This is a genomic window from Pseudomonas sp. Gutcm_11s, from assembly GCF_028649395.1.
Classification (GTDB): Bacteria; Pseudomonadota; Gammaproteobacteria; order Pseudomonadales; family Pseudomonadaceae; genus Aquipseudomonas.
In genome coordinates, this window is record NZ_JAQSUW010000009.1 from 17,989 (window position 1) to 72,492 (window position 54,504).

Here is a 54,504-nt window from a genome sequence, read left to right on the forward strand (position 1 = left end):
CTGGATTCGAACCAACGCATGGCAGGATCAAAACCTGCTGCCTTACCGCTTGGCGACGCCCCTGTATCTAGTCCCGCATTCACTTCCGAGTTGCCGTTTCTAGCTGGCGGTGCAAAGGAGACCTGTTGCAGCCGCGAGCGATGAAGCTCGGCAGGGTGGCCGGAAGTTGGCGCGAGACTTTATCAGCATCGGCCAGGTTTGGGAAGCTCCCAAACACACAAGCTCCGGTTCCAGTCATCTTTGCTGCAACAAATTTGTTGAGCGTTATCAAAGCGTTACGAACTTCTGGGTAGCGCTTCTCGACAACTGGTTGGCAGTCATTACGACCGCCCCCCTCGGGAAGGCTGCGAACTGTAATGGCGGGGGTATCACGTGTCAACTCGGGGTCGGCAAAAACTTCCGCGGTGCTGATGCTGACCTGCGGGATGGCGACCAGGAACCAGGGCTCGGCAAGGGTGACCGGCTGCAGTTCTTCGCCCACGCCCTCGGCGAAGGCGGCGCGGCCGCGCACGAACACCGGCACATCGGCGCCCAGCGACAGGCCTAGTGCGGCCAGGCGATCCTCGCCCAGGTTGGTCTGCCAGAGATGATCGAGGCCGACCAGGGTGGTCGCCGCATCCGAGCTGCCGCCGCCGATGCCGCCGCCCATGGGCAGGCGCTTGTCCAGCCAGATGTCGGCGCCGAGCGTGGTGCCGGACTCCTGCTGCAGGCGGCGTGCGGCGCGCACGATCAGGTTGGCGTCATGCGGCACGCCGGCCACCTCGGTGTGCAGGCGAATCTCGCCATCCTTGCGCAAGGCGAAGCCCAGTTCGTCACCGTGGTCGAGGAACTGGAACAGGGTCTGCAACTGGTGATAGCCATCGGCGCGGCGGCCAAGGATATGCAGCATCAGGTTGAGCTTGGCCGGGGCGGGCAGTACCAGCTCGGCGCGTGCGGGAATCGATGTGGCGGTCATGGCGAGCGTCTTGCCGGCGACACCGTTAGCGTCGCCTCGATGAGGTGGATTACTGGCCGAGCTGGCGCGGCTGCCAGTCCTTGATCACCAGGGTGATGTCGAGGTCGGTGCCGTGCAGCTTGATGCGCTCGGGCAGGCGGTAGCCGTTCTGCTCGATGTAGCTCAGGTACTGCAGCTGCCAGCCGTCTTGCTCCAGGCGCGCCAGGTGGCTGTCGCTGTCGAGTGTCACGCGGCTCTTGCTGTCGGGGGCGGGCAGGCCGCGCACCCACCAGAACAGGTGGGAGACCGGTAGGCGCCAGCCCAGCTGTTCTTCGAGCAGGGCCTCGGGCGACTCGGCCTGGTAGCGGCCCTGGTTGGCCACTTCCAGCAGCACGTTGCCTTCGCGCCCGGTCAGGCGTGCGGCGCCACGGCCGAGCGGGCCGGACAGGCGAATATCGTAGTAGTCCTGGCGCTGCAGCCAGAACAGCGTGCCGCTGCCTGAGTCCTTGGGCGCGCGGATGCCGACCTTGCCGCTGATCTGCCAGCCGTCCAGGGCGCTGACCTGGGCCTTGTGCGCCTGCCACTGCTGCGGGTCGCCCTGGCCCTCGACGGATTCACGGCTGGTGAGGCCGGCGCAGCCGGCGAGGAGGGCGATCAGGCTGAAAACGATGACGTGGCGGAACATGGGTCAGAGCTTCTCGGAACCGGTCAGGCGCTGGATGGTGGCGCGCAGGATGGGGCTGTCGGGTTCGGCCTCGAGGGCGGCGGACCAGACCTTGCGGGCCTCGCGTTGCTTGCCCTGGGCCCAGAGCACTTCGCCCAGGTGGGCGGCGACCTCGTGGTCGGGGTACTTGGCCAGGGCCGCACGCAGGTAGCGCTCGGCCTCGTCCAGGTTGCCCAGGCGGTAGTTGATCCAGCCCAGGCTGTCGAGGGTGGCGGCGTCGTCCGGATTGAGCTGGTAGGCGCGCTCGATCAGGGCCCTGGCTTCTTCGTAGCGCGTGGTGCGGTCGGCCAGGGTGTAGCCGAGGGCGTTCAGCGCCGTGGCGTTGTCCGGCTCGCGTTCGATGATGCCGCGCAGGTCGCGCTCCAGGCCGGCCAGGTCGCCGCGTTTCTCGGCGAGCATGGCGCGGGTGTAAAGCAGGTTGGTGTCGCCGGGGAACTGCTCCAGCGCCTGGCTGATGACTTGCCAGGCTTCGTCGTGGCGCTGGCGGTTGGCCAGGGCCTCGGACTCGATCAGGTACAGCTGGATCGCGTAGTCCGGCTGGCTCTCGCGGCTGCGAGTCAGGCGGTTGCCGGCCTCGGCGGCGCGATCCTGCTCGAAGAGGATTTCGGTCTGGCGGACCTGGGCGGGCAGGAAGTCGTCACCGGGGCCGACCAAGCCGTACTCGATCAGCGCGCTTTCCTGGTCGCCGCGCTGTTCATAGATGCGTCCCAGGTTGAAGTGGGCCGCGTCGGCATGGGCGTTACGCGCCACCAGTTCTTCCAGGTAGACGGAGGCCTCGTCCCAGGCCTCGGCCTCCAGGCAGACCAGGGCCAGCGAGTAGCGCAGGTCGTCATCATCGGGGAAGCGCTGGACCAGCCCGGCGAACTCGCTCTTGGCTTCGTCCAGGCGCTTGAGCTCGACCAGCTGGCGGGCGTAAGCCAGGCGCAGGCGCTTGTCCTCGGGGTGTTTCTCGATGCCCTTTTCCAGCAGCGGCAGCGCTTCCTTGCCACGATCGAGGCCTTGCAGCAGGCGTGCGCGCAGCAACAGAGGCGGAATCTCCTCCTGGCTGGCGTCGTGTGCCTCGAGCAGCTCCAGGGCTTCCTCGGCGCGACCGTCCTGATGCAGCAGCAGGGCCTTGCCGAACAGCAGCTGGCCGTTTTCCGGGTACTTCTGCAGCAGGCGATCGAAGCTCTGCAGCAGGCCGGCGCGGGTGTCGGGGTCGGTCTCGGCGGCGGACAGGGCGAGGAAGTCGAAATGGGTATCGCCCTGGCGCTGCAGGACCTTCTCCATATATTCCATGGCTTCGTCGTAGCGGCCGGCGCGGGCCAGCTGCACGGCGGCGGCGCGCTGGGCGTCGACGCTGTCGGCGGCGTTCTTCGACCAGATCAGCGCGGTATCCAGGGCTGCCTGTTCGGCGCCCAGGTACTCGGCGATGCGGAAGGCGCGCTCGGCGACGGCCGGGTCCTGGGTGGCATTGGCCTGCTGCACGTAGTTACCGAGGGCGATGTCGAAGCGATTGCGCTGGCCGGCCAGCTCGGCGGAGAGCAGGGCGTACAGAGTCTCCTCGCTGAACGAGGCGTACTGCTTGGGCGGTGCCGGGACGTTGCTGGCCGCGGAGTCTTCCACCGGCGGGGTGCCGTCCGGCGTGGGCGCCAGGCTCTGGCAGCCGGCGAGCAGGAGGGAAGCAGTCAGCAACGCGAGGGATTTATTCATAAGGAAGGGTGCGGTCCGTGGCGTGGCTGCATCATGACACAAGCGGCGGGCGCAAGCCCACCGCGCTACCGGGCTTTTGCGGGGTGGTGCGTGGCGGTGTTTGTCTATCGGGTCAATTTGTCGCAACAGTTGTTCTCCCTCGGGTGACGTAGGACAATCGCCCGCTATCTCGAATTCCCCTAGCGACCCTGCATGGCCTTTCTCGCCCTCGGCATCAACCACAAGACCGCCTCGGTGGACGTCCGCGAACGCGTGGCTTTCACCCCCGAGCAGCTGGTCGAGGCGTTGCAGCAGCTGTGTCGTGTCACGCCGAGCCGCGAGGCGGCGATCCTCTCCACCTGCAACCGCAGCGAGCTGTATCTGGAGCAGGACCAGCTGTCCGCCGACGAGGTGCTGCGCTGGCTGGCCGATTACCACCGCCTGAGCCTCGATGACCTGCGTGCCTGCGCCTATGTGCACCAGGACAACGACGCGGTGCGCCACATGATGCGTGTGGCCTCCGGGCTCGACTCGATGATCCTCGGCGAACCGCAAATCCTCGGCCAGATGAAGTCCGCCTACGCTGTGGCGCGCGAGGCCGGCACCGTCGGCCCGCTGCTCGGCCGGCTGTTCCAGGCCACCTTCAGCACCGCCAAGACCGTACGCACCGACACCGCCATCGGCGAGAACCCGGTGTCGGTGGCCTTCGCCGCCGTCAGCCTGGCCAAGCAGATCTTCGCCGACCTGCACCGCAGCCAGGCCCTGCTGATCGGCGCCGGCGAGACCATCAGCCTGGTCGCCCGCCACCTGCATGACCAGGGCGTGAAGCGCATCGTGGTCGCCAACCGTACCCTGGAGCGCGCCAGCCAGCTGGCCGAACAGTTCGGCGCGCACGCCGTGCTGCTGGCCGACATCCCGCAGGAGCTGGCGCACAGCGACATCGTCATCAGTTCCACCGCCAGCCAGCTGCCGATCCTCGGCAAGGGTGCGGTGGAGCGCGCGCTCAAGCAGCGCAAGCACAAGCCCATGTTCATGGTCGACATCGCTGTGCCGCGCGATATCGAGCCGGAAGTGGGCGAGCTGGATGACGTCTACCTGTATACCGTCGACGACCTGCACGAAGTCATCGAGGAAAACCTCAAGAGTCGCCAGGGCGCGGCCCAGGCTGCCGAGGAGCTGGTTGCCAGCGGTGCCGACGAGTTCATGCAGCGCCTGCGCGAGCTGGCCGCGGTGGACGTGCTGCGCGCCTATCGCCAGCAGGCCGAGCGCCTGCGTGACGAGGAGCTGAGCAAGGCCCAGCGCATGCTCGCCAACGGCAGCAGTGCCGAGGACGTGCTGGCCCAGTTGGCCCGCGGCCTGACCAACAAACTGCTGCATGCACCCAGCGTGCAGCTGAAGAAAATCTCCGCCGACGGTCGCTACGAAGCGCTGGCCGTGGCCCAGGAACTGTTTGCCCTCGACGAGGGCCCGAGCAAGACATGAAAGCCTCCCTGCTGAAGAAACTCGACATCCTCCACGACCGCTTCGAGGAGCTCACCGCGCTGCTCGGCGATGCCGAGGTGATCAGCGACCAGACGCGCTTCCGCGCCTACTCCAAGGAGTACGCCGAGGTCGAGCCGGTGATCGGCGCCTACCTCGAGTTCCGCAAGACCCAGGCTGACCTCGAGGGCGCCCAGGCGCTGCTCAAGGACGGCGACCCGGAAATGCGCGAGATGGCCGAGGAGGAAGTCGCCCAGGCCAAGGAGACGCTGGTCGGTCTGGAGGATCGCCTGCAGCGCATGCTGCTGCCCAAGGACCCCAACGACGGCCGCAACGTGTTCCTGGAAATCCGCGCCGGTACCGGCGGCGACGAGGCGGCGATCTTCTCCGGCGACCTGTTCCGCATGTACTCGCGCTACGCCGAGCGCCAGGGCTGGCGAGTCGAGATCCTCTCCGAGAACATCGGTGAGCACGGTGGCTATAAAGAGGTCATCAGCCGCGTAGAAGGCGACAACGTCTACGCCAAGCTCAAGTTCGAGTCCGGCGCCCACCGCGTACAGCGCGTGCCGGAGACCGAGTCCCAAGGCCGCGTCCACACCTCCGCCTGCACCGTCGCCGTGCTGCCGGAGCCGGACGAGCAGATGGCCATCGAGATCAACCCGGCCGACCTGCGCGTTGACACCTACCGCGCTTCGGGCGCCGGCGGTCAGCACGTGAACAAGACCGACTCGGCTATCCGCATCACCCACATTCCGTCCGGCATGGTGGTCGAGTGCCAGGAAGAGCGTTCGCAGCACAAGAACCGCGCCAAGGCCATGGCCTGGCTGGCGGCCAAGCTGCAGGACCAGCAGGACGCCGCCGCGCACAAGGAGATCTCCGACACGCGCAAGCTGCTGGTGGGCTCCGGCGACCGTTCCGAGCGCATCCGCACCTACAACTTCCCGCAGGGCCGGGTCACTGACCACCGCATCAACCTGACCCTGTACTCGCTGAACGAAGTGATCGGCGGCGCGGTGGAGCAGGTGATCGAGCCGCTGCTGCAGGAATACCAGGCCGACCAGCTGGCTGCCCTGGGCGACTGATCCATGCCGAGCCTCGCCGAGCTGCTGAACCAGGCTGTGCTGCCGGACTCGCCGACGGCGCGTCTGGACGCCGAACTGCTGTTGGCCTTTGCCCTCGGCAAGCCGCGCAGCTACCTGCGCACCTGGCCCGAGCATGAGCCGAGCGCCGAGCAGCTGAGCGCCTTCGCCGCCCTGCTCGAACGCCGCCGCGCGGGCGAGCCGGTGGCCTATATCCTCGGCCACCAGGGCTTCTGGAGCCTGGACCTGGAAGTGGCACCGCATACCCTGATTCCCCGTCCCGACACCGAGCTGCTGGTGGAGACCGCGCTGCAGCTGGCACCGGCCACACCGCTGCGGGTACTCGACCTGGGCACCGGCACCGGCGCCATTGCCCTCGCCCTTGCCAGTGAGCGCGGCGGCTGGAAAGTGACCGGTGTCGATCGCATCTTGGATGCTGTCGAGCTGGCCGAGCGCAATCGCCAGCGTCTCAAACTGGGCAACGCCGAGTTTCGCCAGAGCAGCTGGTTCGATGTCCTGGCTGGCGAGCGCTTCGGGATGATCCTCAGCAACCCGCCTTATATCGCTGCAGATGACCGCCACCTGGGCGAGGGCGACGTGCGCTTCGAGCCGATGAGCGCGCTGGTGGCCGGCGCCGATGGCCTGGACGATATCCGCCAGATCGTCGCGCAGGCGCCGCAGCATCTCGAGACCGGCGGCTGGCTGCTTCTGGAACATGGTTATGATCAGGCCGAAACCGTGCGCGCGTTGCTCGGCGCCACCGGCTTCAGCGCCGTGGAGAGCCGTCGCGACCTGGGCGGCCACCAACGTATTTCCTTGGGGCAGTGGACCGCATGAGTGTGGAACTGAGCGACGACGAACTCCTGCGCTACAGCCGGCAGATCCTCCTGCCGCAGATCGATGTAGCCGGGCAGCTGCAGCTCAAGCAGAGCCGCGTGCTGATCATCGGTCTCGGCGGCCTGGGTTCGCCGGTGGCGCTGTACCTGGCCGCCGCCGGTGTCGGCGAGCTGCATCTGGCCGACTTCGATAGCGTCGACCTGACCAATCTGCAGCGGCAGATCATTCACGATGCCACCCAGGTGGGCGTGGCCAAGGTCGACTCGGCCATGGCCCGCCTGTCCGCCATCAATGCGCAGATCAAGCTGGTGCCGCATCGCGCGGCGCTGGACGAGGACTCGCTGGCCGCCGCCGTGTCCGCCGTGGACCTGGTGCTGGACTGCAGCGACAACTTCACCACCCGCGAGGCGGTCAACGCCGCCTGCGTGGTCGCCGGCAAACCGCTGGTGTCCGGCGCGGCGATTCGCCTGGAGGGCCAGCTCGCGGTGTTCGACCCGCGCAACGCGGCCAGCCCCTGCTACCACTGCCTGTACGGCCACGGTAGCGAGGCCGAGCTGACCTGCAGCGAAGCCGGCGTGGTCGGCCCGCTGGTGGGCCTGGTCGGCAGCCTGCAGGCGCTGGAAGCGCTCAAGCTGCTGGCCGGTTTCGGCGAGCCGCTGGTGGGCCGCCTGCTGCTGATCGATGCCCTGGGCTCGCGCTTCCGCGAGCTGCGGGTCAAGCGCGATCCGGGTTGCAGCGTGTGCGGAGGGCGGCCTTGAGCCAGGCGCCGATCGGCGTGTTCGACTCCGGCGTCGGCGGGCTCTCGGTGCTGCGCGAGATTCGTGCGCGCCTGCCCGAGGAGTCGCTGCTCTACGTCGCCGACAGCGGTCATGTGCCCTACGGCGAGAAGAGTGCGGAGTTCATTCGTGAGCGCAGCCAGCGCATTGCCGAGTATCTCCGCGAGCAGGGCGCCAAGGCGCTGGTGCTGGCCTGCAACACCGCGACTGCCGCAGCCGTCGCCGACCTGCGCGCGCGCTACCCCGAGCTGCCCATCGTCGGCATGGAACCGGCGGTGAAGCCGGCCGCGGCGGCTACCCGCAGCGGCGTGGTCGGCGTGCTGGCCACCACCGGCACGCTGAAGAGCGCCAAGTTCGCCGCGCTGCTGGATCGCTTCGCCAACGATATCCGCGTGGTGACCCAGCCCTGCCCGGGGCTGGTGGAGCAGGTCGAGGCCGGCGAGCTGGACAGCCCGCACACCCGCGAGCTGCTGCGCGGCTGGGTGAAGCCGCTGCTGGAGGAGGGCTGCGACACGCTGATCCTCGGCTGCACCCACTACCCTTTCATCAAGCCGCTGCTGCGCGAGCTGGTGCCGGAAACGGTGCGCCTGGTGGACACCGGCGCAGCCGTGGCGAAGCAGCTGCAAGCGCTGCTCGACCAGCACGGCCTGCGCGCCCAAGGGCCGGTGCAGGAGACCCGCTACTGGTCCAGCGGCGACCCGCAGGCAATGGAGCGCGTGCTGCCGAAATTAATGTTTGAACTCGCCCGAGTGCAGCCGCTCTTTGTCTGAACCGCAGCGACTGTTTCATTGCGGTTACATGTTCCTCTAATAAAAAAAGTTTCTATACTGCAACGCGATAAGCGTTCATCCCTCTCGGTAACAGGAAGGTTACATGAAGAAGATAATTGCTCAGGCGACCGTACTTGCTCTCGGCCTGGCGAGCCTCTCCGCCCAAGCCGTCGATTTCTCCGCCGCCGTCGGCCAGACCGGTGAGTCCACCATGGTCTACCGCCTCGGCGCGCAATGGGACTGGGATCAAAGCTGGTGGCAGACCAGCGTTGGCCGCCTGACCGGCTACTGGGACGCCGGCTACACCTACTGGGATGGTGACGAGGCCTCCAGCAACCACAGCGTTTCCTTCTCCCCGGTGTTCGTCTACGAATTCTCCGGTGAGAGCGTGCAGCCCTATATCGAGGCTGGCATCGGCGTGGCGCTGTTCGCCGACACCGACCTGGAAGACAACGACCTGGGCTCGTCCTTCCAGTTCGAAGACCGCATCGGCGCCGGCGTGCGCTTCTCCGGCCAGGAGATCGGTATCCGCGCGGTGCATTACTCCAACGCCGGGATCAAGGATCCCAACGACGGCGTCGAGGCCTACACCCTGCATTACCGCACCAGTTTCTAAGAGGCTGGCGCAAAAAAAGCCGGACCTAGTGTCCGGCTTTTTCATGTCTGCGATTTGCCTGGCGGCGCTCAGCGGTAGATCGCGGCCATCCCGCGGCGCTCGTCCTGGCACTCCGCTGAGCGCATCTCGAACTCCCGGCAGATCAGTGGGCGCTGCTCGTAGATGCTGCACAGCATGCTGTCGCGGTCGAGCGCGGCGCACCAGCCATCGTCGAGGCGCTTCATCACTTCGCCGCCCCAGCTATCGGTCTCGATGAAGCGCTGCGGCACGCCGGTGTCGGTGATCAGCATGACTTCCAGCTGGCAGCAGCAGGCGGCGCAGTTGGAGCAGCTGATGGCCGCCTCTGTGGGCATCTGGACGTGGGGGATGTGGGAGGAGTTCGGCATGGGCGCGCAGTGTACGGCAGATGGGCGTCGACCGGGGCGCGGGCTGACCGGCAGCCGGCGCGCCCTCGTTCAGATGCGCGTGCCGATGTTGAGCATGGCGCCGGCGTTGCCGAAGAACACCGCCTCGGCGCTGGCCGGGCCCATCTGCAGGCCCAGCGACGGGATGATCGCCGGGGCCACGCCGTAGCGGTTGAGCGGGATCTTGTCGCGGTATTCGCCACGGTAGCCCTGGATCGCCCCGGCCGAGACCTTCAGGTAGACCGGCAGGCTGTCGGCGTCGAAACGCTTGCCGACATAGGCGTACTGGGTGCGCTGGCGGTAGGAGTTGCGGAAGGTGGCGATGCCGGCGAATTCGCCGTCGGCCTGGTGCCGCTCCACACCGATCAGGTCCTGGTGGTTGTTGTGGATCGGGTCGTGCGACCAGTGCGTGGTGTACACACTGGTCTGCAGGTACCAGTAGTCGCCGTCGTCCGCCAGGGCGGCGCCGCAGGCCAGCAGCGCCGCGGCAAGCCAGAGAGTCTTCATGAACTTGCCCTCCTCAGAGCACCACGCGGCTGCTGCCGTTTACCGTGGTGATGCGCACGCGGTCGCCGATGCGGAACTGCTGGGCCGGGTCGACTTCCTGCACGTAGGCGCGCATGCCGCCGTTGTCCTCGCGCACGGTGATTTCGACACCCTGGCTGCGGGTGATGCCTTCCTCCACCGCCGCACCGGCCATGCCGCCGGCGACACCGCCGAGCACGGTGGCGATGGTGCTGCCACGGCCGCCACCGATGCCGCTGCCGGCGACACCACCGACCACGGTGCCGGCGAGGGCACCGATCGGTGTGCGAGCGCCTTCGATCTGTACCGGGCGCAGGGACTCAATGGTGCCCATGCGTACCGTCTGCACGGCGCGGGCGTCGGCCCGCGAGTAGGTACTGCCATTGAGGTTGGAGGCGCAGCCGGTGAGCAGCAGGGTCGAGCTCAGGGCAGCGCTCAGCAGCAGGGTCGGGAAGCGTTTCATGGTCTGTTCCTCGGTGAAAGTTGCGATGGACACAGACTAAGCAGGGAGGGCTGAACGCCTCCTGAACCCTGGCTGAACCGCAGCTGAACGAGGTTCAGTTGGCCATCAGGCGCTGGCACAGGGGCAGCACGCCGGCCCACAGCGCGGCGAGCAGCAGCCAGGTGAGCGGCACGCCCAGTGGCAGGCCGACGCCGGCCAGGCTCGCGCCGGCGATATAGGCCGGCGGCGCGGCCAGGGCGCCGAGCAGGGCGGCGCGCCAGCGCGGATGGGCGCTCCAGGCCAGGCTGTGGCTCAAGGTGCAGGCCAGCAGGGGCCAGAGCAGGATCAGCCAGAGTGGCGGCAGGCTGAAATCGAACAGGCCCAGGCTGGCGAGCAGAGCGTCCAGCACCGTGCCCAGTAGGGTCACGGCGAGCACGCCGCGCCACTCGCCAGGCTGCGCCAGCCAGATCAGGTGGGAGGCCAGGATGAGCGGGGCCAGTGCCAGCAGCCAGGGATGTTGCGGGCTCAGCACGCAGGCCCACCAGCCGAGCTGGAACAGCCCGGCGTTGAGCAGCAGGCGGCCGTTCAGGCGCGCAGGCGTCCGAGCAGCGGTGCCGGCCGCGCGGCGGCCTTGGCCAGCAGCAGCTGCGCCGTGCCGATGCCGCGCTCGAGGAAGCCGCCCTCGCAGTAGCACAGGTAGAACTCCCACAGGCGGTAGAAGTAGTCGTCGTAGCCCAGCTGCTCCAGCTCGTGGCGGGCGCCGCGCAGGTTGTCGTGCCACAGGCGCAGGGTGCGCGCGTAGTGCAGGCCGAAGTCTTCCATGTGGTGCAGGTTGAGGTCGGTCTCGGCGGTGACCACCTGCAGCATCTTCTGCACCGAGGGCAGGGCGCCGCCGGGGAAGATGTAGCGCTGGATGAAGTCCACCGAGCGGCATGCCTGCGCGTAGCGCTGGTCGCGGATGGTGATGGCCTGCAGCAACATCAGCCCGTCGTCCTTGAGCAGCGCGGCGCACTGGCGGAAGTACTGGGGCAGGAAGCGATGGCCGACCGCCTCGATCATCTCGATCGACACCAGCTTGTCGTAGCGCCCGTCGAGGTCGCGGTAGTCCTGCAGCAACAGGGTGATGCGATCCTGCAGGCCCTGCTCGGCGATGCGCCGGCTGGTGTAGTCGTACTGCTGTTGCGACAGGGTCGTGGTGGTCACCCGGCAGCCGTAGTGGCTGGCCGCGTACAGCGCCATGCCGCCCCAGCCGGTGCCGATTTCCAGCAGGTGGTCGTCGGGCTTGAGTTCGAGCTTCTGGCAGATGCGCTCGAGCTTGTGCAGCTGGGCCTGCTCCAGACTGCTATCGGCACTTTCGAACATGGCCGCCGAATACATCATGGTCGGGTCGAGCAGGCGTTCGAACAGCTCGTTGCCCAGGTCGTAATGGGCAGCGATGTTGCGCCGCGAGCCGCTGCGGGTATTGCGGTTGAGCCAGTGCAGCGCCTGCATCAGCGGACGGCCGAAGAGCTGGGCGAGGCCGCGCTCCATGGCGTCGAGCAGGTCGAGGTTGGCGACGAACACGCGGATCACCGCGGTCAGGTCGGGGCTGCGCCAGTAGCCGTGGACATAGGCCTCGCCGGAGCCGATCGAGCCGTTGCCGGCCACCAGCGACCACACCGCCGGGTCGAGCACCTCGATCTCGCCGTGCGGCATGGCGCCCGGCTCGCCGAACTCCAGGCGCTCGCCGTTCTCCAGCAGCGTCAGCCGGCCATGGCGCAGGCCGGACAGCTGGCGCAGCACCAAGCCGCGCAGCAGTCCGGCGCCCAGGCCGCTACCGGCGCGCACGCCAGTCTTGGTCGAACTCAGTTCAGGACTCTTCATGGCGGGGCTCCAGTTGGCCGTTGCGTTGTTCGCCGTCGGCGGGGCGGTGGTCGAAGATCGGTAGGCGCTTGAGCAGCAGGCGCAGGGCCTGCCAGTGGATGCCGAGCAGGGTGCTGGCGGTCATCCAGGGGAAGGCCAGCAGGTGGCGCAGCAGGCTGCTGGCGCTCAGCTCGATGCGGCGCAGGCCTAGGCTGGCGTCGAACAGCTTGTCTGCGCCCTGCCAGTTCTCGATGTGCAGGTGCAGGCGCGCGTCGGGCGGGCTGTAGCGCATGCGGTACTCCAGCTCGCGCGGCAGGAACGGCGAGACATGAAAACTCTTGGCCACGCGCTGGTGCGACTCGCCCTCGGCGTGGGTCGGCAGCACGTAGCGGTAGCGCTCGCGCCAGGGTGTGTTGCTCACCTCGCAGAGGATCGCCACCAGCCGCTCCTGTTCGTCGAAGCAGTAGAAGAAGCTCGCCGGGTTGAACGCCAGGCCCCAGCTGCGCGGCTGGCAGAGCAGGCAGATACGTCCGCGCGGCGCCTGGCCGAGGGCTTCGCCGACGCACTGGCGCACGGCCTCGCTCAGGCGCATGCCCTGGCCGGTGAACTGCGGCAGGAAGTCGCTTTCACGAAACGCCAGCGGCGCCCAGCGCGAGCGGCCGCACAGCGCTGACAGGCCGAGCACGGCGTCCTGCTCAGCCAGGTCCAGGTAGAGCAGGCCGATGCGGTAGCGGAAGGCGTGGGCGCGCGGCAGCAGGCGCCGGTGCTGCACCCAGCCCTGGTACAGCGCGCTGTTCACAGGCGTTCCCCGAAGGCTTCGGCCACTCGCAGCGCGCTGGCCACACCGTCCTCGTGGAAACCGTTGGCCCAATAGGCGCCGCAGAAGTAGCTGTGCTGCTGGCCGTGCAGTTCGGCCCAGCGCGCTTGAGCGGCCAGACCGGCGAGGCTGTACTGCGGGTGGGCGTAGCGGTAGCGGCCGAGCACGCGGGCCGGGTCGATGGCCGCGCTCTGGTTGAGGCTGACGCAGAAGGTGCTGGCGCTGCGGATGCCCTGCAGGATGTTCATGTTGTAGGTGACGGACGCCGGCTGCTCGGCCGGGCCGCCCAGGCGGTAGTTCCAGCTGGCCCAGGCCAGGCGGCGCGAAGGCAGCAGGCGGGTGTCGGTGTGCAGCACCACCTCGTTCTCGGCGTAGCGCAGGTCGCCGAGGATGGCGCGCTCGACCAGGCTGGGGCGCGCCAGCAGGGCCAGGGCCTGGTTGCTGTGGCAGGCGAAGATGACCTTGTCGAACCGCTCCTGGCCGGCGCTGCTGATCAGGCTGACGCTCTCGGCGTCGCGCTCGACCTTGTACACCGGGCAGTTCAGGCGGATGCGTTCGGCGAAGCCGGCGGTCAGTGGCGCCACGTAGCTGCGCGAACCACCGGCGACCACGCGCCACTGCGGGCGGTCGTTGACCGAGAGCAGGCCGTGGTTCTTGAAGAAGCGCAGGAAGAACTGCAGCGGGAAGTCGAGCATCTGCTCTGGCGACATCGACCAGATCGCCGCGCCCATCGGCACTATGTAGTGCTCGACGAAACGCCGCCCGTAGCCGCAGCGCTGCAGGTAGGTGCCGAGGGTCAGCTCGTTGCCGATGCGCTGCTCGGCGAGGTCGAACTGCGCTTCGCGGTTGAAGCGCAGGATGTCGCGCAGCATGCCGTGGAAGGCCGGCGACAGCAGGTTGCGGCGCTGGGCGAACAGGCTGTTGAGGTTGTTGCCGTTGTACTCCAGGCCGCTCGCCGGGTCGTTGACCGAGAAGCTCATCTCGGTGGGCTGCGAGGCCACGCCGAGGCGTTCCAGCAGGCGGATGAAGTTGGGGTAGGTCCAGTCGTTGAAGACGATGAAGCCGGTGTCGATGGCGTGCTGCTCGCCGTCGACTTCGACGTCCACCGTGTGGGTGTGGCCGCCGATCCAGCTGCCGGCCTCGAACACCGTCAGCTCGTGACGCTGGTGCAGCAGGTGGGCGCAGGTCAGGCCGGCGATGCCGCTGCCGATGATGGCGATCTTCATGGGCGTGGTTCCGCGCGGGCGAGGCGTTTGCCCAGTGCCAACTGCAGGCCCTTGGGCAGCAGGGCGAGCAGGCGCAGGCCGGTGATGAATAGGGTTGGGAAGGCGATCTCATAGGGCCGCGCGGGAAGCCGGCTGGCGATATGCCGGGCGGCCTTGTCCACCGGCCAGCGCAACGGCATGGGGAAATCATTCTTCTGCGTCAGCGGGGTGTCGACGAAGCCGGGGCTGACCAGGGTGACGGCGATGCCTTCGCCGGCCAGGTCGATGCGCAGCGACTCGCACAGGTAGCGCAGCGCCGCCTTGGATGCACCGTAGGCCTCGGCGCGCGGCAGCGGCCACAGGGTCACGGCGCTGCCCATCGCCACCAGATGCGGCTGGCGCCCGGCGCGCAGCAGCGGCAAAGCGGCCTCGATGCAGTAGGCGGCGGACAAAAGATTGCTGCGCAGCACACGCTCGACCATGGCCGCCTGGAAGTCCCGCACCTCGACGTACTCGCAGGTGCCGGCGTTGAGAATGGCCTGGTCCAGCGCGCCCCAGTGCTCGGTAATGCGCGCGCCGATTGCACGCACCTGCTCGGCGTCGGTGAGGTCGCCGGGGGCGAGCAGCACCTGTTCGGGGAAGCGCGTGGCCAGCGCCTGCAGCGGGCCCGCCCGGCGCGCGCTGAGGGCCAGGCGGTGGCCCTGGCGCAGCAGCTCCTCGGCCAGTGCAGCGCCGATGCCGCTGCTGGCGCCGGTCAGCCAGATGCGCCGGCTCACGCCAGCCTCCGCTTGAGCCAGGCAATGACGCCGCCCATCAGCGGTAGGTGCTCGTAGAGCAGGGCGCCGGCGTCGAAGTAGTCGCGGTGCTGATAGACCTTGTCCCACCACAGCAGGTGCGAGCAGCCGTCGACGCGGATCAGCGCGCCGCCGCGCAGGCGTGGGTGGCGGTAGCTCATGGTCCAGCGCAGGTAGCCCTCGCCATCGCCGACCTGGTCATGGCCGTGGATATCGAACTGCACCTCGCGCACGTTGGCGTACAGCTCGGCGAAGTAGTCGTGCAGCGCCGGCAGGCCATGGATCTCGTGCAGCGGGTCGCGGAAGCGGATGTCCTCGGCGTACAGCGCGCCGAGTCGGTGCAGGTTGCCGGCATCGAGCGTGGCGAAGTCGGCGGCGAAGCGGCGCAGGAAGTCAGACATGCTCCGCCTCCAGCTTGGGCAGGCTCTTGAAGGCCTGCAGGGCACGTGCGCGCGAGGCGGACAGGTCGACTATCGGCTGTGGATAATTCGCCGCGCCGAACAGGCCGCCGAGCGCCGCCGGGTTGTGGATGTCACGGTCGTCCAGGTGCGCCAGTTCCGGCAGCCAGCGGCGGATGAAACGGCCGTCCGGGTCGAACTTCTGCGACTGGCTGATCGGGTTGAAGATGCGGAAGTAGGGCGCCGCGTCGGTGCCGGTGGAGGCGCTCCACTGCCAGCCGCCATTGTTGGCGGCCAGGTCGCCGTCGATCAGGTGGCGCATAAACCAGCGTTCTCCTTCTCTCCAATCGATCAGCAGGTTCTTGGTCAGGTACATCGCCACCACCATGCGCAGGCGGTTGTGCATCCAGCCGGTGGCCAGCAGTTGGCGCATCGCCGCATCGACCAGCGGGATGCCGGTACGGCCCTGTTGCCAGGCAGCCAGCTCGTCCGGGACCTGGCGCCAGGGCAGCGCCTCGGTCTCCAGGCGGAAGGCGCGATGGCGCGAGACGCGCGGATAGCCGACCAGGATGTGTTTGTAGAACTCGCGCCAAAGCAGCTCGTTGATCCAGGTGACGGCGCCGGGGTTGCCGCTCTCGAACTCGCCGTAGTTGTTGCGCAGCGCCGCGTGCAGGCACTGGCGCGGCGACAGCACGCCGGCGGCCAGATAGGCCGAGACCTGGCTGGTGCCGTCCACGCCTGGCAGGTCGCGGCGCTGCTGGTACCAGCCCATACGCTCGTCGACGAAGTCAGCAAGGCGCGCGCTGGCGGCGTCCTCGCCGGCCGGCCACAGCTCGCTCAGGCTGCGTGGCGGTGGCTCGAAGCCAGGCACGGCGCTGGGCAGCGGATCGCTCGCCACCGGCAGTGGCGCCTGGGCGCCAGGCGTGCCGAGCATAGGTGGCAGGGCGCTGTGCAGGCGCTGGTAGCACAGCTTGCGGAACTGGCTGAACACCTGGAAATAGCCGCCGGACTTGGTCAGCAGGCTGCCCGGGCGGAACAGCAGCTGGTCCAGATGGCCGTGGCAGGCGATGTCCGCGTTCGCCAATGTCTGGCTCACGGCGCGGTCGCGGGCCTGTTCGTTGAGACCGTATTCGTCGTTGAAGTGCACGGCGCCGATCTGCTGTTGGCGGCACAGCTCGAGCAGCACTGCAGGCGCATCGCGCCAGTGCGGCGCGCTGCGGACCAGCAGCGGCACGTTGAGGCGCGCCAGTTGCTGCTGTAGCTCGGCCAGGTTGCGCAGCCAGAAGTCGACCTTGCACGGCGCATCGTCGTGCTCGCGCCACTGCTCGGGGCTGAGCAGGTACACGGCCAGGGTCGGGCCGGCAGCCATGGCGGCATGCAGGGCGCTGTTGTCAGCGCTGCGCAGGTCGCTGCGCAGCCAGATCAGCTGGCGCATGGCGCTTCCTCCAGCAGGCCCAGCTCGCGCAGGTGCTGTTCGGCCAGCAGCGGGTCGGCAGCCAGGTGCAGGCCGTGGATCAGGCTCAGCTCGTCGGCGTGAATGCTGGCGGCCGGGCCGGCCAGCAGCAGGGGGATGGCACAGGCGTCGAGCAGGCGCGGTAGCTGATGGCGCAGCGGCGCCGCCAGGGCCTGGCTGGAATACAGCAGCAGGGCGCGCGGGGCGATGTGGTCCACCGCCTGCACCAGTTCATTGAGCGGCACCGCCCAGTCCAGCACCTGCACCTGGCAGCCGGCGCTATTGAACAGCCAGGCGCACAGCCACAGGCCGGGCTCCAGCTCCAGCGCCGATTGGCTGACCAGCAGCAGCGGCGCGCCGGGCTGCTGGCGGTTGTCGTGGTACAGGCGGGCGCCGAGCTTGCTGCGCAGCCAGGAGTGGAAGAACACCTGCTCCAGGCGCGCACCAAACGGCAGCTCGCGCCAGCGACGGTCCAGTTCCTCCAGCAGCGGCAACAACAGCTGGGCGCACAGCACGCTCGGCGGGTAGAGCGCCTGGGCGCGGTTGAAGGCCTCGTCCAGGCTGCGTTCGGCCTGGCGCGCCACGCTGTTCAGCATGGCCTGGCGCAGTTCGTCCCACACGCCGCTGATCACGGTTTCCGGCGCCACATTCTGTTCCAGCAGCTCGCGCACCTGGCCGACCGCGACGCCGCGGTTGAGCCAAGTCAGCACCTGCTGGATGCGCTCGATCTGCTCCGGGGCATACAGGCGGTGGCCCTTGGCGGTGCGGTGCGGAACCACCAGGCCGTAGCGGCGCTCCCAGGCGCGCAGCGTCACCGGGTTGACCCCGGTGCTGCGCGCCACCTCGCGGATGGGCAGGTAGCCCAGGGCCAGGGCGCTCTGGTAGTCGAGTGGGGTGTCGCTCAAATCGCATTCCTCAGGCTGAGTGCATCCGGGTAGGGGCTCAGGTAGTCCTGGCGCGCTACATAGGCATCCGGATGGCGGTTGAAATGGTGGCGCAGCAGGGTCAGCGGCACGATCAGCGGGATGACTCCGGCGCGGTACTGTTCGATCAGTTGCTGCAGCTCGGCGCGTTCGGCGTTGCCGATGCGCTGGCGCAGGTAGCCGCTCAGGTGCAGCAGCACGTTGCAGTGGTTGCCGCGGCTGGCGTGGCGGCCGAGGGCAAGCATGAGCTGGCTGAAGTAGCGCGGGGCGAGTTCGGCCAGGTCCTGCCGGCCGAGGTCGCCGAGCAGGCGGCCGAGCAGCTTCTGCTGTTGGGGATGAGTGGCCATCAGCAGGTACTTGTGGCGGGCATGGAAGTCGATTAGCCCCTGGCGGGTAAGGCCGCCGGCCAGCAGGCGCTGCCAGCGGCCGTAGACGAACACGCGGTTGAGGAAGTTCTCGCGCAGCACCGGGTCGTGCAGGCGGCCTTCCTCTTCCAGCGGCAGGTCGGGGAAGCGTGCGTGCAGGGCGGCGGCGAACAGGCCGCGGCCACCCTGGCCGGTGATATGGCCGGCACTGTCGTAGACCTTGACCCGGTGCAGGCCGCAGGAGGGTGACTTCTGCATCAGCACATAGCCGCAGAGATCGTCCGCCACCTGCGTGGCCTGGCCGCGCAGCGCATCACTCAGGTCGCGCTGCTCCTCGGCCAGCAGGGCGCGTGGCGCCTGGGCGCTGCCAACCAGGCGCAGCGATGGTCGCGGAGTGCCCAGGCCGATGGCCATTTCCGGGCACAGCGGGATCAGCTCGAAGTGTTCGGCGAGCACCTCGGTACAGAGCGAGGAGCGCTTGTGGCCGCCGTTGTAACGCACCGGTTCGCCCAGCAGGCAGGCGCTGATGCCGAGCTTGAGACGATCCGCCATATGCACCTCCGGCTACTGACTTGTACAAGACTGATGACTTGTACAAGTAAATACGCTGAGGTGTAGTTGTACAAGTTTCGTTTCTTGTACAAGTTATTTCGGGGTGAGGGGGAAGAACCAGGGCACGAGGAACACGCTGACCAGCATCACCAGCACGGTGAACGGCACGCCGATGCGCACGAAGTCGCCGAAGCGGTAGCGCCCGGGCGTCATCACCAGGGTGTTGACCGGCGAGGACACCGGGGTCATGAAGGCCGCCGATGCCGCCAGGGCGACGATCATGGCAAACGGCTGTGGCGCCATGCCCAGGCTCTGCGCGGTAGCGATGGCCACCGGCGCCATCAGCACGGCGGTGGCGGTGTTGGAGACGAACAGGCCGATCACTGCGGTGAGGCTGAACAGGCAGGCGAGGATGGCGTAGGGCCCGGCATTGCCGAGCAGGCCGACCAGGCCGCTGACCGCCAGGTCGACGCCGCCGGTCTGCTGCAGGGCCTGGGCGAACGGCAGCATGCCGGCGATGAGGATCAGCGTCGGCCAGTGGATGGCGCGGTAGGCGCTGTCCAGGTCGATGCAGCGGAAGGCGCCCATCAGCAGGCAGCCGATCAGCGCCGCCAGCACGTTGGGCACCACGCCGCTGACCATCAGGCCGATCATCAGCGCCAGGCTTAGCAGGGCATGGGGCGCCTTGCTGATCGCTGGCGCCACTTCGTCCACCTCCACCGGCAGGCCGAGCACGACGAAGTTGCGCGTCTGCTGCTGCAGGCGATGGATGTACTTCCAGTCGCCAGCCACCAGCAGGGTGTCGGCGGCGCGCAGTTTCTCATCCACCAGCACGCCTTCCATCGCCTTGCCCTGGCGACGCAGGCCGACCAGGTTGAGGTGATGGCTGCTGCGCAGGGCGATCTCCTGGATGGTCTTGCCCGCCAGTTGCGACTCGGGCGGCAGCACCACTTCGGCTAGCCCCAGCTGGTGCGAGTGGCGGCCGTAGTAGGAGGCGGGCAGTGGCACGGGTTCCAGGCCGAGTGCCTGGTAGGCGCCGAGCAGGCCGATGGCCGGGCTGGCCAGGTCCACCAGCAGGAAGTCGCCTGCGTGTAGCTGGGTGCTGCCGGTGGCCATCAGCAGCAGGGTGCGGAACTGCCGTTCGCGCTCCACTGCGATCACGTTGATGCCGTGCTCCTGGCGCAGCTGCAGTTCGTCGAGCACCTGGCCGACCAGGGGTGAGTCGGCCCGCACACGCAGGCGGCGTTCGCGCTCGCTCAGGCGGTAATCGCGGGCCAATTCGGCCAGGGTCGGGCGTGCCGGACGGCTGATGTCGTCGCCTTCTTCCCGCAGCAGCCAGCGCCGCACCAGCAGCATGTAGCCGATACCCAGAACAAGGATGGGCAGGCCGATCAGGGTCGGGGCGAAGAAGCCGAAGCCTTCCAGGCCGTGGCGGCGCAGGTCGGCGTGGACCACCAGGTTGGGCGGGGTGGCGACCAGGGTGAGCATGCCGCTGATAAGGCCGGCGAAGGCCAGCGGCATCATCAGGCGTGCCGGCGACAGGCGCAGGCGTGCGGCCACGCTGAGCACCACGGGGATGAAGATGGCGACTACGCCGGTGGAGCTCATCACCGAGCCGAGCCCGGCCACCGCCAGCATCAGCAGCACGATCAGGCGCGTCTCGCTGTTGCCGGCGCGAGCCGCCAGCCAGTCACCCAGGCGATAGGCGATGCCGGTGCGTACCAGGCCCTCGCCGACCACGAACAGCGCGGCGATCAGCACCAGGTTGGGATCGCTGAAGCCGTCCAGGGTCTGCTGGATGTCGAGCACGCCGGTGAGTGGCAGGGCGACCAGGGCCAGCAGTGCCACGGCGTCCATGCGTGGCTTGTTGAGGGCGAACAGCAGCACCGCGCCGCCCAACAGACCCAGGACCCAGAGCAATTGCGGATTCATGCCGCCTCCCCCTTAGCAGCTCCGGGCAATTGTTTCAGGGATAGCCTAGCAGCGCCTTGATCTGTGCCAGATGCCCGGCGACCCAGGTGCGATCGATCGGGCCCCACTCGCGGATCACGTAGTGGCCGGCGTTGTTGCGCTCGCCGTCGTGCTGCACGAAGTCGCAGAGGATATCCAGCTCGCCGAGTGCAGCCAGGGTGTCCTGCGCGGTGCGCCGGGGCATGCCGGTGGCCTCCATGAGGGCCGGCACGCTGGCCGCGGCGCCGCTGTCGATCAGCCAGGCCACGTAGAGGCGGCGGTAGAAACTGCTCTTGGTCTTGCTGACTTCCATGGCCTACGGCTCCTGCACAAAGCACAAGGCCCGCATGCGCGGGCCTTGTGGGGGTTACAGATTGGCGATCTTCTCGCGCTGCTCGACCAGCTTGGCCAGCGCCTGTTCGGCTTCGGCCAGTTTGGCGCGCTCCTTGTCGAGCACTTCGGCCGGCGCCTTGGCGACGAAGCCTTCGTTGCTCAGCTTGCCGCCGACGCGCTGGACTTCGCCTTGCAGACGCTGGATTTCCTTGTCCAGGCGCGCCAGCTCGGCGTCCTTGTCGATCAGCCCGGCCATCGGCACCAGCACCTGCATCTCGCCAACCAGGGTGGTGGCGGACATCGGCGCTTCTTCACCGGCGGCCAGCACGCGTACCGACTCTAGCTTGGCCAGCTTGTTCAGCAGCGGCTCGAAGTCGGCCAGGCGGCGCAGGTCTTCAGCGTTGGCGTTCTGCACGATGATGTCGATGCGCTTGGCCAGGGATATCTTCATCTCGCCACGGATCTGGCGTACGCCGAGCATCAGCTGCTTGATCCACTCGATGTCGCCTTCGGCAGCAGCGTCGATGCGGCTCTCGTTCGCCACCGGCCAGGCCTGCAGCATGATGGTCTCACCGCTGACGCCGGCCTGGCCCTTGATGCGCTGCCAGATTTCCTCGGTGATGAAGGGCATGAACGGGTGGGCCAGACGCAGGATCACTTCCAGCACGCGCACCAGAGTGCGGCGGGTGCCGCGCTGGCGCTCGACCGGCGCGTTTTCGTCCCACAGCACCGGCTTGACCAGCTCCAGATACCACGAGCAGTACTCATAGACGAACTCGTAGAGGGCCTGGGCGGCCATGTCGAAGCGGAAGGCGTCGAGGTGGCGGGTCACGTCCTGCTCGCAGCGCTGCAGGGCGGAGATGATCCAGCGGTCGACCGGCGACAGCTCCACTGCTTCGCCATTGATGCCGGTGTCCTGGCCATCGGTGTTCTCGGTGACGAAGTTGGCGGCGTTCCAGATTTTGTTGCAGAAGTTGCGGTAACCCTCGACGCGGCCCATGTCGAACTTGATGTCACGACCAGTGGAGGCCAGCGCCAGGTTGGTGAAGCGCAGGGCGTCGGTGCCGTAGGCGGCGATGCCTTCGGGGAACTCGGCGCGGGTCTGCTTGGCGATCTTCTCGGCCAGCTTGGGCTGCATCATGCCGCTGGTGCGTTTCTCCAGCAGGGCGTCCAGTTCGATGCCGTCGACGATGTCCAGCGGGTCGAGCACGTTGCCCTTGGACTTGGACATCTTCTGGCCCTGGCCATCGCGCACCAGGCCGTGCACGTACACGGTCTTGAACGGAATCTGCCCGGTCAGGTGGGTGGACAGCATGATCATCCGGGCGACCCAGAAGAAGATGATGTCGAAGCCGGTGACCAGCACGTCGGTGGGGTGGAAGGTCTTGAGGAAGTCGGTCTGCTGTGGCCAGCCGAGGGTGGAGAAGGTCCACAGGCCGGAGCTGAACCAGGTGTCCAGCACGTCTTCGTCCTGGCGCAGCGGAGCGTCGCCGAGGTTGTGCTTGGCGCGTACTTCCGCCTCGTCACGGCCGACATAGACGTTGCCGGCGTCGTCGTACCAGGCCGGGATGCGGTGGCCCCACCAGAGCTGACGGCTGATGCACCAGTCCTGGATGTCGCGCATCCAGCTGAAGTACATGTTCTCGTACTGCTTGGGCACGAACTGGATCTCGCCACTCTCGACCACGGCGATGGCTTTTTCGGCCAGCGGCTTGGTGGAGACGTACCACTGGTCGGTCAGCCACGGCTCGATGACGGTGCCGGAGCGGTCGCCCTTCGGCACTTTCAGGGCGTGGTCGTCGATGCTTTGGAGCAGGCCGGCGGCCTCGAAGGCGGCAACGATCTGCTTACGGGCGACGAAGCGGTCGAGGCCGGCGTATTCGGCCGGCAGGCTGCCGTCGATCTCGCTGTTGACGCTGCCGTCGATGTTGAACACCTGGGCCTTGGCCAGTACGGCGGCGTTCTTGTCGAAGATGTTGAGCAGCGGCAGGTTGTGGCGCTTGCCGACTTCATAGTCGTTGAAGTCGTGGGCCGGAGTGATCTTCACGCAGCCGGTGCCGAATTCGGGGTCGCAGTAGTCGTCGGCGATGATCGGGATACGGCGGCCCACCAGCGGCAGCTCGACAAAGGTGCCGATCAGGGCTTTATAACGCTCGTCTTCCGGGTGCACGGCCACGGCGCTGTCGCCGAGCATGGTTTCCGGGCGAGTGGTGGCGACGATCAGGTAGTCCTTGCCGTCGGCGGTCTTGTTGCCGTCAGCCAGCGGGTAGCGCAGGTTCCACAGGTGGCCTTTCTCGTCGTGGTTTTCCACTTCGAGGTCGGAGATGGCGGTGTGGAACTTGGTGTCCCAGTTGACCAGGCGCTTGCCGCGGTAGATCAGGCCGTCGTTGTGCAGGCGCACGAAGGCTTCTTTAACGGCTTCGGACAGGCCCTCGTCCATGGTGAAGCGCTCGCGCGACCAGTCCACCGAGGAGCCCAGACGACGAATCTGCCGGGTGATGGTGCCACCGGACTGTTCCTTCCACTCCCAGACCTTCTCCAGGAACTTCTCGCGGCCCAGATCGTGGCGGCCGATGCCATCGGCGGCCAGCTGGCGCTCGACCACCATCTGCGTGGCGATGCCCGCGTGGTCGGTGCCCGGCTGCCACAGGGTGTTGCGGCCCTGCATGCGGCGGAAGCGGATCAGGCAGTCCATGATCGAGTTGTTGAAGCCATGGCCCATGTGCAGGCTGCCGGTGACGTTCGGCGGCGGGATCATGATGGTGTAGGGCTCGCCGGAACCTTGCGGGGCGAAGTAGTTGTTCGCCTCCCAGTTCTCGTACAGGGCGGTTTCGATGGCGTGGGGCTGGTAGGTCTTGTCCATGGGTGCGGCGGGACCGTATTGGCAACTGATCGGGAAAGCCGGCAAGTATACCGGCTGCTACCCGCGCTGGGCCACTGGCCGCCGGCTGGCGTGCTGGCTAGGCCTTGGGTTGCTTGAGCAGGCGGTCCAGGCGGGCGTCGAGGCGGCGTTTCAGCTCGGCCTCGATCTGCGGTACGAAGTCGTCGATCACGTCCTGCAGGATCAGCTGGGCGGCGGAGCGCAGTTCGGCGTCCAGCTTGCTCTGGCTGGCGGCCAGGCTGTGTTGCACGGCGCTGCTGATGCTCTGCGCGGTCGGGGCGGCTGGCTTGGGCTGGGGCGCTGGTGCCGGCGTGGCAGCGGGCGCAGGCGCGACGGCGGGTTGTACCGGATAGGACAGCGGCACGCTGGTGACCGGTGGAGTGGTCACTGCTGCCGGGGCAGGCTGCGCAGGGTTTGCCGGAGTACTTGTGGCAGGCGCCTCGGCACCGTGCTCGATGATGTCCGAGAGCAGGGGGATCTGCAGGTCGTCGTCCAGGGTTTCGGTCAGCAGCGGCGGCTCCAGCTGATCTTTTTCCAGCAGCTGGCGGATGGCTTCCAGATCGTCCAGCAGGAGATCGGACTTCGGTGGTTTGGAGCTATCCATGGGCGTTGCGGGCTGACGAGGTGGACGGGGCGGGGAATTCTACGCCTAAGGGCGTGGCATTTCGACCACGCTGACGTTCAGAGTTCCACGCGCTGCGGGTCATGCCCGAGCTGGCGGTACTGGCGGAAGCTCTCGCGGCACTGGGCGAGCAGGGCCGGTTCCTGGTTGACGATCTCGATCACCCGGTTGAAACGGGACAGGTGCGGCGACAGCTGCGGGTGCAGGTTGAGCAGTACCCCGCCGGCCTGCGCCGGCTCCTGATCGAGGCCGATCACCACCGGGGCCTGCGGGTCCGTCTCGTGCAGGTCGTGGGGGATGAAGGATTCCGGGCGGGCGCTCCACAACAGCTGGTCGAGCGCCTCGCACTGCGCCTGGTCGGCGCCGCGCAGGAATACCGGCAGCCCGGCCTTCCAGGCCTTGCCGGCCAACTGGCAGGCCGCGCGCAGGCGGCCTTCCGGTGTGGCGGAGGAGAGTACGTAGAACTCGACTCTCACTTGACCCGGTCCAGCAGGTACTGGGTCAGCAGGGGAACCGGGCGGCCAGTGGCGCCCTTGTCCTTGCCGCCGCTGATCCAGGCGGTGCCGGCGATGTCCAGGTGCGCCCAGTGGTAGCTCTTGGCGAAGCGCGACAGGAAGCAGCCGGCGGTGATGGTGCCGGCCTTGGGCCCGCCGATGTTGGCGATGTCGGCGAATGGGCTGTCCAGTTGCTCCTGATACTCGTCGAACAGCGGCAGCTGCCAGGCGCGGTCGTCGGCGTGCTCGCCGGCCTTGAGGATCTGCTTCACCAGGGTGTCGTTGTTGCCCATCAGACCGGAGGCATTGCTGCCCAGGGCGACGATGCAGGCGCCGGTGAGGGTGGCGATGTCGATCACCGCCTGCGGCTTGAAGCGTTCGGCATAGGTGAGGGTGTCGCACAGCACCAGGCGGCCTTCGGCGTCGGTGTTGAGGATCTCCACGGTCTGCCCGCTCATGGTGGTGACGATGTCACCCGGGCGGGTGGCGCGGCCACTCGGCATGTTCTCGGCGCAGGCCAGCAGACACACCAGGTTGATCGGCAGTTGCAGCTCCAGCACGGCGCGCAGGGTGCCGAGCACGCTGGCGGCGCCGCACATGTCGTACTTCATCTCGTCCATGCCGGCGGCCGGCTTGATGCTGATGCCGCCGGTGTCGAAGGTGATGCCCTTGCCGACCAGGGCGAAGGGCTGTTCGTCCTTCTTGCCGCCCTGGTAGTTGAGCACGATCATCCGCGGCGGCTGCTCGCTGCCCTGGGCTACGGCGAGGAAGGCGCCGGCGCCGAGTTCCTTGAGCTTCTTCTCGTCGAGGATGTCGACCTTGAGGTTCTTGTGCGCCTTGGCCAGGGCCTTGGCCTCTTCGGCCAGGTAGCTCGGGTGGCACAGGTTCGGCGGCAGGTTGCCGAGGTCCTTGGTGAAGGCCATGCCGGTGGCGATGGCCTGGGCGTGCAGGCTGCCGCGCTCGACATCGGCCTGCTCGGCCTTGTCGGCGATCAGGGTGATCTTCTTCAGCGCCTTGGGCTCTGCCTTCTTGCTCTTGAACTGGTCGAACACATAGCCGCCGTCGGCCAGGGTCTCCACCAGCAGGCGGGTCTTGGCGTAGGCATCGCGGCCCTTGACCTTGAGCTCGCCGAGGGCCAGTACGGCATCTGCGCCGCCGAGGTTCTTCAGTACGCCATGGGCGGCTGCAACCAATTTGCGGAACTGGCGGTCAGACAGCTCGCCCTTGCCGCTGCCCAGCAGCAGTACGCGCTCGGCCTTGAGGCCCGGCAGGCTGTGCAAGAGCAGGGTCTGGCCCTGCTTGCCGGCGATGTCGCCGCGCTTGAGCAGGGTGGTAATGGCGCCGCCGCTGGCGTCGTCCACGGCTTTGGCTGCAATGCCGAGCTTGCGGCCTTCACCGAGCGCGACCACCAGGGTCGCGGTCTTCAGGGTTTCCGGGCGGGTGCTTTTGACGAGGAATTCCATGTGCTGTCCCCAAGACAAAGAAGCGGGTTTGACGGATAATGCCGGTCATTTTTTCGAGGTCCGCCATGGCGGGCCGTGCTACCGAGTGCGGCTAGTGTGAGCGTGCCTGCCTGCGCCTGACAACCCTGGAGCGTCCGGTTTGATCGTCTTCCGTTATCTGTCCCGTGAAGTGCTGACGACCCTCGGTGCGGTGAGTGCCGTGCTGCTGGTGATCATCATGAGCGGCCGCTTCATCAAGTACCTGGCCCAGGCGGCGCAGGGCGTGCTGGACCCCGGCGTGCTGTTCCTGATCATGGGTTACCGCATGCCCGGCTTCCTCCAGCTGATTCTGCCGCTGGGTCTGTTCCTCGGCTTCCTGCTGGCATACGGGCGTATGTACCTGGACAGCGAGATGACCGTGCTCTCGGCCACCGGCATGAGCAACCGCCGCCTGCTGGCCTACAGCATGGCGCCGGCCACCGTGGTCGCCCTGATGGTCGCCTGGCTGAGCCTGGGCCTGGCGCCCCAGGGCGTCAGCGAGGTAGCGCGCATCTTCAACCAGCAGGACGCCCTGACCGAGTTCGACACCCTGGTGCCCGGGCGTTTCCAGGCGATGAAGGATGGCTCGCGGGTGACCTACACCGAGGGCCTGTCCGAGGACCGTGGCCAGCTCAGCGGCGTGTTCATCACCGAGAAGCGCATGAGCTCCCCGGCCAATGGCGAGAAGGCTAAGGAAAGTGGCATCACCGTGCTGGTCGCCGAGAAGGGCCGCCAGGAAATCCAGGCCGATGGCAGCCGCTATCTGATCCTGGAGAACGGCTACCGCTACGACGGCAACCCGGGCCAGGCCGATTACCGTGCCACGCAATACCAGACCCATGGCGTGCTGCTGCCCAAGCCCAGCGTCAGCGGCGAGATCGGCGAGCGCGAGGCGATTCCGACCCGCGAGCTGTTCGGCAGCGACAATCCGCGCTACCAGGCCGAGCTGCAGTGGCGCCTGTCGATTCCGCTGCTGGTGTTCATCGTCACCCTGCTGGCGGTGCCGCTGTCCAAGGTCAACCCGCGCCAGGGCCGCTTCCTCAAGCTGCTCCCGGCGATCCTCCTGTACATGGCCTACCTGGCCCTGCTGATCGCCGCGCGCGGCCAGCTGGACAAGGGCAAGATTCCCATGGAGCTGGGCCTGTGGTGGGTGCACGTGCTGTTCCTGCTGATCGGCGCCGCCCTGTTCCTCTGGCAACCGATGATGCTCAAGCGGGCCAGCCGTCGCGCCGCCAAGGAGATGGCCCATGCGTAAGCTCGATCGTTACATTGGCACCAGTGTGTTCTTCGCCATTCTTTCGGTGCTCGGCATCATCGTCGGCCTGGCGTTGCTGTTTGCCTTCATCGACGAACTGGGCGACCTCAGCGACGGCTACGGCACCCTGGAGGCGCTGGTCTATGTGCTGCTGACCCTGCCGCGGCGCGCCTACGAGATGCTGCCGATGGCGGCGCTGATCGGTTGCCTGATCGGCCTCGGTAGCCTGGCCAGCAACAGCGAACTGACCATCATGCGCGCCGCCGGCGTTTCGGTCGGTCGCATCGTCTGGGCGGTGATGAAGCCCATGCTGGTACTGATGCTGGCCGGCGTTCTGGTCGGCGAGTATTTGGCGCCCTGGAGCGAGAACCAGGCCCAGGCCTACCGCTCCCTGGCCCAGGGTGGCGGTGAGGCGCAGAGCTCCAAGCACGGTTTGTGGCACCGCCAGGGCCAGGAGTACGTGCATATCAACGCCGTGCAGCCCAACGGCCGCCTGTTCGGTGTGACCCGCTATCAGTTCGATGACCAGCGCAAGCTGGAGTCCGCCAGCTTCGCCCGCCGCGCCCAGTACCAGGGCGACCACTGGCTGCTGGAGGATGTGAAGACCACTCGCTTCCACGACAAGAGCACCGAGGTGCAGAAGGCCGCTAGCGAGCGTTGGGACATTGAGCTCAATCCGCAGCTGCTCGGCACCGTGGTGCTGGCGCCGGATGCGCTGTCGGTGACCGGCCTGTGGCGCTATATCCATTACCTGGCCGAACAGGGGCTGAGCAACGGCAGCTACTGGCTGGCGTTCTGGACCAAGGTGCTGCAGCCACTGGTGACTGCCGCGCTGGTGCTGATGGCGATCTCCTTCATCTTCGGCCCGCTGCGTTCGGTGACCCTCGGCCAGCGTGTGTTCACCGGTGTGCTGGTGGGCTTTGTGTTTCGTATCGCCCAGGACCTGCTCGGCCCGTCCAGCCTGGTGTTCGGCTTCTCGCCGCTGCTGGCGGTGGTGGTGCCGGCGACCATCTGCGCCGTGGCCGGGCTATTCCTGCTCAGACGCGCGGCCTGATCCAGGCGGATAAAGAAAAGGCCGGGCATTTGCCCGGCCTTTTTCGTTTCACTGCTGGCCTTGTGGTTCCAGCTGCTGCAGGCGTTGCTGGCTCTGCGCGTTGACCTGCTCGATCTGTTGCTTGAGCTGTTCCATCTGCTGCTGGGCCTGCTGCGCCTTGTCGGCCTGCAGCTTGGCAGTGGTGGCGGTGGCCACGCCGCCGTCGCAGGCGGCGAGAGTGAACAGGCTGAGCAGAAGCAGGCTGGTGCGCATGGCGTTCTCCAGGGAATGAATGCACACCTTAGCGGTTTGCCGATCGCCCTGCAGCGACCGTCATCACCAATGGTCTAGCCGTAGCGACGCGCGGCCTCGATGGCCAGACCACTGCCGATGCTGCCGAAGCTGTTGCCCTCGGTGGCGCGGGCATTCGGCAGCAGGGCGGCGACGCTCTGACGCAGGGCCGGCACGCTGCTGGAGCCGCCGGTGAAGAAGATGGTGTCGACCGCCTCGTGGGCGACCCCGGCACGGGCCAGCAGCTCATCGACGCCGGCGCGGATGCGCTGCAGCAGGCCGTCGATGGCCTGGTCGAACAGCGGCCGGTCGAGCATGGCGCTGAGGCCGTCCTCGATGCGCGCCAGGTCGATCAGGTAGGCGTCGCGCTCGGTCAGGCTGATCTTCGCTTCTTCCACCTGCATGGCCAGCCAGTGCCCGGCGCGCTGTTCGGTAAGGCGCAGCAGGCGGTCGATACCGGTCGGGTCGACGATGTCGTAGCGCATGTTCTTCAGCGCCAGCTGGGCCTTCTGCGCGTAGGCGGCGTTGATGGTGTGCCAGGTGGCCAGGTTGAGGTGGTGGCTGGTGGGCATTAGCGCATCGCTCTTCATCCGGCTGCCGTAGCCGAACAGCGGCATGACACCGTCCAGGCTCAGCTGCTTGTCGAAGTCGGTACCGCCGATGTGCACGCCGCCGGTGGCCAGGATGTCGTCTTGGCGCTCGTTCAGTTCGCGTCGCTCGGGAGCCAGGCGTACCAGCGAGAAGTCCGAGGTACCGCCGCCGATGTCGACGATCAGTACCAGCTCCTCGCGCTTGATGGTGCGCTCATAGTCGAAGGCCGCGGCGATCGGCTCGAACTGGAACGACACGTCCTTGAAGCCCAGTTTGTGTGCCACCGCCAGCAGGGTGTTGGCGGCCTCGGCATCGGCCTGCGGATCTTCGTCGACGAAGAACACCGGGCGACCCAGCACCACCTGCTCGAACTCGCGGCCGGCCTGGGCCTCGGCGCGACGTTTCAGCTCGCCGATGAAGAAGCCGAGTAGGTCGCGGAACGGCAGGGCGCTGCCCAGCACGGTGGTCTCGCTCTTCAGCAGCTTGGAGCCCAGCAGGCTCTTGAGCGCACGCATCAGGCGGCCTTCGTAGCCTTCCAGGTACTCGCCCAGCGCCTGGCGACCGTAGACCGGGCGGCGCTCCTCGGTGTTGAAGAAGATCACCGAGGGCAGGGTGATCTTGCCGTCTTCCAGCTCCATCAGCGGCTCCATACCCGGCCGCCACCAGCCGACGGTGGAGTTGGAGGTGCCAAAGTCGATGCCCAGGGCATTGGCGGGACGGGAGGGATTCATGCTGTGCTCCGGAAAAACGGCCGCGCATTCTATGCGAGCAAAGCGTTTCGTGCATGCCGCAGGTCGGCTCGCCGGCTCTGGCGTCGGATTGCGCACGCGCTAGCGTCTATTCCGCGCCTTTCATGGCAGCCGATCTGCGGCCAAGTGTCACTCCGAGGCTGATTCCGCGGTCAGCATGAGCTAGGCTCACGGGCGGGGTGGAGTAGTCGAATGCGTTTGCGGTGGTTTCTCTGGTTGGTGCTGGGTCTGCTGCCGAGTTGGGCGGCAGGCGAGCTGCGCCTGCTCACCGAGGAGGCGCCACCGACCAGCTTCCTGCATGACGGCAAACCCGACGGCTATGCGGTGGAGGTGGTGCGCGAGCTGATCCGGCGCACTGACAGCACCGCGACCATCGAACTGCTGCCCTGGACCCGCGCCTACCACCTGGCCAAGACCGACGCCGATACCGCACTGTTCTCGGTGGTGCGCACGGTCGACCGGGAACCGTCGTTCCAGTGGGTCGGTCCCATCCTGCGTGGTTCCACGCGCTTCTATTCGCTGAAGTCGAGCCAGCTGCAGATCGACAGCCTGGAGCAGGCCGCGCATGCCGGCACCCTGGCGCTGCCCAAGCAGTGGTACACCTACGAGACGCTCGAGCGCATGGGCTTCACCAACCTCTACGGCGTGCCCAGCGCCAAGCACATGGTGACCATGCTCAAGCACGGCCGGGTCAAGCTGATCGCCACCGAGGACCTGACCCTGCGCGAGGAGCTGGCCAGCGGTGGCCTGACCCCGGACCAGGTGCAGAGCCACCTGGCCTTCATGCGCTCCGACTATTACATCGCCTTCTCGCCGGCCACCGACGCCGCGCAGGTGCGGCGCTGGCAGCGGGCGCTCGATGGTATGGGCGAGGACGGCAGCCTGCGCCGTATTCGCGAGCGCTGGTTGCCGCAGATCGAGCGGCCCTGAGGCTTACTCGTGATGCTCGCTGCCGACGAAGGTCAGCGAGCTGAAGAAGCCGAGCTCGTCGATATCCGCATCACCCTTCACGGGCACGTACGCCGAGGCGGCGATGATGTTGAGGCCGGCGTTGCGCACGGTCAGCGTGGCGTAGCCCTCGGCATCGCTGGTGGCGCTGACCTCGTCCGGCATACCGCGGTAGTCGCCGATCAGCTTCACGCCCTGCAGCGGTTTGCCATCCACCAGCACACGCACGCGCAGTGGCTTGCCCGGGCCGACCGCGAGCGGATCGCTCTGCGGCACGATGGCCATGCGCAGCTTGCTCAGGTCCGGCAACTTGGCGCCGCCCTGATGGATGGCCAGGCTGTATTTGTAGGTGTGCAGCGAGTGTGTCGAGTTCGGCACCTGGTTGCGGCCCTGGTTGACCCATTGCTTGTCCGGGGTCTGCGACCAGGCGCCGTTGTCCAAGGCTACGGCCAGCACCGCCGGTGCGCGTAGCGGCTGCAGGCGGGCGTGGTCATCCAGGCGCTGCACGCTGACCGGGATCATCTTGCCGCCGGCGTCGTAGGCCCAGGCGCCGCTGATCTTCTGCGCCTTGAAGGCGCTGTCCTCGGCGCCGTGGCCGTAGACCACCTCGTGGTTGCCGCGGCGTTGTTCGGTCCACAGGCCGTGGGCGGCCGCCTGGCCGCAGACGAGTAGGCCGGCGAGCAGCAGGGGGAGGGTAGTACGCATCGGGAGTTTCCTTGTGATCAGAGGTTGAGGCTCAGGCTGAAGCTGAGGTTGCGCGGCTCGCCGGGCAGCACCCAGGAGCTGTTGTAGGCGCGCTCGTAGTACTTGCGGTCAAAGAGGTTGTTGAGGTTCACGCCCAGGGTCAGGTCGTCGCTGACCTTGTAGTGGCCGAGCAGGTCCAGCGTCTCGTAGGCGGCCAGGCGGAAGTCGCTGCCGGCCTGGCCGGAGCGCTCGCCGACATAGGTGACGGCCGCGCCGATATCCGAGCCCTGCAGGGCGCCGCCCTGGAACTCGTACACCGCCATCAGGCTGCCGCTGTGCTGGGGGATGCCGAGCAGGTCGCTGCCGGTGGGGATGGCAGCGTCGCCCTTGGTCACCTCGGCGTCGATGTAAGCGTAGGCGCCGATCACCCGCACGGCGTCGCCGAGCTGGCCGCTGAACTGCATGTCCAGGCCCTGGCTGCGCGCCTTGCCGGCGGCCACGCTGTCGCCCAGGGCGTCGGTGGTGACGACGTTTTCCTTGTCGATGTGGAACAGCGCGATGGTGCCGCCGAGGCGGCCGTCGAACAGGTCGAGCTTGAGGCCGCTCTCGTAGCCGAGGCCCTTCTCCGGCTTGTACACCTGGCCCTGGCTGCCAATGGAATTGGGCTTGAACGAGGTGCCGGCGTTGGCGAATACGCCGACTTCCGGGGTGAGCTGGTAGAGCACGCCGACGCGCGGGGTGGCGACGTCCTTCTTCTGCTCGTTGCTGACCTGCGTGGTGCGGTTCAGCGAGGTCTGCTCGACACGCTCCAGGCGCACGCCGACCAGGCCGCGCAGGCGCTCGGTGAAGGCGATCTGGTCCTGCAGATTGAGGGCATAGCTCTCGGTGTGTTCATGGAAGTCGTTGGCCCTGGTCAGCGGCGGCTTGGGCTTGCCATACACCGGGTTGTAGATGTCCAGGCCGTAGCTGGCCAGGGTCTCGCTTTGCGGGTACTTCTGGCTGTTGCGGTAGTTCTCGTACTCCAGGCCGATCAGGCTCTGGTGCTGCCAGCCACCCAGCTCGAAGCTGCCGTGCAGCTCGGCCTGGGTGATGTTGTCGTTCCACTCGAAATCGCGCTGGCGGTAGAAGCGGGTGATGGTGTCGCCGACCAGCTTCTGCGGCTCGGAACTGTCGCCACGCAGGGTGCCCTGGGTGTAGTGGTTGGCCAGGCGCAGCTTCCAGTCGTCGTTGAGATAGCGCTCCAGCGCCAGGTCGAGGGTCTGGTTGTCGTTGCGGATCTCGCCGTCGTTGGGCTCGCCGAGGAAGGTCGAGCGCTTTACCGAGCCCAGCTCGCCATTCACTGCCGGGATGCCGCGGTCGAACACCGACTCGGTGCGGGAGAACTCGGCATCGAGCAGCAGCTGGGTATCGTCGTCCAGCTGCCAGCTGAGCGAGGGGGTGACCACCTGGCGGCTGTTGCCGACGTAGTCGCGGAAGCTGCCGTTGTTCTCGACCGCCAGGTTGATGCGCGACAGCAGCGTGCCGTCCTCGTTGAGTGGGGTGTTGGCGTCCAGGCTGGTGCGGTAGCGATCCCAGCTGCCGGCGCTGAGGTTGAGCTTGCTGAAGGCCTCCGCCTGCGGGCGCTTGCTGACGATGTTGACCAGGCCGCCCGGATCACCCCGGCCGTACAGGCTGGCCGATGGCCCCTTCAGAACCTCGATGCGCTCGATGCCCGAGGCGTCCGGCGAGCTGTAGCTGCCGCGGTTGATGGCGAAGCCGTTGCGGTACAGCTCGCCGGTGGTGAAGCCGCGCACGCTGTAGTTGAGGAAGGTCAGGCCGCCGAAGTTGTTCTGCCGCGATACGCCACCGGCGAAGTCCAGGGCGCGGTCGATACGCGTGGTGTTGAGATCTTCCAGCACCTGGGCCGGGACTACTTCGATGCTCTGCGGCGTGTCGCGGATATCCACATCGCTGCGCGTGGCCGTGCTCGAACGGGTGGCACGGTAGCCTTCGACCGGGCTGGTGGCGCTCTCCATCTGGCTGTCGCTGATGGACAGGCTCTCCAGTTGTAGCGGTTCCTCGGCCCAGGCGCTGCCTTGCAGCAGCAGCGAAGATATTCCGATGGCTCGGATGTATTGCGGGTTTTTCATGTCATTTCCTTATATAGATGAAATAACATAACAAAATAGAGCGAGAAGAATCCACCTCAGAAGGGAGCGGGCTAGTCTTGGCGGAAGAGGAGTGGTGCTGAAAGCGAGGCGCAAGGAGCGGCTGCGAAGCTTTGCGACGTGAATGCCTGGCTGGTTTTGTAGTTTTACTACATAATCGGCCGTCCCAAGAGACCAAGAATTAGCCGTAGCGCCTACCATGCAAATAGCCTCGCACCACGACCTTCGCGTGCAATTCCGTGCACTGCTCAACTCGAACGCCTGCTATCACACGGCTTCGGTGTTCGATCCCATGTCCGCGCGCATCGCCGCCGACCTCGGTTTCGAGGTGGGAATCCTGGGCGGTTCTGTAGCTTCACTACAAGTTTTGGCCGCGCCGGATTTCGCCCTGATCACCCTCAGCGAGTTCGCCGAGCAGGCCACCCGCATCGGCCGTGTGGCACGTCTGCCGTTCATCGCTGACGCCGACCACGGCTACGGCAACGCGCTCAACGTGATGCGCACTGTGGTCGAACTGGAGCGCGCCGGCGTGGCCGCCCTGACCATCGAGGACACCCTGCTGCCAGCCCAGTTCGGCCGTAAGTCCACTGACCTGATCGGCGTCGACGAGGGCGTCGGCAAGATCCGCGCGGCGCTGGAAGCACGCTTCGATCCGGAGCTGGCGATCATCGCCCGCACCAACGCCGGTGTGCTCGACGACGCGGAAGTGGTGCGCCGCACCATGGCCTACCAGGAGGCCGGCGCCGACGGCATCTGCATGGTCGGCGTGCGTGATTTCGAGCACCTGGAGCTGATCGCGGAGAACCTCAGTGTGCCGCTGATGCTGGTCAGCTACGGCAACCCCTCGCTGCGCGACGACGCGCGCCTGGCCCGCCTCGGTGTGCGCATCGTGGTGGACGGCCATGCTGCCTACTTCGCCGCGATCAAGGCCACCTATGACTGCCTGCGCGAGCAACGCGGCATCGCCGCCAGCGACCTCAACGCCACCGAACTGACGCACAAGTACACCCAGCCCGAGGACTACATCGTCTGGGCGCGCGAGTACATGAACGTCAAGGAGTAGCGACCGCCTGTTCGATCAGGCGCTGCAGCGAGCCGTCCTGGCGCATGTCCTGCAACGTCTGGTCGAAGCGCCGCAGTAGCTCTTGGTGCGCGGCCTGCTTGGCGAAGACCAGGAAGGTGGGGTTGATGCTCAGTGGCTGGGGCAGTGCCTCCAGATGCTCCAGGCCCGGCTGGCTGAGCAGGCGCTGGCCGGCCAGCTCGATGGCGATCACCGCGTCCAGCCGACTGGACGCCAGCTTGCGCAGGTTGGCGTCGTCCGAGCTGCCTTCCTCGGCCTTTATCTGCCCGCCGCGCACGGCCCGATCGAACTCCTCCGTGTAGCTCCAGCCGCGGATCACGCCGATGCGCTTGCCGTACAGGTCCTCGATGCGCTGGAAGCGCAGCGGCCGCTCGCGCTGCACGTAGAGCAGCAGGCGTTCCTCGAAGATGGGCGCCGAATAGTCGAAACGCTGCAGGCGTTCGGTGTTCTTGTAGATGCCGGCAATGCCCAGTTCGCCCGACGCGCCCCTGAGCAGGGCGCGCTTCCACGGCATCGGCTGGATCTCCAGCGGCTCGCCGAGGCGCGCGAACACCGCCTGCAGGATCAGCGGGTAGAGGCCCATGGGCTGGTCGCCCTGCTGGTACATGAAGGGCGGGTTGGCGTTGTCGATGGCGACCAGGGTCTCCGCCCTGGCCAGCAGGGAACAGCAACCGAGCACGAGCACCGCCAGCAGGCGAGAGCAAGACATGGACAGATTTCCTCCGCGACTCGCTCAAGCATAGTTCGGCGCTGCGCTTGCATTCGCTCCGGGGCGGGCGCATACCTGCAATGAAGACCCATCTGACGGAGGTGTTGCATGGCCGGAGGCTGGACCAACGATGGCGCCGTGCAGGAGCAGATCGACAGCAGCATCGAAGATGCCGTCGCCCGTGCGCGCAGCCAGCTACCCCGAGGCGAGAGCCTGAGCCACTGCGAGGAGTGCGATGCGCCGATCCCCGAGGCTCGGCGCAAGGCCGTGCCCGGCGTGCGCCTGTGCGTGAACTGCCAGGCGCAGCATGATCGCGAGCAGGAGGCCTTCAGCGGCTACAACCGCCGCGGCAGCAAGGACAGCCAGCTGCGCTGATCAGGGGCTGACCGAATAGCCGCGGCTACTCATGCAGTTCAGGTAGGCCTGGCTGGAGCTGCCCTGCGCCGCCTGGTCGGTACGACGGTCCTGGCGCCGTTCACGACGCTGGCGTGAGGCGCCGACCACTGCGCCGGCGGCGGCCGTCTCGCGGGCCTGGTTCTGCCGGTACTGCTGCTTCACATCGTCATCGACCCGGTCATAGATCTCGTCGTGCTGGTTGCCACGTACCTGTGCGGCGGTGGCACCAGCTGCGGCACCCACCGCCGCGCCACGCAGGCGACCGCCGGTGTGGCTTTCGCTGGTGCCGCTCGAGGTGCTGGCGCTCTGGCTCTGGCAACTGGCCATGTCGCTCTGGATCTGTTGCTGGCTCTGGCCGTTGAGCGGGATCAGGGTCTCGGCCTGTACCGTGGCGGCCAGCAGGAGCAGGCAGGCCATGATGGGGGTGTGGTGCAGGTTGGGCATGGCGGACTCCGCGAGTGGATGATGTCTTCACTCTAGTGCCGCCTGGATTCGCTGCTCGTTGGCGAGACGGCCGGCGCTGGCTGCCGGAGGTGGGCTTTGGCAGAATTGTTAGTCGGCTCATTATTAGGTTGTTGTGAACTTGCCTCCGCACTCGCGCCCCGGTCTGGGCATTCTGTTGATCCTCGCCGCCGGTCTGTTGCTGTCTACTCAGGATGCACTGGCCAAGACCCTGACCAGTACCTATCCACTGTTGCTGGTGGTGTGGTTCCGCTATCTGGCTCAGACCCTGTTGATGACCGCGCTGTTCGCCCCGCGCATGGGCCGCGGCCTGCTGCGTACCCAGCGCCCGTTGTTGCAGCTGGCGCGCGGCCTCAGCCTGGTCGGCGTGACCCTGTTGTTCTACGGTGGCCTGCGCTACATCCCGCTGGGCGAGGCGACGGCGGTGATCTTCCTCGCGCCGCTGGTGGTCGTGGTGCTCTCGGTGCTGTGGCTGAAGGAGTCGGTGGGGCGCGGCGTGTGGCTGTCCATTGGCGGCAGCATGCTCGGCGTACTGCTGATCGTGCGGCCGGGCGGTGCGCTGTTCACCCCGGCGATCCTGCTGCCGCTGGCGGCGGCCAGCTGCTTCGGCCTGTACCAGCTGCTGACCCGGCGCCTCAGCGCCACCGACGATCCGGCCACCAGCAACTACATCACCGCGCTGATCGGCACCCTGACTTCGGCGCTGCTGTTGCCCTGGACCTGGCAGCTACCCCAGTTGCACGACCTGCTGCTGATGGCGGCGCTCGGCGCCCTGGCCATGAGCGGGCACATGCTGCTGACCCACGCGCTGCGTTTTGCCAGTGCGGCCAGCCTGGCGCCGTTCACCTACATCCAGATTCTCACCGCCGCGCTGATCGGTGCGCTGGCCTTCAACCACCTGCCGGACGCCGGGGCGATGCTCGGCATGGCGGTGATCATCCTCAGCGGTGCGGCGCTGGCCTGGAGTCAGCGTCGCCCGCGGGAGGCGTGAGGGCGGTGCGCTCGGCGCGTGCCAGCGGCCACATGTGTGGGCCCAGCAGCCCGCTGGCCCAGTAGATATCCAGTTCGTTGAGGCAGATCTGCACGCCGTGCAGGATCGGCCGCGCATCGAGCAATGGCGTGGTACCGAGCAGGCATCGCCACCAGGGCAGGTCCTGGCGGAACCAGTGTTCCTCGGCCGAGGTGCCGGCGTGTGCGCGCCCCGCATCCTCGGTCCAGCCGGCAGCCATCGCGTTGGCGGCAACGGTGCGTCCGTCGATGACCAGGCCCTGCCGCGGGCAGGTGCCGTAGTTGAGGATGAAGCGCGGGCGGCGGTACTTGTCCCACTGCACCTCGAGAATCTGCAGCTGCTCGCCGACCTCGCGCCGGTAGGTCCAGAACAGGGCGTTCTGCGGCTGGTCGGCGACGAAGCCGCGGGTTTCCAGCCAGGGCAGCAGCTGCTGCCGGAGTTGCTCGCGCAGGGCGTTGGACATGCTCGACTTCCAATACTGAATGGCGGCAGTCAACCGCACGCACGCCCTGGCGGCAAGCGTCGAATGTTCAGAACAGGAAGTAGCGCTGCGCCATCGGCAGCACCTCGGCCGGTTCGCACCAGAGCAGCTGGCCGTCGGCCTTCACCTGGTAGTTCTGCGGGTCGACCTCGATGCTCGGCAGGTAGTCGTTGTGGATCAGGTCGGCCTTGGTCACCGAGCGGCAGCCTTTGACCACGCCGATCTGCTTCTGTAGGCCGAGCTGTTGCGGCACGCCTGCCTCGAATGCCGCCTGGCTGATGAAGGTCAGGCTGGTGGCGTGCAGCATGCCGGCATAGCTGCCGAACATGGGGCGGTAGTGCACCGGCTGCGGGGTGGGGATCGAGGCGTTGGCGTCGCCCATCAGGCTGGCGGCGATGGCGCCGCCCTTGAGGATCAGGGTCGGTTTCACGCCGAAGAACGCCGGGCGCCACAGCACCAGGTCGGCGAACTTGCCGATTTCGATGGAACCGACCTCGTGGCTGATGCCGTGGGTGATTGCCGGGTTGATGGTGTACTTGGCGATGTAGCGCTTCACCCGGAAGTTGTCGTTGCCCGGGCCGTCGCCCGGAAGGGCGCCGCGCTGCTGCTTCATCTTGTCGGCGGTCTGCCAGGTGCGGGTGATCACTTCGCCCACGCGGCCCATGGCCTGGCTGTCGGAGCTGATCATGGAGAACGCGCCGAGGTCGTGCAGGATGTCTTCGGCGGCGATGGTTTCGCGGCGGATGCGGCTTTCGGCGAAGGCCACGTCCTCGGCGATGCTCGGGTCGAGGTGGTGGCAGACCATCAGCATGTCCAGGTGCTCGTCGATGGTGTTGCGGGTGAACGGCCGGGTCGGGTTGGTCGAGCTGGGCAGCACATTGGCGAAGCCGCAGGCCTTGATGATGTCCGGCGCATGACCGCCACCGGCGCCCTCGGTGTGGTAGGTGTGGATGGTGCGGTTCTTGAACGCGCCGAGGGTGGTCTCGACGAAGCCGGATTCATTGAGGGTGTCGGTGTGGATCGCCACCTGGATGTCGTACTGGTCGGCCACGCTCAGGCAGTTGTCGATCGCCGCCGGCGTGGTGCCCCAGTCCTCGTGCAGCTTGAGGCCGATGGCGCCGGCCTTGACCTGCTCGATCAGCGGCTCGGGCAGCGAGACGTTGCCCTTGCCGGTGAAGCCGATGTTCATCGGGAAGGCGTCGGCGGCCTTGAGCATCATCGCCATGTGCCACGGCCCCGGCGTGACGGTGGTGGCGAAGGTGCCGGTGGCCGGGCCCGTGCCGCCACCGATCATGGTGGTGGTGCCGCTCATCAGGGCTTCTTCGATCTGCTGCGGGCAGATGAAGTGGATATGGGTGTCGATGCCGCCGGCGGTGAGGATCATGCCCTCGCCGGCGATGACTTCGGTGGCGCCGCCGATGGCGATGGTCACATCGGGCTGGATGTCCGGATTACCGGCCTTGCCGATGGCGGCGATGCGTCCGCCCTTGAGGCCCACATCAGCCTTGACGATGCCCCAGTGGTCGATGATCAGCGCGTTGGTGATCACCGTGTCGACCACGTCGGCGGCGCACAGCTGACTCTGGCCCATGCCGTCGCGGATGACCTTGCCGCCGCCGAACTTCACCTCGTCGCCGTAGGTGGTGAAGTCCTGCTCCACCTCGACCCACAGATTGGTATCGGCCAGGCGCACCTTGTCGCCGACGGTGGGGCCGAACATGTCGGCATAGGCTTGGCGGGAAATCTTCATCGGCACTTCCTGTATTCGTTGTTCGTTCCCAGGCTCGGCGTGGGAATGCAGTTGGCGACGCTCGGCGGTGTCGCTATCAGAGCTTGCCCATCACCCGCCCGGCGAAGCCGTAGACGCTGCGCCCGCCGGCCAGCTCGACCAGCTCCACCTCGCGCGACTGACCCGGCTCGAAACGCACCGCGGTGCCGGCCGGAATGTTCAGGCGCATGCCTCGCGTGGCCGCGCGGTCGAAGCTCAGCGCGTCGTTGGTCTCGAAGAAGTGAAAGTGCGAGCCGACCTGGATCGGCCGGTCGCCGCTGTTGGCCACGGTCACGCTAAGGGTACGGCGGCCGACGTTGAGTTCGATCTCGCCATCCTGGATCTGGTATTCGCCGGGGATCATGGTGCGCTGCGCTCCGGGGTGAGGGTCAGTTGCATGAAGGTCAGGTCCAGCCAGCGGCCGAACTTGCGGCCCACCTGCGGCATCTGCCCGGTGGTGACGAAGCCGAGGCGCTCGTGCAGGCGGATTGAGGCGGCGTTGCCGCTCTCGATGGCGGCGACCATCACATGCTTGCCGCAGGCCTTGGCGCGTTCGATCAGCGCCGCCATCAGCTGCGGGCCGAGGCCATTGCCGCGCTGGTCGGCGCGCACGTAGACCGAGTGCTCGACGGTGTTGCAGAAGCCGTCGAAGGGGCGCCAGTCGCCGAACGAGGCGTAGCCGACCACCTCGCTGTCGGCGTTCTCGACCACCAGCACCGGGTAGCCCTGCTGGGCGCGGGCGGCGAGCCAGGCCTGGCGGTTGGCCAGGTCGACGGTGTTGTCCATCCAGATCGCGGTGGTGTTGAGTACCGCGTCGTTGAAGATGTCACGCAGGGCCGGCAGGTCGGCCGCCACTGCATCGCGAATGATCAGGCTCATGGTTCAGGCAATCGGTTGGTGGACGGTCACCAGCTTGGTGCCGTCGGGGAAGGTGGCTTCGATCTGGATATCCGGGATCATCTCCGGCACGCCTTCCATCACCTGCTCGCGGCTCAGCAGGGTGGTGCCGAAATGCATCAGCTCGGCCACGGTCTGGCCATCACGCGCGCCTTCGAGCAGGGCGGCGGAGATCAGCGCTATGGCTTCCGGGTAGTTGAGCTTGACCCCACGGGCCAGGCGGCGCTCGGCGACCAGGCCGGCGGTGAAGATCAGCAGCTTGTCCTTTTCGCGGGGCGAAAGATCCATCAGGTACTCCAGATTCTTGGGGGCACGGCTTCGCGGCCGAGCAGGGCAGGGCGCAACAGGCGCCAGAGTTCGATCAGCCAGGCGCGGGCGTGCAGGGCCTCGCCGGCCAGGCAGCGGGCCACCAGCAGGCCCGGCAGCTGAGTCAGGTCGCCACGACCTGCACAGGGCAGTTCGCGGCAGCGTTCGAGCAGTTCGGCATCGATCTCGCCGCTGACCAGCAGGGTGGCGAACACCGGCTGGCCGGCCAGGCCGATGGGCGAGTCGAGCAGGCCGTCGCCGCCGTCGATGCGCTGGCGTTCGTGCCACAGCGGGCGGCCGTCACGCCGGATGTCCAGGCGCGCCTGGAAGTGGCCCTCGTCGAAGCGCTCGGCGGCGGCGGGGCGGCCGAGGGCGACGATGTCCCAGTAGAACAGGCGAGCGTTGCCGTGCAGGTCGATGCGCGTGCTCAGCTCGGCGCGTGCGCCGGAGTAGACGATGGTTTCCTGCGGTAGCCATTCCAGGGTGGCGCCGGGCTGCACGCGCAGCTCCAGGGTCTGTCTGGCGCTGCTGGCGGCGCGGTACCACTTGGCCGCACCGGGGCTGGTCAGCTGGGCCCAGGCCCGTTCGCCAACCTCGACCGAGATGTCCAGGGTATCGCCGCCGGCGATGCCGCCGGGCGGGTGCACGATGATGTGCTGGCAGACCTGCGGGCCCTCGGCGTGCAGGTGCTTCTGCACGCGCAGCGGGCCCAGGTGGCGGCGCAGTACCGGGCGCGTCCAGTCCTGCTGGCGGGCATAGGCCAGCTCCAGTTCGGCGTGCCAGGCGGGGGTGAATATCGCGGGCTGAGCGGCAGTCATCCAAAGGTTCCAGCGTGGGCGCGTGGGGCGCCAGTGTAGCGTGCGAGCATGGGGTCAGGCCGTACTCATCTGTAGCCATTGCCGTGGGCTGGTGTCGAACCAGCGGCGGAAGGCGCGGGAGAAGGCGCTGGTCTCGGAGTAGCCGAGCAGCGGCGCCAGTTCGCTGACCGGCAGGCGCCGGCGCAGGTAGTGCAGGGCCAGTTCGCGACGCACCTGATCGATTAGCGCCGAAAAGCACAGGTTCTGTTCGCGCAGGCGGCGCTGCAGCGCTGCCGGGGTCAGGCCGAGGTGCGCGGCGATCTGCTCCAGCGCCGGTTCACCCAGCGGTAGGGCGTCGCGCACCAGGCCGCGGGCCTGATCGACCAGGCACTGCTGGTGCTGCTGGCCGCCGAGGCGGGCGATGGCGTCCTGCACCAGCATCAGCAGCACCGGGTCGCGCTCGGGCATCAGTTGTCCGGCGAGGTCGCGCTTGGGAATCAGCAGGGCGTTGCAGGGCTGGGCGAACAGCACCGGTGCATCGAACGCCTGCTGGTGCTCGCGCCAGCCTTCCGGCCGCGCGTGCTCGAACAGCACGGCGCGCGGTGCCCAGGTCGGGCCCAGCACATGACGCACCAGGTTCAGCGCCATGCCCATGGTCAGCTCGGCGTCCTGGCGTCTGTCGAGGATCGCCGGGTGGCGCACCTGGTAGTCGAAGCGGTAGCACTCGCCGATATCCACCAGGCGGATCAGCGTGTCGTGCTGGTGATAGGGGAAGGCGCGGGCGAAGTTCTGCAGCGCCTGCTCCAGGCTGTCCGAGCACAGCCCGACATAGCCGAGCAGACCGAGGGCGCGCGGCTGGAACTGCTGGCCGTAGCGCAGGCCGAAGTTGTCGCAGCCCGATTGGGCGGCCGCTTCCTCCAGCACCTTGCAGTAGTTGCTCAGGCTCAGGCTCAGCGTCGGGTGCAGCAGCAGGTCGGGGTCGATGCCGGCCACGCCGAAGACCCGCTCGGCATCGCCACCCTGCAGGCCGATGAAACGATCCAGTCCGCTGGCGGCGGCCGACAGCACGCCGAGATTGCTCGGGGCGTCGGTCATGGCCAGCGGATGAGGGATGTTCAGCGACATGGACGGTGCGCATCAGAGAGATAGGTAACGTTTAGCAATACTCATGCCCCCTCGGCGAAGGCTCTAGATGAGCAAGTTGATCGCCTGATCAGAATGGTTGTGCATTGCCTTGGGGCGGGTGCTCGACGAAATGCACTCATGTGGCGCAAAGCCCGCCGCAGAGCGGCTTGCAGGCCGCCAGACGAGTTGACTCTGCAGCCGTGCGCGGACTTTGCAAGGTCAAGTCTCGGCCGGGGTTGGCTGGATATCCTCGCCAAGCGATCGACGTCTGACGTGGCTCTCACATCGAGGAATTGGCAATGACAACAACGAAACTGAAACCGACCCTCGGCACCCTGCACCTGTGGGGCATCGCCGTGGGTCTGGTGATTTCCGGGGAATATTTTGGCTGGAGCTATGGCTGGGGCGTGGCGGGTACGCTGGGCTTCCTGGTCACCACGCTGATGGTGGCGGCGATGTACAGCTGCTTCATCTTCAGCTTCACCGAACTCACTACCGCAATACCGCACGCCGGTGGGCCCTTCGCCTACAGCCGCCGTGCCTTCGGCCCCACCGGCGGGATGATCGCCGGCATGGCCACCCTGATCGAATTCGTCTTCGCTCCGCCGGCCATCGCCATGGCCATCGGCGCCTACCTCAACGTGCAGTTCCCCGGGCTCGACCCGAAACTGGCGGCGGTCGGTGCCTACCTCATCTTCATGACCCTCAACATCCTCGGCGTCAGCATCGCCGCCACCTTCGAACTGGTGGTCACCGTGCTGGCGGTCGCCGAGTTGCTGGTGTTCATGGGCGTGGTGGCGCCGGGCTTCAGCTTCAGCAACTTCGTGCTCAACGGCTGGGCCGGTAGCGACGTGTTCGGCATGCCGGCCATCGCCGGTATCTTCGCCGCGATTCCGTTCGCCATCTGGTTCTTCCTCGCCATCGAGGGCGCGGCCATGGCCGCCGAGGAAGCCAAGGACCCGAAACGCACCATCCCGCGGGCCTATATCGCCGGCATCCTGACCCTGGTGTTCCTGGCCATGGGCGTGATGGTGATGGCCGGTGGCGTGGGAGACTGGAAGGCCCTGTCCGGCATCAACGACCCGCTGCCGCAGGCGATGAAGGCCGTGGTCGGCGAGAACTCCGGCTGGCTGCACATGCTGGTGTGGATCGGTCTGTTCGGCCTGGTGGCCAGCTTCCACGGCATCATCCTCGGCTACTCCCGGCAGTTCTTCGCCCTGGCTCGCGCAGGCTACCTGCCGCCGGCCCTGGCCAAGTTGTCGCGCTTCCACACTCCGCACCGCGCGATCATCGCCGGTGGCCTGGTCGGTATCGCGGCGATCTACAGCGACGGCCTGATCGCCCTGCAGGGCATGAGCCTGACTGCGGCGATGATCACCATGAGCGTGTTCGGCGCCATCGTCATGTACATCATGAGCATGCTCAGCCTGTTCAAGCTGCGGAAGAGCGAGCCGAACCTGGAGCGCACCTTCAAGGCGCCGGGCTACCCGGTGGTGCCGGGCATCGCCCTGGTCCTGGCGCTGGTGTGCCTGGCCGCGATGATCTGGTTCAACGGCACCATCGCCCTGTTGTTCCTCGGCCTGATGAGCATCGGCATGGTGTACTTCCTGCTGACCGGCGCCCAGCGCGACGCCGTGCCGGCCGACGCTCTGCTGCAACCGTAATGGCTTCACGCCCGCCGGCAACGGCGGGCGCTTGTTTCAGGAGTACTTCATGGCCACATTCGCCCATACCGTCGGCCATCACACCTGGCGCTTCGACAGCCTGCGCGAGGTCATGGCCAAGGCCAGCCCGGCGCGTTCCGGCGACTACCTGGCCGGCGTGGCCGCCAGCAGCGATGCCGAGCGTGTCGCCGCACAGATGGCTCTGGCCAACATCCCGCTCAAGCATTTTCTGAGCGATGCACTGATTCCCTATGAAGACGACGAGATCACCCGGCTGATCATCGACAGCCACGACGCGGCGGCCTTCGCCCCGGTCGCCCACCTGACCGTCGGCGGCTTCCGCGACTGGCTGCTCGGCGAGCGCGCCGACGAGGCCAGCCTGCGCGCCCTGGCGCCGGGGCTGACGCCGGAGATGGCGGCGGCGGTGTCGAAGATCATGCGCGTGCAGGACCTGATCCTGGTGGCGCAGAAGATCCGCGTGGTCACTCGTTTTCGCAACACCATGGGCCTTCGCGGACGCATGTCCACGCGCCTGCAGCCCAACCATCCGACCGACGATCCGTCCGGCATCGCAGCCAGCATTCTCGACGGCCTGCTGTACGGCAACGGCGACGCCATGTTCGGTATCAACCCGGCCACCGACAGCCTGGGCGCGCTGACCGACCTGCTGAAGATGCTCGACGCGATCATTCAGCGCTACGAGATCCCCACCCAGGCCTGCGTGCTGACCCACGTCACCAGCTCCATCGCCGCCATCGAACGCGGTGCCCCGGTCGACCTGGTGTTCCAGTCCATCGCCGGCACCGAGGCGGCCAACGCCGGCTTCGGCATCACCCTGCAGGTGCTGCAGGAGGGCTACGAGGCCGGGCTGTCGCAGAAGCGCGGGACGCTGGGCGACAACCTGATGTACTTCGAGACCGGCCAGGGCAGCGCGCTGTCGGCCAACGCCCACCACGGCGTCGACCAGCAGACCTGCGAGGTGCGCGCCTACGCGGTGGCGCGCCACTACAAGCCGTTCCTGGTGAATACCGTGGTCGGCTTCATCGGCCCGGAGTACCTGTACAACGGCAAGCAGATCATCCGCGCCGGCCTGGAGGACCACTTCTGCGGCAAGCTGCTCGGCGTGCCGATGGGCTGCGACATCTGCTACACCAACCACGCCGAGGCCGACCAGGACGACATGGACACCCTGCTGACCCTGCTCGGTGCGGCCGGCATCAACTTCATCATGGGCATCCCCGGTTCCGACGACGTGATGCTCAACTACCAGACCACCTCGTTCCACGATGCGCTGTACGCCCGCCAACTGCTCGGCCTGCGCCCGGCGCCGGAGTTCGAGCAGTGGCTGGAACGCATGAACATCCTGCACCAGCAGGGCGGCCGCCTGCGCCTCGGCGACCCGGTGCCACCGGCCTTCCGCAATGCCCTGGCGCAACTCGCCTAGTTCTTCTCGCAGGTCCGCATGAGCGATTTCGACGACACCCCCGCCAGCAACCCCTGGGCCGCGCTACGCCGCCTGACCCCGGCGCGCATCGCCCTCGGCCGCGCCGGCACCAGCCTGCCTACCGATGCGCAGCTGGACTTCCAGTTCGCCCATGCCCAGGCGCGCGATGCCGTGCACCTGCCGCTGGATGCCGACGAGCTGGCCGCAGGCCTGACCGAGCGCGGCCACCAGGTACTGCAGTTGCACAGTGCGGCGGCGGACCGGAATACCTACCTGCAGCGCCCCGACCTGGGCCGGCGCCTGGACGCCGCCTCGGCACAGACCCTGCGCGATTATCCGCATGCCCATCCGGGTGGCTACGACCTGGCCGTGGTGATTGCCGACGGCCTCTCGGCCCTGGCCGTGCAGCGCCACAGCCTGGCCTTCCTCGATCGCTGGCAACAGCAGGCCAGCGAGGATGGCTGGACCCTGGCGCCGATCTGCCTGGTGCGCCAGGGACGGGTGGCGGTGGCCGACGAGGTGGCCGAGCTGCTCGGCGCGAAGATGGTGGTGATCCTGATCGGCGAGCGCCCGGGGCTGAGCTCGCCGGACAGCCTCGGCCTGTACTTCACCTATGCGCCGAAGGTCGGTTTGACCGACGCCTTCCGCAACTGCATCTCCAACGTGCGTCTGGAGGGCCTCAGTTACGGCCTGGCCGCGCACAAGCTGCTGTACCTGATGCGCGAGGCCGGGCGGCGCAAGCTGTCGGGCGTGAGCCTCAAGGACGAGGCGGAGGTGCTCAGCCTGGAAGGCGAGGCACCTGCCGCGATCGGCAATTTCCTGGTCGACGACTAGACAGGTTGTGGTCGTCTATCAGTTGTCGCGGTCGACGGCGAAGGATGACCAGGCCTGGCGCGACGGCATGATCTCCAGGCGGTTGATGTTGATGTGCGCCGGCAGGGTGGCGACGTAGAAGATCTGCTCGGCGATGTCCTCGGCGCTCAGCGGCGTGGTGGTGGAGTACATCGCGTCGGAGGCGGCCTGGTTGCCCTTGGTGCGCACCAGGGTGAACTCGGTCTCGGCCATGCCCGGGGCGATGTCGGTGACGCGCACGCCGGTGGATACCAGGTCGCAGCGTAGGTTGAAGCCGAACTGTTTGACGAAGGCCTTGGTCGCGCCATACACGTGGCCGCCCGGATAAGGCCATTCACCGGCGACCGAGCCGATGTTGATGATGCTGGTGCCCTTGCCGATTTCCACCAGGGTCGGCAGCAACGCGTGGGTGACGTTGACCAGGCCGGTGATGTTGGTGTCGATCATGGTGTGCCAGTCCTCCAGCGCCACCTTCTGCGCCGGCTCGGGCGCCAGCGCCAGGCCGGCGTTGTTGACCAGCACGGTGACGCGACGGAAGGCCGGCGGCAGCTCGGCGACCACCTGTTGCACGGCGGCAGCGTCACGCACATCGAGGGTGGCGATGTGTACCTGCACCTTGGCGCCCAGCTCGGCCTGCAGCTCCTGCAGACGCTCGAGGCGGCGGCCGGACAGCACCAGCGACCAGCCGGCCTCGGCGAAGCGGCGGGCGGTGGCGCGGCCGAAGCCGGAGGTGGCACCAGTGATGAAAACCACATTGCTCATGAGTCGATCCCCTGATGGTCATGGCACTGCGCGCATGGCGCAGGAAGCGGGTGTCTGAGACGACGAACCCGTCTGGAATGGGCGCGCACGGCGGGGCCGGCGCCTGAGCGCGCAATGGTAAGGGCGTGGTCGGGCTATGCCTACCCGCAGCCGGGGCGACCTTGGTCTAGATCGCCACCAGACCGCGCACGCCGTCGGCCTCCATGGTCTCGCCACGGCCTTGCTGGACGATCTCGCCACGGCTCATCACCAGATACTGGTCGGCCAGTTCGGCGGCGAAGTCGTAGAACTGCTCGACCAGCAGGATGGCCATATCGCCGCGTTCCGCGAGTTTTCTGATGACCACGCCGATCTCCTTGATCACCGAGGGCTGGATGCCTTCGGTGGGCTCGTCGAGAATCAGCAGGCGCGGCTTGCTGGCCAGCGCGCGGCCGATGGCCAGCTGTTGCTGCTGGCCGCCGGAGAGGTCGCCGCCACGACGCTGCTTCATCTCGCGCAGCACCGGGAACAGCTCATAGATGAACTCGGGAACGGTCTTGGCCTCGCTGGCGCCGAAACGCGAAAGGCCCATCAGCAGATTCTCTTCCACGGTCAGGCGCGGGAAGATCTCGCGGCCCTGCGGCACGTAGGCGATGCCGGCATGCACGCGCTGGTGCGGCTTGTGGCCGTTGATGGTCTGGCCTTCCCAGGCAATGCTGCCTTCCTTGGCCGGGATCAGGCCCATCAGGCATTTCAGCAGGGTGGTCTTGCCCACGCCGTTGCGGCCGAGCAGGCAGGTGACTTCGCCGATCTTCGCCTCGAAGCTCAGGCCGCGCAGGATATGGCTGCCGCCGTAGTACTGGTGGAGTTTGTCGACTTGCAGCATGGTTCAGCGCCCCAGATAGACTTCGATAACGCGTTCGTTGGCCTGCACTTCTTCCAGTGAGCCCTCGGCCAGCACGCTGCCCTGATGCAGCACGGTGACGTGGTCGGCGATGCTGCCGACGAAGCCCATGTCGTGCTCCACCACCATCAGCGAGTGCTTGCGCGCCAGCGACTTGAACAGCTCGGCGGTGAACTCGGTCTCGGCATCGGTCATGCCCGCCACCGGCTCGTCGAGCAGCAGCAGTTGCGGGTCCTGGACCAGCAGCATGCCGATCTCGAGGAACTGCTTCTGGCCGTGCGACAGCAGTCCGGCGGGGCGATGACGCGAGCTCTCCAGGCGGATGGTGCTGAGCACTTCCTCGATACGGTCCTTCTGCGCGCCGGAGAGTTTGGCGCGCAGGCTGGCCCATACCGACTTGTCGGTTTTCAGCGCCAGCTCCAGGTTCTCGAACACGCTGAGCGCCTCGAACACCGTGGGCTTCTGGAACTTGCGGCCGATGCCGGCCTGGGCGATCTCGACCTCGCTCATCTGCGTCAGGTCGAGGGTGTCGCCGAAGTAGGCGACGCCATTGTCCGGGCGGGTCTTGCCGGTGATCACGTCCATCATGGTGGTCTTGCCGGCGCCGTTGGGGCCGATGATGCAGCGCAGTTCGCCGACGCCGATGTACAGGTTGAGGTCGGTGATCGCGCGGAAGCCGTCGAAGCTGACGTTGATGCCTTCCAGGGTCAGGATGGTGCCGTGGCGCACATCCAGGCCCTTGGCCGCGGCGCTGCCGAGGCCGAGCGCATCTCGGCCGCTGCCGGCCGGGTCGAAGGCGGGTTCGAGCATGAATTCGGGTACCGGAGCGGCTCTCATTGGTCCTTCTCCTTCTTGATCAGGCCGATCACGCCTTTCGGCAGGAACAGGGTGATGACGATGAATAGCGCGCCCAGGGCGAACAGCCAGTACTCGGGGAAGGCCACGGTGAACCAGCTCTTCATGCCGTTGACCAGGCCGGCGCCGAGCAGCGGGCCGATCAGGGTGCCGCGTCCGCCGAGGGCGACCCAGATGGCGGCCTCGATGGAGTTGGTCGGTGACATTTCGCTGGGGTTGATGATGCCCACCTGCGGCACGTACAGCGCGCCAGCCAGGCCACACAAAACGGCGGAGAGCACCCAGATAAACAGCTTGTAGCCGCGTGGGTCGTAGCCGCAGAACATCAGGCGGTTTTCCGCGTCGCGCAGGGCGGTCAGCACCCGGCCGAACTTGCTGCGCGCGAGCATGAAGCCCAGCGCCAGGCTGCCAGCCAGCAGCAGCACGGTGGCCAGGAACAGCGTGGCGCGGGTGCCCGGCGCGGTGATATCGAAGCCGAGAATCGTGCGGAAGTTGGTGAAGCCGTTGTTGCCGCCGAAGCCAGTCTCGTTGCGGAAGAACAGCAGCATGCCGGCGAAGGTCAGCGCCTGGGTCATGATCGAGAAGTACACACCTTTGATCCGCGAGCGGAAGGCGAAGAAGCCGAACACCAGGGCCAGCAGGCCGGGCGCCAGCACCACCAGGCACATGGCCCAGAGGAAGTTGCTGGTGCCGTACCAGTACCAGGGCAGCTCGCTCCAGGCGAGGAAGCTCATGAAGGCCGGCAGGCCGTCACCGGCGCTCTGGCGCATCAGGTACATGCCCATGGCGTAGCCGCCGAGGGCGAAGAACAGGCCATGGCCGAGTGAGAGCATGCCGGCGTAGCCCCAGACCAGATCGAGTGCCAAGGCGACGATGGCGTAGCAGAGGATCTTGCCGACCAGGGTCAGGCCATAGGCGGAAACGTGCAGGGCGTTGTCAGCCGGCAGCAGGTGCAGCAGCGGCATGGCCAGCAGCACCAGCAGAACCAGGCCGAGCACGGCCAGCGAGGCCTTTGGCCCCAGCGCGTTGCTGGCGCGGGCGAGCAGCGTTTGATTGAGTGGCATGGTCATCAGTCGATCACCCGTCCCTTGAGAGCGAAGAGGCCTTGCGGACGTTTCTGGATGAACAGAATGATCAGCGCGAGGATCAGGATCTTGCCGAGCACGGCGCCGATCTGCGGCTCCAGCAGTTTGTTGGCGATGCCCAGGCCGAAGGCGGCCAGCACGCTACCGGCCAACTGGCCGACACCGCCGAGCACCACCACCAGGAAGGAGTCGATGATGTAGCTCTGGCCCAGGTCCGGGCCGACGTTGCCGATCTGCGACAGCGCTACGCCACCGAGGCCGGCGATGCCGGAGCCAAGGCCGAAGGCGAGCATGTCCACCTGGCCGGTCGGCACGCCGCAGCAGGCTGCCATGTTGCGGTTCTGCGTCACGGCGCGGACGTTGAGACCCAGGCGGGTCTTGTTCAGCAGCAGCCAGGTCAAGGCAACCACAAAGAGCGCGAAGCCGATGATCACCATGCGGCTATACGGCAGCACCAGGTTGGGCAGCACCTGCACGCCGCCGGACAGCCAGCCGGGGTTGGCCACTTCGACGTTCTGCGCGCCGAAGATCACCCGCACGGCCTGGATCAGGATCAGGCTGATGCCCCAGGTCGCCAGCAGGGTTTCCAGCGGGCGACCGTAGAGGTGGCGGATCACCGTGCGCTCCAGCGCCATGCCGATGGCAGCGGTGACGAAGAAGGCCACCGGCAGCGCCGCCAGCGGGTAGAGGGCGAGATAGCCGGGGGCGAATTTCTGGAAGGCGATCTGCACCATGTAGGTGGTGTAGGCGCCGAGCATCAGCATCTCGCCGTGGGCCATGTTGATCACCCCGAGCAGGCCGAAGGTGATGGCGAGACCGAGGGCGGCCAGCAGCAGGATCGAGCCGAGGCTCAGGCCGCTGAAGGCCTGGCCGAGCAGCTCGCCGACCAGCAGGCGCCGCTTGACCTGGGCCAGGCTGGTCTCGGCGGCGGTGCGGACTGCGGCGTCGCTCTCCACGCCTTCGGCCAACAGGCCCTCCAGGCGGGTGCGGGCCAGTGGGTCGCCGCTCTCGCCGAGCAGGCGCACGGCGCTCAGGCGTACGGCCGGGTCGGGGTCGACCAGCTGCAGGTTGGCCAGGGCCAGCGCCAGGGCGGCGCGCACGCCGTCGTCCTGTTCGCCGGCGACGCGGGCGTTGAGCAGTTCCAGCTGCGCCGGCTTGGCGCTCTTCTGCAGCTGTTGGGCGGCGGCCAGGCGCGTGGCTGCATTGTCGGCGAGCAGTTGCTGGCTGGCTTGCACGTTGGCCAGCAGGCCGCGCAGGCGGTTGTTCAGGCGCAGCTTCTTCGGCGTGCCTTCGGCAGTGGCAGCCGCTTCGGCGGCTTGCCAGGCACCGTCGACTTCATAGAAGGCGGCCTTGCTCGCATCGACGCCGACGCGGCCCTGCTGCAGGGCATCGAGCAGCGGTTGGCGAGTGGCATCGGGTTGTGCGGCCCAGCTCTCGAGGAGCTTGGCCTGCTTGGCCGGGTTGGCGGCGACGAAATCATTGGCGTCGCCCGCCTCGGTGGTCAGCGGCACGATCAGCAGTGCCAGTGACAGCAGAAAGGGAATCAGGGCAGTGGGCATTCCAGGGTCCTTGGAGTGAACAGGACGAAACCTTCCCGTGGCGCGGGATAGGGTGGCGAGGCGGAAAGATCCGCCCCTCCGTCCCCACCGCCAGCGGCGGCGGGGCAGGCTGCTCAGGCGAGCCGGAAAACGGGCTCGGCTCGCCGCAGGCCTGTCAGTTGCTCTTCACCGCGTAGTCCGGCTTCTTGTCGTTGCCGGGGATGAAGGGGCTCCACGGCTGGGCGCGCAGCGGGCCTTCGGTCTGCCAGACGATGGAGAACTGACCGTCTTCCTGGACTTCGCCGATCATCACCGGCTTGTGCAGGTGGTGGTTGGTCTTGTCCATGGTCAGGGTGTAGCCGCTCGGCGCGGCGAAGGTCTGGCCGGCCAGGGCCTCGCGGACCTTGTCGACTTCGGTGGTGCCGGCTTTCTCGACGGCCTGGGCCCACATGTTGATGCCGACGTAGGTGGCTTCCATCGGGTCGTTGGTCACTGCGGTCTGGTAGTTCGGCAGGTTCTTGGCCTTGGCGTAGGCCTTCCACTTGTCGACGAAGGCGCTGTTGACCGAGTTGTCCACCGACTGGAAGTAGTTCCAGGCGGCCAGCTGGCCTACCAGCGGCTTGGTGTCGATGCCGCGCAGTTCTTCCTCGCCCACCGAGAAGGCCACCACCGGGATGTCGGTGGCTTCGATGCCCTGGTTGGCCAGTTCCTTGTAGAACGGCACGTTGGAGTCGCCGTTGACGGTGGAGATCACCGCAGTCTTGCCGCCGGCGGAGAACTTCTTGATGTTGGCGACGATGGTTTGATAGTCGCTATGACCGAAGGGGGTGTAGACCTCTTCGATGTCCTTGTCGGCCACGCCTTTGCTGTGCAGGAAGCTGCGCAGGATCTTGTTGGTGGTGCGCGGGTAGACGTAGTCGGTGCCCAGCAGGAAGTAGCGCTTGGCGCCGCCGCCGTCTTCGCTCATCAGGTATTCCACGGCCGGGATCGCCTGCTGGTTCGGCGCGGCGCCGGTGTAGAACACGTTCGGCGACATCTCTTCGCCTTCGTACTGCACCGGGTAGAACAGCAGGCCGTTGAGCTCCTCGAACACCGGCAGCACGGATTTGCGCGATACCGAGGTCCAGCAGCCGAAGACCACGTCGACCTTGTCCTGAGTCAGCAGCTGGCGCGCCTTCTCGGCGAACAGCGGCCAGTTGGAGGCCGGGTCGACCACCACCGCTTCCAGCTGCTTGCCGTTGACGCCGCCCTTGGCGTTGATCTCGTCGATGGTCATCAACGCCATGTCTTTCAGCGAGGTCTCGGAGATCGCCATGGTGCCGGACAGCGAGTGCAGGATGCCGACCTTGATGGTCTCGGCGGCCTGTACGGTCCAGGTCATGCCCATGGCGGCGATGGATGCGGAAAGGGTGAAGGCCTTGATCAGGCTGCGACGTTGCATAGTGCGATCTCCATTCACGAACTGAGTGTTGAACTGCTTGCTTGTAGTTATCCGTTTTGGCAGTAGAACCAAGGCCTTTGCCTCAGCCCTGCGTCGCCTGCGCCTTCTGCCGGGCGCTGTGCAACATGTGCAGGGTGATCTTGCGCACTTCCGCCTTGCTCTCCTCGATATGAGCCTTGAGCAATAGCTGTGCCTCTTCGCAGTGGCGCGTGAGAATTGCGCCAAGAATCCGTCCGTGTTCCTCGTAGGTGGCGGCAATCCGTGGCGCCTGGGTGAAGTCCAGGCGCCTTAGAATGCGGATCTTCTCGGTGACCTCGTGGTGCACGCGGGTCATCTCGCGGTTGCCGCCGGCCTCGACCAGCAGGCAGTGGAACTGTTCGTCGAGCAGGGAAACCGCCCTGCCATCCGCCAGGCGCTGCTCGGGTTGCACCATCCAGGTGCGCTCAAGCTGCTGCAGTGCGGGGTTGGGCTCGACTTCGGGGCGCTGGCACAGGCGGCGCACCGCCTCCAGTTCGAGCAGGATGCGCAGGTCGTAGAGTTCCTCGAACTGCTCCAGGTCCAGTGGGCTGACCTGCCAGCCGCTGCGGAAGTGCACCTGCACATGGCCCTCGCGCTGCAGGCGATACAGGGCCTGGCGCACAGGCGTGCGGCTGACCGCCATGCGCTCGGCCACCTCGCCCTCGCTGAAGCGATCGCCCGGCAGCAGGCGGAATTCGAAGATGTCCTCCTTGAGCTGCCGGTGGATGCCATCGGCCAGGCTGGGCGGCGCGACGCGTGGTGGCATCGGTTCAGCCCTGCTGGCTGGCGATGAACGCGCGCCAGCCGCCGAAGCTGGTGATGTCGCGGGCACCTGCCAGCGCGTAGGGCTCGCAGATGAAGCCCTT

The 54,504-nt window shown here is 67.1% G+C and carries 57 protein-coding genes (1 of these 57 only partly in view); 15 read left to right on the top strand and 42 right to left on the bottom strand.

Going from position 1 to position 54,504, the window contains the following annotated elements:
* Window positions 1-79 precede the first annotated feature (79 nt).
* From ispE to PTT45_RS02710, 3 genes are read right to left on the bottom strand one after another with little or no spacing between them, the layout of a single operon-like run.
* Complete coding sequence (ispE, locus tag PTT45_RS02700; RefSeq protein WP_273811403.1) at window positions 80-955, bottom strand: 4-(cytidine 5'-diphospho)-2-C-methyl-D-erythritol kinase; 876 nt, start codon at window positions 953-955, stop codon at window positions 80-82.
* Between the two features lie 49 nt (window positions 956-1,004).
* Window positions 1,005-1,619, bottom strand: a complete 615-nt coding sequence (gene lolB, locus PTT45_RS02705) for a lipoprotein insertase outer membrane protein LolB (RefSeq protein ID WP_273811404.1) — start codon at window positions 1,617-1,619, stop codon at window positions 1,005-1,007.
* A 3-nt stretch (window positions 1,620-1,622) separates the two neighbouring features.
* Window positions 1,623-3,350, bottom strand: coding sequence for a tetratricopeptide repeat protein (locus PTT45_RS02710; protein ID WP_273811405.1), 1,728 nt, complete (start codon window positions 3,348-3,350; stop codon window positions 1,623-1,625).
* Window positions 3,351-3,542: 192 nt separating this feature from the next.
* On the opposite strand from PTT45_RS02710, the gene hemA reads away from it, so the two are divergent.
* The 6 genes from hemA (at window position 3,543) to PTT45_RS02740 (ending at window position 8,886) form a co-directional block, all read left to right on the top strand.
* Window positions 3,543-4,811, top strand: coding sequence for a glutamyl-tRNA reductase (gene hemA / locus PTT45_RS02715; RefSeq protein WP_273811406.1), 1,269 nt, complete (start codon window positions 3,543-3,545; stop codon window positions 4,809-4,811).
* Window positions 4,808-5,890 (top strand): peptide chain release factor 1, encoded by a 1,083-nt coding sequence (gene prfA / locus PTT45_RS02720; protein WP_273811407.1) that lies wholly within the window; start codon window positions 4,808-4,810, stop codon window positions 5,888-5,890. The genes hemA and prfA overlap by 4 nt, the downstream gene beginning before the upstream one ends.
* Window positions 5,891-5,893: 3 nt before the next feature.
* Window positions 5,894-6,724, top strand: coding sequence for a peptide chain release factor N(5)-glutamine methyltransferase (gene prmC / locus PTT45_RS02725; protein WP_273811408.1), 831 nt, complete (start codon window positions 5,894-5,896; stop codon window positions 6,722-6,724).
* Entirely contained in the window at window positions 6,721-7,482 is a 762-nt protein-coding gene (locus PTT45_RS02730) for a molybdopterin-synthase adenylyltransferase MoeB (protein WP_273811409.1), read from the top strand. Before prmC ends, PTT45_RS02730 begins: the two co-directional genes overlap by 4 nt.
* Complete coding sequence (gene murI / locus PTT45_RS02735) at window positions 7,479-8,270, top strand: glutamate racemase (protein WP_273811410.1); 792 nt, start codon at window positions 7,479-7,481, stop codon at window positions 8,268-8,270. The genes PTT45_RS02730 and murI overlap by 4 nt, the downstream gene beginning before the upstream one ends.
* A gap of 103 nt (window positions 8,271-8,373) precedes the next feature.
* Window positions 8,374-8,886, top strand: coding sequence for an acyloxyacyl hydrolase (locus PTT45_RS02740; protein ID WP_273811411.1), 513 nt, complete (start codon window positions 8,374-8,376; stop codon window positions 8,884-8,886).
* Between the two features lie 68 nt (window positions 8,887-8,954).
* Here PTT45_RS02740 and PTT45_RS02745 read toward each other — a convergent pair whose 3' ends face one another.
* From PTT45_RS02745 to PTT45_RS02830, 18 genes are all read right to left on the bottom strand, one after another.
* The gene (locus PTT45_RS02745) at window positions 8,955-9,272 is read right to left on the bottom strand and encodes a YkgJ family cysteine cluster protein (RefSeq protein ID WP_273811412.1); all 318 of its coding nucleotides are present in this window, start codon (window positions 9,270-9,272) and stop codon (window positions 8,955-8,957) included.
* Window positions 9,273-9,341: 69 nt separating this feature from the next.
* The gene (locus PTT45_RS02750) at window positions 9,342-9,797 is read right to left on the bottom strand and encodes a sn-glycerol-3-phosphate transporter (protein ID WP_273811413.1); all 456 of its coding nucleotides are present in this window, start codon (window positions 9,795-9,797) and stop codon (window positions 9,342-9,344) included.
* A 13-nt stretch (window positions 9,798-9,810) separates the two neighbouring features.
* Entirely contained in the window at window positions 9,811-10,278 is a 468-nt protein-coding gene (locus PTT45_RS02755) for a glycine zipper 2TM domain-containing protein (RefSeq protein WP_273811414.1), read from the bottom strand.
* A gap of 94 nt (window positions 10,279-10,372) precedes the next feature.
* Window positions 10,373-10,846 (bottom strand): DUF2878 family protein, encoded by a 474-nt coding sequence (locus PTT45_RS02760; RefSeq protein ID WP_273811772.1) that lies wholly within the window; start codon window positions 10,844-10,846, stop codon window positions 10,373-10,375.
* On the bottom strand, window positions 10,843-12,120 hold the full coding sequence (locus tag PTT45_RS02765) for a class I SAM-dependent methyltransferase (protein ID WP_273811415.1): 1,278 nt from the start codon (window positions 12,118-12,120) through the stop codon (window positions 10,843-10,845). Before PTT45_RS02765 ends, PTT45_RS02760 begins: the two co-directional genes overlap by 4 nt.
* On the bottom strand, window positions 12,107-12,898 hold the full coding sequence (locus PTT45_RS02770; RefSeq protein ID WP_273811416.1) for a DUF1365 domain-containing protein: 792 nt from the start codon (window positions 12,896-12,898) through the stop codon (window positions 12,107-12,109). The genes PTT45_RS02765 and PTT45_RS02770 overlap by 14 nt, the downstream gene beginning before the upstream one ends.
* Window positions 12,895-14,142: an NAD(P)/FAD-dependent oxidoreductase gene (locus tag PTT45_RS02775; RefSeq protein WP_273811417.1), complete on the bottom strand. Its 1,248-nt coding sequence runs from the start codon at window positions 14,140-14,142 to the stop codon at window positions 12,895-12,897. The genes PTT45_RS02770 and PTT45_RS02775 overlap by 4 nt, the downstream gene beginning before the upstream one ends.
* Entirely contained in the window at window positions 14,139-14,897 is a 759-nt protein-coding gene (locus PTT45_RS02780) for an SDR family NAD(P)-dependent oxidoreductase (RefSeq protein WP_273811418.1), read from the bottom strand. The genes PTT45_RS02775 and PTT45_RS02780 overlap by 4 nt, the downstream gene beginning before the upstream one ends.
* On the bottom strand, window positions 14,894-15,316 hold the full coding sequence (locus PTT45_RS02785) for a nuclear transport factor 2 family protein (RefSeq protein WP_273811419.1): 423 nt from the start codon (window positions 15,314-15,316) through the stop codon (window positions 14,894-14,896). Before PTT45_RS02785 ends, PTT45_RS02780 begins: the two co-directional genes overlap by 4 nt.
* Window positions 15,309-16,748 (bottom strand): deoxyribodipyrimidine photo-lyase, encoded by a 1,440-nt coding sequence (phrB, locus tag PTT45_RS02790; RefSeq protein WP_273811420.1) that lies wholly within the window; start codon window positions 16,746-16,748, stop codon window positions 15,309-15,311. The genes PTT45_RS02785 and phrB overlap by 8 nt, the downstream gene beginning before the upstream one ends.
* The gene (locus PTT45_RS02795) at window positions 16,736-17,671 is read right to left on the bottom strand and encodes a MerR family transcriptional regulator (RefSeq protein ID WP_273811421.1); all 936 of its coding nucleotides are present in this window, start codon (window positions 17,669-17,671) and stop codon (window positions 16,736-16,738) included. Before PTT45_RS02795 ends, phrB begins: the two co-directional genes overlap by 13 nt.
* Window positions 17,668-18,606, bottom strand: a complete 939-nt coding sequence (locus tag PTT45_RS02800) for a DUF523 and DUF1722 domain-containing protein (protein WP_273811422.1) — start codon at window positions 18,604-18,606, stop codon at window positions 17,668-17,670. Before PTT45_RS02800 ends, PTT45_RS02795 begins: the two co-directional genes overlap by 4 nt.
* 93 nt (window positions 18,607-18,699) lie before the next feature.
* On the bottom strand, window positions 18,700-20,538 hold the full coding sequence (locus PTT45_RS02805) for an SLC13 family permease (protein ID WP_273811423.1): 1,839 nt from the start codon (window positions 20,536-20,538) through the stop codon (window positions 18,700-18,702).
* A gap of 34 nt (window positions 20,539-20,572) precedes the next feature.
* Complete coding sequence (locus PTT45_RS02810) at window positions 20,573-20,869, bottom strand: winged helix-turn-helix domain-containing protein (RefSeq protein WP_273811424.1); 297 nt, start codon at window positions 20,867-20,869, stop codon at window positions 20,573-20,575.
* A gap of 54 nt (window positions 20,870-20,923) precedes the next feature.
* Window positions 20,924-23,752: a valine--tRNA ligase gene (locus PTT45_RS02815; protein WP_273811425.1), complete on the bottom strand. Its 2,829-nt coding sequence runs from the start codon at window positions 23,750-23,752 to the stop codon at window positions 20,924-20,926.
* Window positions 23,753-23,849: 97 nt separating this feature from the next.
* Entirely contained in the window at window positions 23,850-24,374 is a 525-nt protein-coding gene (locus PTT45_RS02820) for a DNA polymerase III subunit chi (protein WP_273811426.1), read from the bottom strand.
* A 77-nt stretch (window positions 24,375-24,451) separates the two neighbouring features.
* Window positions 24,452-24,868, bottom strand: coding sequence for a DNA polymerase III subunit chi (locus PTT45_RS02825; RefSeq protein ID WP_273811427.1), 417 nt, complete (start codon window positions 24,866-24,868; stop codon window positions 24,452-24,454).
* Entirely contained in the window at window positions 24,865-26,349 is a 1,485-nt protein-coding gene (locus tag PTT45_RS02830) for a leucyl aminopeptidase (RefSeq protein ID WP_273811428.1), read from the bottom strand. The genes PTT45_RS02825 and PTT45_RS02830 overlap by 4 nt, the downstream gene beginning before the upstream one ends.
* Window positions 26,350-26,488: 139 nt before the next feature.
* Here PTT45_RS02830 and lptF point away from each other — a divergent pair, with 139 nt between their 5' ends.
* Together lptF and lptG are read left to right on the top strand one after the other, a co-directional pair.
* On the top strand, window positions 26,489-27,622 hold the full coding sequence (gene lptF, locus PTT45_RS02835) for an LPS export ABC transporter permease LptF (protein WP_273811429.1): 1,134 nt from the start codon (window positions 26,489-26,491) through the stop codon (window positions 27,620-27,622).
* On the top strand, window positions 27,615-28,676 hold the full coding sequence (gene lptG, locus PTT45_RS02840; RefSeq protein ID WP_273811430.1) for an LPS export ABC transporter permease LptG: 1,062 nt from the start codon (window positions 27,615-27,617) through the stop codon (window positions 28,674-28,676). The genes lptF and lptG overlap by 8 nt, the downstream gene beginning before the upstream one ends.
* A 48-nt stretch (window positions 28,677-28,724) precedes the next feature.
* Here lptG and PTT45_RS02845 read toward each other — a convergent pair whose 3' ends face one another.
* On the bottom strand, window positions 28,725-28,928 hold the full coding sequence (locus PTT45_RS02845) for a hypothetical protein (protein ID WP_273811431.1): 204 nt from the start codon (window positions 28,926-28,928) through the stop codon (window positions 28,725-28,727).
* A gap of 74 nt (window positions 28,929-29,002) precedes the next feature.
* A complete protein-coding gene (locus PTT45_RS02850) occupies window positions 29,003-30,268 on the bottom strand; it encodes an Hsp70 family protein (protein WP_273811432.1) in 1,266 nt (421 codons plus the stop codon).
* A 210-nt stretch (window positions 30,269-30,478) separates the two neighbouring features.
* Here PTT45_RS02850 and PTT45_RS02855 point away from each other — a divergent pair, with 210 nt between their 5' ends.
* Window positions 30,479-31,216 carry a substrate-binding periplasmic protein gene (locus PTT45_RS02855; RefSeq protein ID WP_273811433.1) on the top strand — a complete coding sequence of 246 codons (738 nt, stop codon included), beginning with the start codon at window positions 30,479-30,481 and terminating at the stop codon, window positions 31,214-31,216.
* 3 nt (window positions 31,217-31,219) lie between these two features.
* Here PTT45_RS02855 and PTT45_RS02860 read toward each other — a convergent pair whose 3' ends face one another.
* Together PTT45_RS02860 and PTT45_RS02865 are read right to left on the bottom strand one after the other, a co-directional pair.
* Complete coding sequence (locus PTT45_RS02860; RefSeq protein ID WP_273811434.1) at window positions 31,220-31,939, bottom strand: DUF4198 domain-containing protein; 720 nt, start codon at window positions 31,937-31,939, stop codon at window positions 31,220-31,222.
* Between the two features lie 17 nt (window positions 31,940-31,956).
* Window positions 31,957-33,933, bottom strand: coding sequence for a TonB-dependent siderophore receptor (locus tag PTT45_RS02865; protein WP_273811773.1), 1,977 nt, complete (start codon window positions 33,931-33,933; stop codon window positions 31,957-31,959).
* A gap of 331 nt (window positions 33,934-34,264) precedes the next feature.
* Between PTT45_RS02865 and PTT45_RS02870 the strand changes: the two genes are divergently transcribed.
* The gene (locus PTT45_RS02870; RefSeq protein WP_273811435.1) at window positions 34,265-35,128 is read left to right on the top strand and encodes an isocitrate lyase/PEP mutase family protein; all 864 of its coding nucleotides are present in this window, start codon (window positions 34,265-34,267) and stop codon (window positions 35,126-35,128) included.
* On the opposite strand, the gene PTT45_RS02875 is transcribed toward PTT45_RS02870, so the two are convergent.
* Window positions 35,118-35,855, bottom strand: coding sequence for a substrate-binding periplasmic protein (locus PTT45_RS02875; RefSeq protein ID WP_273811436.1), 738 nt, complete (start codon window positions 35,853-35,855; stop codon window positions 35,118-35,120). The two genes, PTT45_RS02870 and PTT45_RS02875, sit on opposite strands and share 11 nt — an antisense overlap.
* Window positions 35,856-35,963: 108 nt before the next feature.
* On the opposite strand from PTT45_RS02875, the gene PTT45_RS02880 reads away from it, so the two are divergent.
* On the top strand, window positions 35,964-36,230 hold the full coding sequence (locus PTT45_RS02880; protein ID WP_273811437.1) for a DksA/TraR family C4-type zinc finger protein: 267 nt from the start codon (window positions 35,964-35,966) through the stop codon (window positions 36,228-36,230).
* Here PTT45_RS02880 and PTT45_RS02885 read toward each other — a convergent pair whose 3' ends face one another.
* Window positions 36,231-36,695: a YMGG-like glycine zipper-containing protein gene (locus PTT45_RS02885; RefSeq protein WP_273811438.1), complete on the bottom strand. Its 465-nt coding sequence runs from the start codon at window positions 36,693-36,695 to the stop codon at window positions 36,231-36,233.
* Between the two features lie 139 nt (window positions 36,696-36,834).
* Here PTT45_RS02885 and PTT45_RS02890 point away from each other — a divergent pair, with 139 nt between their 5' ends.
* Window positions 36,835-37,704 carry a DMT family transporter gene (locus PTT45_RS02890; protein WP_273811439.1) on the top strand — a complete coding sequence of 290 codons (870 nt, stop codon included), beginning with the start codon at window positions 36,835-36,837 and terminating at the stop codon, window positions 37,702-37,704.
* Here the strand turns inward: PTT45_RS02890 and PTT45_RS02895 are convergent.
* The 7 genes from PTT45_RS02895 to qhpR all read right to left on the bottom strand — a co-directional run bounded on the left by PTT45_RS02895 (window position 37,655) and on the right by qhpR (window position 43,096).
* A complete protein-coding gene (locus PTT45_RS02895) occupies window positions 37,655-38,185 on the bottom strand; it encodes a hypothetical protein (RefSeq protein ID WP_273811440.1) in 531 nt (176 codons plus the stop codon). The two genes, PTT45_RS02890 and PTT45_RS02895, sit on opposite strands and share 50 nt — an antisense overlap.
* 67 nt (window positions 38,186-38,252) lie before the next feature.
* Window positions 38,253-39,953, bottom strand: a complete 1,701-nt coding sequence (gene ureC / locus PTT45_RS02900; protein WP_273811441.1) for an urease subunit alpha — start codon at window positions 39,951-39,953, stop codon at window positions 38,253-38,255.
* Window positions 39,954-40,029: 76 nt separating this feature from the next.
* Window positions 40,030-40,335 carry an urease subunit beta gene (locus tag PTT45_RS02905; RefSeq protein ID WP_043307126.1) on the bottom strand — a complete coding sequence of 102 codons (306 nt, stop codon included), beginning with the start codon at window positions 40,333-40,335 and terminating at the stop codon, window positions 40,030-40,032.
* On the bottom strand, window positions 40,332-40,850 hold the full coding sequence (locus tag PTT45_RS02910) for a GNAT family N-acetyltransferase (protein ID WP_273811442.1): 519 nt from the start codon (window positions 40,848-40,850) through the stop codon (window positions 40,332-40,334). Before PTT45_RS02910 ends, PTT45_RS02905 begins: the two co-directional genes overlap by 4 nt.
* Before the next feature lie 3 nt (window positions 40,851-40,853).
* The gene (locus tag PTT45_RS02915; protein WP_273811443.1) at window positions 40,854-41,156 is read right to left on the bottom strand and encodes an urease subunit gamma; all 303 of its coding nucleotides are present in this window, start codon (window positions 41,154-41,156) and stop codon (window positions 40,854-40,856) included.
* Entirely contained in the window at window positions 41,156-41,992 is an 837-nt protein-coding gene (locus tag PTT45_RS02920; protein ID WP_273811444.1) for an urease accessory protein UreD, read from the bottom strand. The genes PTT45_RS02915 and PTT45_RS02920 overlap by 1 nt, the downstream gene beginning before the upstream one ends.
* Before the next feature lie 54 nt (window positions 41,993-42,046).
* Window positions 42,047-43,096, bottom strand: coding sequence for an AraC-like transcriptional regulator QhpR (qhpR, locus tag PTT45_RS02925; RefSeq protein WP_273811445.1), 1,050 nt, complete (start codon window positions 43,094-43,096; stop codon window positions 42,047-42,049).
* A gap of 299 nt (window positions 43,097-43,395) precedes the next feature.
* On the opposite strand from qhpR, the gene eat reads away from it, so the two are divergent.
* From eat to eutC, 3 genes are read left to right on the top strand one after another with little or no spacing between them, the layout of a single operon-like run.
* Window positions 43,396-44,760 (top strand): ethanolamine permease, encoded by a 1,365-nt coding sequence (eat, locus tag PTT45_RS02930; protein ID WP_273811446.1) that lies wholly within the window; start codon window positions 43,396-43,398, stop codon window positions 44,758-44,760.
* 49 nt (window positions 44,761-44,809) lie between these two features.
* Complete coding sequence (locus PTT45_RS02935) at window positions 44,810-46,204, top strand: ethanolamine ammonia-lyase subunit EutB (protein ID WP_273811447.1); 1,395 nt, start codon at window positions 44,810-44,812, stop codon at window positions 46,202-46,204.
* 18 nt (window positions 46,205-46,222) lie between these two features.
* On the top strand, window positions 46,223-47,038 hold the full coding sequence (gene eutC / locus PTT45_RS02940; RefSeq protein ID WP_273811448.1) for an ethanolamine ammonia-lyase subunit EutC: 816 nt from the start codon (window positions 46,223-46,225) through the stop codon (window positions 47,036-47,038).
* An 18-nt stretch (window positions 47,039-47,056) separates the two neighbouring features.
* Here eutC and PTT45_RS02945 read toward each other — a convergent pair whose 3' ends face one another.
* From PTT45_RS02945 to atzF, 8 genes are all read right to left on the bottom strand, one after another.
* A complete protein-coding gene (locus tag PTT45_RS02945) occupies window positions 47,057-47,818 on the bottom strand; it encodes an SDR family NAD(P)-dependent oxidoreductase (RefSeq protein WP_273811449.1) in 762 nt (253 codons plus the stop codon).
* Between the two features lie 166 nt (window positions 47,819-47,984).
* On the bottom strand, window positions 47,985-48,683 hold the full coding sequence (gene urtE / locus PTT45_RS02950; protein ID WP_273811450.1) for an urea ABC transporter ATP-binding subunit UrtE: 699 nt from the start codon (window positions 48,681-48,683) through the stop codon (window positions 47,985-47,987).
* Window positions 48,684-48,686: 3 nt separating this feature from the next.
* Window positions 48,687-49,538: an urea ABC transporter ATP-binding protein UrtD gene (gene urtD / locus PTT45_RS02955; RefSeq protein ID WP_273811451.1), complete on the bottom strand. Its 852-nt coding sequence runs from the start codon at window positions 49,536-49,538 to the stop codon at window positions 48,687-48,689.
* Window positions 49,535-50,626, bottom strand: a complete 1,092-nt coding sequence (gene urtC / locus PTT45_RS02960) for an urea ABC transporter permease subunit UrtC (protein ID WP_273811452.1) — start codon at window positions 50,624-50,626, stop codon at window positions 49,535-49,537. The genes urtD and urtC overlap by 4 nt, the downstream gene beginning before the upstream one ends.
* Window positions 50,626-52,200: an urea ABC transporter permease subunit UrtB gene (gene urtB / locus PTT45_RS02965; RefSeq protein ID WP_273811453.1), complete on the bottom strand. Its 1,575-nt coding sequence runs from the start codon at window positions 52,198-52,200 to the stop codon at window positions 50,626-50,628. Before urtB ends, urtC begins: the two co-directional genes overlap by 1 nt.
* Before the next feature lie 154 nt (window positions 52,201-52,354).
* On the bottom strand, window positions 52,355-53,620 hold the full coding sequence (urtA, locus tag PTT45_RS02970) for an urea ABC transporter substrate-binding protein (protein WP_273811454.1): 1,266 nt from the start codon (window positions 53,618-53,620) through the stop codon (window positions 52,355-52,357).
* 82 nt (window positions 53,621-53,702) lie between these two features.
* Window positions 53,703-54,404, bottom strand: coding sequence for a GntR family transcriptional regulator (locus PTT45_RS02975; protein ID WP_273811455.1), 702 nt, complete (start codon window positions 54,402-54,404; stop codon window positions 53,703-53,705).
* A gap of 4 nt (window positions 54,405-54,408) precedes the next feature.
* Window positions 54,409-54,504, bottom strand: partial view of an allophanate hydrolase gene (atzF, locus tag PTT45_RS02980; RefSeq protein WP_273811456.1) — the 3' portion only. 1,701 nt of this gene lie beyond the right edge of the window; only the last 96 of its 1,797 coding nucleotides appear in the window; the start codon falls outside the window, past its right edge — the gene reads right to left on this strand; the stop codon is at window positions 54,409-54,411.

Excerpts from the sequence above, each read along its gene's own strand:
- PTT45_RS02945 (WP_273811449.1), bottom strand. The coding sequence starts at position 47,818 with ATGAGCAATGTGGTTTTCATCACTGGTGCCACCTCCGGCTTCGGCCGC.
- PTT45_RS02740 (WP_273811411.1), top strand. The coding sequence starts at position 8,374 with ATGAAGAAGATAATTGCTCAGGCGACCGTACTTGCTCTCGGCCTGGCG.
- PTT45_RS02805 (WP_273811423.1), bottom strand. The coding sequence starts at position 20,538 with ATGAATCCGCAATTGCTCTGGGTCCTGGGTCTGTTGGGCGGCGCGGTG.
- urtA (WP_273811454.1), bottom strand. The coding sequence starts at position 53,620 with ATGCAACGTCGCAGCCTGATCAAGGCCTTCACCCTTTCCGCATCCATC.
- phrB (WP_273811420.1), bottom strand. The coding sequence starts at position 16,748 with ATGCGCCAGCTGATCTGGCTGCGCAGCGACCTGCGCAGCGCTGACAAC.
- urtE (WP_273811450.1), bottom strand. The coding sequence starts at position 48,683 with ATGCTGCAAGTCGACAAACTCCACCAGTACTACGGCGGCAGCCATATC.
- PTT45_RS02875 (WP_273811436.1), bottom strand. The coding sequence starts at position 35,855 with ATGTCTTGCTCTCGCCTGCTGGCGGTGCTCGTGCTCGGTTGCTGTTCC.
- PTT45_RS02910 (WP_273811442.1), bottom strand. The coding sequence starts at position 40,850 with ATGAGCCTGATCATTCGCGATGCAGTGGCGGCCGACCTGCCGGCCCTG.
- lolB (WP_273811404.1), bottom strand. The coding sequence starts at position 1,619 with ATGTTCCGCCACGTCATCGTTTTCAGCCTGATCGCCCTCCTCGCCGGC.
- eat (WP_273811446.1), top strand. The coding sequence starts at position 43,396 with ATGACAACAACGAAACTGAAACCGACCCTCGGCACCCTGCACCTGTGG.
- PTT45_RS02885 (WP_273811438.1), bottom strand. The coding sequence starts at position 36,695 with ATGCCCAACCTGCACCACACCCCCATCATGGCCTGCCTGCTCCTGCTG.
- PTT45_RS02870 (WP_273811435.1), top strand. The coding sequence starts at position 34,265 with ATGCAAATAGCCTCGCACCACGACCTTCGCGTGCAATTCCGTGCACTG.
- PTT45_RS02830 (WP_273811428.1), bottom strand. The coding sequence starts at position 26,349 with ATGGAATTCCTCGTCAAAAGCACCCGCCCGGAAACCCTGAAGACCGCG.
- PTT45_RS02855 (WP_273811433.1), top strand. The coding sequence starts at position 30,479 with ATGCGTTTGCGGTGGTTTCTCTGGTTGGTGCTGGGTCTGCTGCCGAGT.
- PTT45_RS02745 (WP_273811412.1), bottom strand. The coding sequence starts at position 9,272 with ATGCCGAACTCCTCCCACATCCCCCACGTCCAGATGCCCACAGAGGCG.
- PTT45_RS02895 (WP_273811440.1), bottom strand. The coding sequence starts at position 38,185 with ATGTCCAACGCCCTGCGCGAGCAACTCCGGCAGCAGCTGCTGCCCTGG.
- PTT45_RS02905 (WP_043307126.1), bottom strand. The coding sequence starts at position 40,335 with ATGATCCCCGGCGAATACCAGATCCAGGATGGCGAGATCGAACTCAAC.
- PTT45_RS02765 (WP_273811415.1), bottom strand. The coding sequence starts at position 12,120 with ATGAAGAGTCCTGAACTGAGTTCGACCAAGACTGGCGTGCGCGCCGGT.
- ureC (WP_273811441.1), bottom strand. The coding sequence starts at position 39,953 with ATGAAGATTTCCCGCCAAGCCTATGCCGACATGTTCGGCCCCACCGTC.
- eutC (WP_273811448.1), top strand. The coding sequence starts at position 46,223 with ATGAGCGATTTCGACGACACCCCCGCCAGCAACCCCTGGGCCGCGCTA.
- PTT45_RS02750 (WP_273811413.1), bottom strand. The coding sequence starts at position 9,797 with ATGAAGACTCTCTGGCTTGCCGCGGCGCTGCTGGCCTGCGGCGCCGCC.
- lptG (WP_273811430.1), top strand. The coding sequence starts at position 27,615 with ATGCGTAAGCTCGATCGTTACATTGGCACCAGTGTGTTCTTCGCCATT.
- PTT45_RS02710 (WP_273811405.1), bottom strand. The coding sequence starts at position 3,350 with ATGAATAAATCCCTCGCGTTGCTGACTGCTTCCCTCCTGCTCGCCGGC.
- PTT45_RS02810 (WP_273811424.1), bottom strand. The coding sequence starts at position 20,869 with ATGGAAGTCAGCAAGACCAAGAGCAGTTTCTACCGCCGCCTCTACGTG.
- prfA (WP_273811407.1), top strand. The coding sequence starts at position 4,808 with ATGAAAGCCTCCCTGCTGAAGAAACTCGACATCCTCCACGACCGCTTC.
- PTT45_RS02785 (WP_273811419.1), bottom strand. The coding sequence starts at position 15,316 with ATGTCTGACTTCCTGCGCCGCTTCGCCGCCGACTTCGCCACGCTCGAT.
- PTT45_RS02850 (WP_273811432.1), bottom strand. The coding sequence starts at position 30,268 with ATGAATCCCTCCCGTCCCGCCAATGCCCTGGGCATCGACTTTGGCACC.
- urtC (WP_273811452.1), bottom strand. The coding sequence starts at position 50,626 with ATGACCATGCCACTCAATCAAACGCTGCTCGCCCGCGCCAGCAACGCG.
- PTT45_RS02820 (WP_273811426.1), bottom strand. The coding sequence starts at position 24,374 with ATGGATAGCTCCAAACCACCGAAGTCCGATCTCCTGCTGGACGATCTG.
- prmC (WP_273811408.1), top strand. The coding sequence starts at position 5,894 with ATGCCGAGCCTCGCCGAGCTGCTGAACCAGGCTGTGCTGCCGGACTCG.
- ispE (WP_273811403.1), bottom strand. The coding sequence starts at position 955 with ATGACCGCCACATCGATTCCCGCACGCGCCGAGCTGGTACTGCCCGCC.
- PTT45_RS02775 (WP_273811417.1), bottom strand. The coding sequence starts at position 14,142 with ATGAAGATCGCCATCATCGGCAGCGGCATCGCCGGCCTGACCTGCGCC.
- PTT45_RS02865 (WP_273811773.1), bottom strand. The coding sequence starts at position 33,933 with ATGGAGAGCGCCACCAGCCCGGTCGAAGGCTACCGTGCCACCCGTTCG.
- PTT45_RS02915 (WP_273811443.1), bottom strand. The coding sequence starts at position 41,156 with ATGGATCTTTCGCCCCGCGAAAAGGACAAGCTGCTGATCTTCACCGCC.
- PTT45_RS02845 (WP_273811431.1), bottom strand. The coding sequence starts at position 28,928 with ATGCGCACCAGCCTGCTTCTGCTCAGCCTGTTCACTCTCGCCGCCTGC.
- urtB (WP_273811453.1), bottom strand. The coding sequence starts at position 52,200 with ATGCCCACTGCCCTGATTCCCTTTCTGCTGTCACTGGCACTGCTGATC.
- PTT45_RS02975 (WP_273811455.1), bottom strand. The coding sequence starts at position 54,404 with ATGCCACCACGCGTCGCGCCGCCCAGCCTGGCCGATGGCATCCACCGG.
- PTT45_RS02935 (WP_273811447.1), top strand. The coding sequence starts at position 44,810 with ATGGCCACATTCGCCCATACCGTCGGCCATCACACCTGGCGCTTCGAC.
- PTT45_RS02920 (WP_273811444.1), bottom strand. The coding sequence starts at position 41,992 with ATGACTGCCGCTCAGCCCGCGATATTCACCCCCGCCTGGCACGCCGAA.
- PTT45_RS02730 (WP_273811409.1), top strand. The coding sequence starts at position 6,721 with ATGAGTGTGGAACTGAGCGACGACGAACTCCTGCGCTACAGCCGGCAG.
- PTT45_RS02815 (WP_273811425.1), bottom strand. The coding sequence starts at position 23,752 with ATGGACAAGACCTACCAGCCCCACGCCATCGAAACCGCCCTGTACGAG.
- PTT45_RS02755 (WP_273811414.1), bottom strand. The coding sequence starts at position 10,278 with ATGAAACGCTTCCCGACCCTGCTGCTGAGCGCTGCCCTGAGCTCGACC.
- PTT45_RS02860 (WP_273811434.1), bottom strand. The coding sequence starts at position 31,939 with ATGCGTACTACCCTCCCCCTGCTGCTCGCCGGCCTACTCGTCTGCGGC.
- PTT45_RS02800 (WP_273811422.1), bottom strand. The coding sequence starts at position 18,606 with ATGGCGGATCGTCTCAAGCTCGGCATCAGCGCCTGCCTGCTGGGCGAA.
- urtD (WP_273811451.1), bottom strand. The coding sequence starts at position 49,538 with ATGAGAGCCGCTCCGGTACCCGAATTCATGCTCGAACCCGCCTTCGAC.
- qhpR (WP_273811445.1), bottom strand. The coding sequence starts at position 43,096 with ATGTCGCTGAACATCCCTCATCCGCTGGCCATGACCGACGCCCCGAGC.
- PTT45_RS02880 (WP_273811437.1), top strand. The coding sequence starts at position 35,964 with ATGGCCGGAGGCTGGACCAACGATGGCGCCGTGCAGGAGCAGATCGAC.
- hemA (WP_273811406.1), top strand. The coding sequence starts at position 3,543 with ATGGCCTTTCTCGCCCTCGGCATCAACCACAAGACCGCCTCGGTGGAC.